General features: G+C 54.7%; 56 protein-coding genes (2 of these 56 cut by a window edge). 36 read left to right on the top strand and 20 right to left on the bottom strand.

Annotated elements, in window-relative coordinates; all coding sequences use genetic code 11:
- From ileS to ACYSMN_RS06965, 8 genes are all read left to right on the top strand, one after another.
- A protein-coding gene (ileS, locus tag ACYSMN_RS07000; protein ID WP_488923136.1) for an isoleucine--tRNA ligase crosses the window boundary here: on the top strand, positions 1-59 show its 3' portion. The gene continues 3748 nt to the left of window position 1, outside the view; 59 of the gene's 3807 nt are visible here — the last part of the coding sequence; its start codon lies beyond the left edge, outside the window; its stop codon occupies positions 57-59.
- A gap of 384 nt (positions 60-443) precedes the next feature.
- Positions 444-1103: a lipoprotein signal peptidase gene (locus ACYSMN_RS06995; protein WP_488923135.1), complete on the top strand. Its 660-nt coding sequence runs from the start codon at positions 444-446 to the stop codon at positions 1101-1103.
- A 267-nt stretch (positions 1104-1370) separates the two neighbouring features.
- Positions 1371-3419, top strand: coding sequence for an ABC transporter ATP-binding protein (locus tag ACYSMN_RS06990; protein ID WP_488923134.1), 2049 nt, complete (start codon positions 1371-1373; stop codon positions 3417-3419).
- Positions 3420-3495: 76 nt separating this feature from the next.
- Positions 3496-4245: an ATP-grasp domain-containing protein gene (locus ACYSMN_RS06985; protein WP_488923133.1), complete on the top strand. Its 750-nt coding sequence runs from the start codon at positions 3496-3498 to the stop codon at positions 4243-4245.
- Positions 4246-4416: 171 nt separating this feature from the next.
- Positions 4417-6921, top strand: coding sequence for a ribonuclease R (gene rnr, locus ACYSMN_RS06980; RefSeq protein WP_488923132.1), 2505 nt, complete (start codon positions 4417-4419; stop codon positions 6919-6921).
- A gap of 252 nt (positions 6922-7173) precedes the next feature.
- Positions 7174-8145 (top strand): polyprenyl synthetase family protein, encoded by a 972-nt coding sequence (locus tag ACYSMN_RS06975; RefSeq protein ID WP_488923191.1) that lies wholly within the window; start codon positions 7174-7176, stop codon positions 8143-8145.
- 130 nt (positions 8146-8275) lie between these two features.
- Positions 8276-8929, top strand: coding sequence for a rhomboid family intramembrane serine protease (locus tag ACYSMN_RS06970; RefSeq protein ID WP_488923131.1), 654 nt, complete (start codon positions 8276-8278; stop codon positions 8927-8929).
- A gap of 52 nt (positions 8930-8981) precedes the next feature.
- Complete coding sequence (locus tag ACYSMN_RS06965; protein ID WP_488923130.1) at positions 8982-9296, top strand: PLD nuclease N-terminal domain-containing protein; 315 nt, start codon at positions 8982-8984, stop codon at positions 9294-9296.
- A 70-nt stretch (positions 9297-9366) separates the two neighbouring features.
- Here ACYSMN_RS06965 and ACYSMN_RS06960 read toward each other — a convergent pair whose 3' ends face one another.
- The gene (locus ACYSMN_RS06960) at positions 9367-9990 is read right to left on the bottom strand and encodes a DUF2939 domain-containing protein (protein WP_488923129.1); all 624 of its coding nucleotides are present in this window, start codon (positions 9988-9990) and stop codon (positions 9367-9369) included.
- A 126-nt stretch (positions 9991-10116) separates the two neighbouring features.
- On the opposite strand from ACYSMN_RS06960, the gene ACYSMN_RS06955 reads away from it, so the two are divergent.
- Both ACYSMN_RS06955 and ACYSMN_RS06950 read left to right on the top strand, forming a co-directional pair.
- Positions 10117-10968 carry a glycerophosphodiester phosphodiesterase family protein gene (locus ACYSMN_RS06955; protein WP_488923128.1) on the top strand — a complete coding sequence of 284 codons (852 nt, stop codon included), beginning with the start codon at positions 10117-10119 and terminating at the stop codon, positions 10966-10968.
- A gap of 297 nt (positions 10969-11265) precedes the next feature.
- Positions 11266-11736 carry a hypothetical protein gene (locus ACYSMN_RS06950; protein ID WP_488923127.1) on the top strand — a complete coding sequence of 157 codons (471 nt, stop codon included), beginning with the start codon at positions 11266-11268 and terminating at the stop codon, positions 11734-11736.
- Between the two features lie 1112 nt (positions 11737-12848).
- Here ACYSMN_RS06950 and ACYSMN_RS06945 read toward each other — a convergent pair.
- The gene (locus ACYSMN_RS06945) at positions 12849-13166 is read right to left on the bottom strand and encodes a DciA family protein (RefSeq protein ID WP_488923126.1); all 318 of its coding nucleotides are present in this window, start codon (positions 13164-13166) and stop codon (positions 12849-12851) included.
- A gap of 81 nt (positions 13167-13247) precedes the next feature.
- Positions 13248-14375, bottom strand: a complete 1128-nt coding sequence (recF, locus tag ACYSMN_RS06940) for a DNA replication/repair protein RecF (protein WP_488923125.1) — start codon at positions 14373-14375, stop codon at positions 13248-13250.
- Positions 14376-14443: 68 nt separating this feature from the next.
- Here recF and pdhA point away from each other — a divergent pair, with 68 nt between their 5' ends.
- The 12 genes from pdhA (at position 14444) to recJ (ending at position 29227) form a co-directional block, all read left to right on the top strand.
- A complete protein-coding gene (gene pdhA, locus ACYSMN_RS06935; protein WP_488923124.1) occupies positions 14444-15643 on the top strand; it encodes a pyruvate dehydrogenase (acetyl-transferring) E1 component subunit alpha in 1200 nt (399 codons plus the stop codon).
- 50 nt (positions 15644-15693) lie between these two features.
- A complete protein-coding gene (locus ACYSMN_RS06930) occupies positions 15694-16467 on the top strand; it encodes a tetratricopeptide repeat protein (protein ID WP_488923123.1) in 774 nt (257 codons plus the stop codon).
- 179 nt (positions 16468-16646) lie between these two features.
- The gene (ribH, locus tag ACYSMN_RS06925) at positions 16647-17123 is read left to right on the top strand and encodes a 6,7-dimethyl-8-ribityllumazine synthase (RefSeq protein ID WP_488923122.1); all 477 of its coding nucleotides are present in this window, start codon (positions 16647-16649) and stop codon (positions 17121-17123) included.
- A gap of 246 nt (positions 17124-17369) precedes the next feature.
- Positions 17370-17753 (top strand): TraR/DksA family transcriptional regulator, encoded by a 384-nt coding sequence (locus ACYSMN_RS06920; protein WP_488923121.1) that lies wholly within the window; start codon positions 17370-17372, stop codon positions 17751-17753.
- Between the two features lie 180 nt (positions 17754-17933).
- The gene (locus ACYSMN_RS06915) at positions 17934-19805 is read left to right on the top strand and encodes a pseudouridine synthase (RefSeq protein ID WP_488923120.1); all 1872 of its coding nucleotides are present in this window, start codon (positions 17934-17936) and stop codon (positions 19803-19805) included.
- Positions 19806-19915: 110 nt separating this feature from the next.
- Positions 19916-20659 carry a type III pantothenate kinase gene (locus ACYSMN_RS06910; RefSeq protein WP_488923119.1) on the top strand — a complete coding sequence of 248 codons (744 nt, stop codon included), beginning with the start codon at positions 19916-19918 and terminating at the stop codon, positions 20657-20659.
- Positions 20646-21992: a BamG family beta-barrel-assembly machinery protein gene (bamG, locus tag ACYSMN_RS06905; protein WP_488923118.1), complete on the top strand. Its 1347-nt coding sequence runs from the start codon at positions 20646-20648 to the stop codon at positions 21990-21992. Before ACYSMN_RS06910 ends, bamG begins: the two co-directional genes overlap by 14 nt.
- A gap of 7 nt (positions 21993-21999) precedes the next feature.
- Entirely contained in the window at positions 22000-22602 is a 603-nt protein-coding gene (gene lptC, locus ACYSMN_RS06900) for an LPS export ABC transporter periplasmic protein LptC (protein WP_488923117.1), read from the top strand.
- An 8-nt stretch (positions 22603-22610) separates the two neighbouring features.
- The gene (locus tag ACYSMN_RS06895) at positions 22611-22874 is read left to right on the top strand and encodes a hypothetical protein (protein ID WP_488923116.1); all 264 of its coding nucleotides are present in this window, start codon (positions 22611-22613) and stop codon (positions 22872-22874) included.
- A 123-nt stretch (positions 22875-22997) separates the two neighbouring features.
- Entirely contained in the window at positions 22998-25118 is a 2121-nt protein-coding gene (locus tag ACYSMN_RS06890) for a peptidylprolyl isomerase (RefSeq protein WP_488923115.1), read from the top strand.
- Between the two features lie 322 nt (positions 25119-25440).
- Complete coding sequence (locus ACYSMN_RS06885) at positions 25441-27258, top strand: tetratricopeptide repeat protein (RefSeq protein WP_488923114.1); 1818 nt, start codon at positions 25441-25443, stop codon at positions 27256-27258.
- A 247-nt stretch (positions 27259-27505) separates the two neighbouring features.
- Positions 27506-29227: a single-stranded-DNA-specific exonuclease RecJ gene (recJ, locus tag ACYSMN_RS06880; RefSeq protein ID WP_488923113.1), complete on the top strand. Its 1722-nt coding sequence runs from the start codon at positions 27506-27508 to the stop codon at positions 29225-29227.
- A 16-nt stretch (positions 29228-29243) separates the two neighbouring features.
- Here recJ and ACYSMN_RS06875 read toward each other — a convergent pair whose 3' ends face one another.
- Positions 29244-29612 (bottom strand): DoxX family protein, encoded by a 369-nt coding sequence (locus ACYSMN_RS06875; RefSeq protein WP_488923112.1) that lies wholly within the window; start codon positions 29610-29612, stop codon positions 29244-29246.
- Positions 29613-29786: 174 nt separating this feature from the next.
- Between ACYSMN_RS06875 and lptB the strand changes: the two genes are divergently transcribed.
- The 3 genes from lptB (at position 29787) to ACYSMN_RS06860 (ending at position 32570) form a co-directional block, all read left to right on the top strand.
- The gene (lptB, locus tag ACYSMN_RS06870; protein WP_488923111.1) at positions 29787-30518 is read left to right on the top strand and encodes an LPS export ABC transporter ATP-binding protein; all 732 of its coding nucleotides are present in this window, start codon (positions 29787-29789) and stop codon (positions 30516-30518) included.
- A 175-nt stretch (positions 30519-30693) separates the two neighbouring features.
- A complete protein-coding gene (locus ACYSMN_RS06865) occupies positions 30694-32214 on the top strand; it encodes a GH3 auxin-responsive promoter family protein (protein ID WP_488923110.1) in 1521 nt (506 codons plus the stop codon).
- A gap of 218 nt (positions 32215-32432) precedes the next feature.
- Positions 32433-32570, top strand: a complete 138-nt coding sequence (locus ACYSMN_RS06860) for a hypothetical protein (RefSeq protein ID WP_488923109.1) — start codon at positions 32433-32435, stop codon at positions 32568-32570.
- Positions 32571-32595: 25 nt separating this feature from the next.
- Here ACYSMN_RS06860 and ACYSMN_RS06855 read toward each other — a convergent pair whose 3' ends face one another.
- The 10 genes from ACYSMN_RS06855 to ACYSMN_RS06810 form a co-directional block, all read right to left on the bottom strand.
- Positions 32596-33378: a TIGR00266 family protein gene (locus ACYSMN_RS06855; RefSeq protein WP_488923190.1), complete on the bottom strand. Its 783-nt coding sequence runs from the start codon at positions 33376-33378 to the stop codon at positions 32596-32598.
- A 237-nt stretch (positions 33379-33615) separates the two neighbouring features.
- Positions 33616-33996 carry a hypothetical protein gene (locus ACYSMN_RS06850; protein ID WP_488923108.1) on the bottom strand — a complete coding sequence of 127 codons (381 nt, stop codon included), beginning with the start codon at positions 33994-33996 and terminating at the stop codon, positions 33616-33618.
- A 121-nt stretch (positions 33997-34117) separates the two neighbouring features.
- Positions 34118-35668, bottom strand: a complete 1551-nt coding sequence (gene gltX / locus ACYSMN_RS06845) for a glutamate--tRNA ligase (RefSeq protein WP_488923107.1) — start codon at positions 35666-35668, stop codon at positions 34118-34120.
- A gap of 134 nt (positions 35669-35802) precedes the next feature.
- Positions 35803-36414, bottom strand: a complete 612-nt coding sequence (locus tag ACYSMN_RS06840; protein ID WP_488923106.1) for a pentapeptide repeat-containing protein — start codon at positions 36412-36414, stop codon at positions 35803-35805.
- Positions 36414-36599, bottom strand: coding sequence for a hypothetical protein (locus ACYSMN_RS06835; RefSeq protein WP_488923105.1), 186 nt, complete (start codon positions 36597-36599; stop codon positions 36414-36416). The genes ACYSMN_RS06840 and ACYSMN_RS06835 overlap by 1 nt, the downstream gene beginning before the upstream one ends.
- Positions 36600-36733: 134 nt before the next feature.
- Complete coding sequence (locus ACYSMN_RS06830; RefSeq protein ID WP_488923104.1) at positions 36734-37123, bottom strand: RidA family protein; 390 nt, start codon at positions 37121-37123, stop codon at positions 36734-36736.
- Positions 37124-37224: 101 nt separating this feature from the next.
- Positions 37225-38673 carry a hypothetical protein gene (locus ACYSMN_RS06825; protein ID WP_488923103.1) on the bottom strand — a complete coding sequence of 483 codons (1449 nt, stop codon included), beginning with the start codon at positions 38671-38673 and terminating at the stop codon, positions 37225-37227.
- Between the two features lie 77 nt (positions 38674-38750).
- On the bottom strand, positions 38751-40586 hold the full coding sequence (gene glmS, locus ACYSMN_RS06820; protein ID WP_488923102.1) for a glutamine--fructose-6-phosphate transaminase (isomerizing): 1836 nt from the start codon (positions 40584-40586) through the stop codon (positions 38751-38753).
- 99 nt (positions 40587-40685) lie between these two features.
- A complete protein-coding gene (locus ACYSMN_RS06815; protein ID WP_488923101.1) occupies positions 40686-42239 on the bottom strand; it encodes a DUF4270 family protein in 1554 nt (517 codons plus the stop codon).
- On the bottom strand, positions 42223-43035 hold the full coding sequence (locus ACYSMN_RS06810; protein ID WP_488923100.1) for a glycogen/starch synthase: 813 nt from the start codon (positions 43033-43035) through the stop codon (positions 42223-42225). The genes ACYSMN_RS06815 and ACYSMN_RS06810 overlap by 17 nt, the downstream gene beginning before the upstream one ends.
- Positions 43036-43153: 118 nt before the next feature.
- Here ACYSMN_RS06810 and panC point away from each other — a divergent pair, with 118 nt between their 5' ends.
- The 7 genes from panC (at position 43154) to ACYSMN_RS06775 (ending at position 49343) form a co-directional block, all read left to right on the top strand.
- Entirely contained in the window at positions 43154-44014 is an 861-nt protein-coding gene (gene panC, locus ACYSMN_RS06805; RefSeq protein ID WP_488923099.1) for a pantoate--beta-alanine ligase, read from the top strand.
- A 105-nt stretch (positions 44015-44119) separates the two neighbouring features.
- A complete protein-coding gene (panD, locus tag ACYSMN_RS06800) occupies positions 44120-44467 on the top strand; it encodes an aspartate 1-decarboxylase (protein WP_488923098.1) in 348 nt (115 codons plus the stop codon).
- Between the two features lie 95 nt (positions 44468-44562).
- Positions 44563-45636 carry a lysylphosphatidylglycerol synthase transmembrane domain-containing protein gene (locus ACYSMN_RS06795; protein WP_488923097.1) on the top strand — a complete coding sequence of 358 codons (1074 nt, stop codon included), beginning with the start codon at positions 44563-44565 and terminating at the stop codon, positions 45634-45636.
- Positions 45620-46099, top strand: coding sequence for a D-glycero-beta-D-manno-heptose 1-phosphate adenylyltransferase (gene rfaE2 / locus ACYSMN_RS06790; RefSeq protein WP_488923096.1), 480 nt, complete (start codon positions 45620-45622; stop codon positions 46097-46099). Before ACYSMN_RS06795 ends, rfaE2 begins: the two co-directional genes overlap by 17 nt.
- A 90-nt stretch (positions 46100-46189) precedes the next feature.
- Positions 46190-46888, top strand: a complete 699-nt coding sequence (locus tag ACYSMN_RS06785) for a zinc metallopeptidase (RefSeq protein ID WP_488923095.1) — start codon at positions 46190-46192, stop codon at positions 46886-46888.
- Positions 46889-47091: 203 nt separating this feature from the next.
- Positions 47092-48252, top strand: a complete 1161-nt coding sequence (locus ACYSMN_RS06780; RefSeq protein ID WP_488923094.1) for an acyl-CoA dehydrogenase — start codon at positions 47092-47094, stop codon at positions 48250-48252.
- 167 nt (positions 48253-48419) lie between these two features.
- Positions 48420-49343 (top strand): helix-turn-helix domain-containing protein, encoded by a 924-nt coding sequence (locus ACYSMN_RS06775; protein WP_488923093.1) that lies wholly within the window; start codon positions 48420-48422, stop codon positions 49341-49343.
- 121 nt (positions 49344-49464) lie between these two features.
- Here ACYSMN_RS06775 and ACYSMN_RS06770 read toward each other — a convergent pair whose 3' ends face one another.
- From ACYSMN_RS06770 to ACYSMN_RS06760, 3 genes are read right to left on the bottom strand one after another with little or no spacing between them, the layout of a single operon-like run.
- Entirely contained in the window at positions 49465-50232 is a 768-nt protein-coding gene (locus ACYSMN_RS06770) for a geranylgeranylglyceryl/heptaprenylglyceryl phosphate synthase (protein WP_488923092.1), read from the bottom strand.
- On the bottom strand, positions 50210-50923 hold the full coding sequence (locus ACYSMN_RS06765) for a hypothetical protein (protein WP_488923091.1): 714 nt from the start codon (positions 50921-50923) through the stop codon (positions 50210-50212). Before ACYSMN_RS06765 ends, ACYSMN_RS06770 begins: the two co-directional genes overlap by 23 nt.
- 6 nt (positions 50924-50929) lie before the next feature.
- Positions 50930-51316 carry a phage holin family protein gene (locus ACYSMN_RS06760; RefSeq protein WP_488923090.1) on the bottom strand — a complete coding sequence of 129 codons (387 nt, stop codon included), beginning with the start codon at positions 51314-51316 and terminating at the stop codon, positions 50930-50932.
- Positions 51317-51464: 148 nt separating this feature from the next.
- On the opposite strand from ACYSMN_RS06760, the gene ACYSMN_RS06755 reads away from it, so the two are divergent.
- Entirely contained in the window at positions 51465-52604 is a 1140-nt protein-coding gene (locus ACYSMN_RS06755) for a J domain-containing protein (RefSeq protein ID WP_488923089.1), read from the top strand.
- Positions 52605-52691: 87 nt separating this feature from the next.
- On the opposite strand, the gene ACYSMN_RS06750 is transcribed toward ACYSMN_RS06755, so the two are convergent.
- On the bottom strand, positions 52692-53264 hold the full coding sequence (locus ACYSMN_RS06750; RefSeq protein WP_488923088.1) for a fasciclin domain-containing protein: 573 nt from the start codon (positions 53262-53264) through the stop codon (positions 52692-52694).
- 804 nt (positions 53265-54068) lie between these two features.
- On the opposite strand from ACYSMN_RS06750, the gene ACYSMN_RS06745 reads away from it, so the two are divergent.
- Together ACYSMN_RS06745 and paaE are read left to right on the top strand one after the other, a co-directional pair.
- The gene (locus ACYSMN_RS06745; RefSeq protein WP_488923087.1) at positions 54069-54686 is read left to right on the top strand and encodes a TetR/AcrR family transcriptional regulator; all 618 of its coding nucleotides are present in this window, start codon (positions 54069-54071) and stop codon (positions 54684-54686) included.
- Positions 54683-55765, top strand: coding sequence for a 1,2-phenylacetyl-CoA epoxidase subunit PaaE (gene paaE / locus ACYSMN_RS06740; protein ID WP_488923086.1), 1083 nt, complete (start codon positions 54683-54685; stop codon positions 55763-55765). The genes ACYSMN_RS06745 and paaE overlap by 4 nt, the downstream gene beginning before the upstream one ends.
- 80 nt (positions 55766-55845) lie before the next feature.
- Here paaE and ACYSMN_RS06735 read toward each other — a convergent pair whose 3' ends face one another.
- Positions 55846-56979: a multinuclear nonheme iron-dependent oxidase gene (locus ACYSMN_RS06735; RefSeq protein ID WP_488923085.1), complete on the bottom strand. Its 1134-nt coding sequence runs from the start codon at positions 56977-56979 to the stop codon at positions 55846-55848.
- Between the two features lie 17 nt (positions 56980-56996).
- Positions 56997-57149 (bottom strand): chryseobasin-related MNIO class RiPP peptide, encoded by a 153-nt coding sequence (locus ACYSMN_RS06730; RefSeq protein WP_488923084.1) that lies wholly within the window; start codon positions 57147-57149, stop codon positions 56997-56999.
- Positions 57150-57354: 205 nt separating this feature from the next.
- Between ACYSMN_RS06730 and paaA the strand changes: the two genes are divergently transcribed.
- Positions 57355-57671, top strand: the 5' portion of a protein-coding gene (gene paaA / locus ACYSMN_RS06725; protein WP_488923083.1) for a 1,2-phenylacetyl-CoA epoxidase subunit PaaA. 628 nt of this gene lie beyond the right edge of the window; only the first 317 of its 945 coding nucleotides appear in the window; it begins with the start codon at positions 57355-57357; its stop codon lies beyond the right edge, outside the window.

The raw sequence follows: 57671 nt of genomic DNA, 5'->3' as shown, positions 1-57671 counted from the left end.
CAGCCCTCGAATTCGACGAATACACGGTGCCGGTACAGTTGGAAGTTGCCAACAACTAAAATCAAGCTTACAATCCAAAAAAGGCCCCGAGACGCACGTTTCGGGGCCTTTTTGTTGTGTCCAGTTTTTGCAAGCAAGCGGCGTAGTCCCGAAACTATAAATCAAAGAAGATGCACAAAAGAAAACGCTACCACACATCACGGCAGGGTGATTACTCTTGGCAGAGCCGCCCTGTTGCATAGCGAATTGCCAACTCCTTGATGGGAAAGCAGTTGGTTCTGGTACCTTTGCCACTTCCAAAACGAATTGGTAATCCGCCGCCCAAAACACTCTGAATTGAGTCGAAAACGGCACAAACACCGCCTTACAACATATACCAACGGCTTCGGAGCCGCCCACGACGTCAAGCAGCAAAGTCTAAAATTTGGCGTCTATTTGTGCTTATGAAATACTGGAAATACTATCTCGTGGCGCTGTTGGTCATCGCCCTCGATCAGCTTTCGAAGTGGGCCGTGCACACGCACATGCCCATGGGAATGCCTGGCGAAGTCCCCGTTTTCGGTGATTGGTTCAAGCTGCATTACACGCTGAACCCCGGCATGGCTTTCGGGGTGGAACTGCCCGCTCCCTATGGCAAGGTGCTACTCACCCTATTTCGCTTGGTAGCCGTTACGGGCATCAGCTACTATATCTACCGCCTCTGGAAGCAACACGCCCCCAACGGCCTTATTTTTTGCATCTCCCTGATTCTAGGCGGCGCCCTCGGCAACCTCATCGACTCTATTTTCTACGGCGTCATCTACAACAACGCGCCCTACGATGCGCCCACGCCCTGGCTGCACGGGCAAGTGATTGACATGCTGTTCGTTGATTTTCCGGACGGCTTTTTCCCCGCTTCCTGGCCTTTCGTAGGTGGTAAAATCATTCCTGACTTCCCCATTTTCAACATCGCCGACTCTTCTATTTTCGTTGGCGTGGCGCTGATTCTACTCTTCCAAAACCGCTTCTACGGCCATCCTCAGGAAACCGCGCAGCCACTAGCTTCCGACGACGAAGCCGCCGCCAAGGCCCGTCACGACACGGAAGCTTCGGCGGCCTCGTAGCCTTACTTGCTCTACAATTGCCTAAACGGCCGGCTGGAACTGTTCCCGCTGGCCGTTTGTGTGTAGCCCGAAGCTTCGCCTTAGCGAATCAATAACGGACAGCTTTAGAACGAGAGACATCGTACTTTGCCTCTTCTTGCGTAGCCGATAAAAGCTTCGAACAAGCAGAGATAAGACGAAATGCATCAGTCTCAATGGCGATTCTGCCGGCCGTATCTTTACCTAAATCACTTCATGACTCGCCAAGCCAGACCTTAGTATTTCATTATGTCCCAGCCCATTCTCTCCGTCCGCAACCTGACCATCGACTTTCACTCGCACCGCGGCGACACGCGGGCCGTGGCGGACGTGTCGTTTGAGCTGCGCCGGGGCGAAACGCTGGCCATTGTGGGCGAATCGGGCTCGGGTAAGTCAGTAACATCGTTGGCGTTGATGGGGCTAATTCCGTTGCCGCCCGGCCGCATCACGACGGGCGAAACGCGGTTTCAGTCGGAGGCGCTAGGAGAGGTGGACTTGCTCAAGCTCAATGATGAGCAGTTGCAAAAGGTCCGCGGCAACGACATCAGCATGATTTTTCAGGAGCCGATGACGTCCCTCAACCCCGTGTACACCTGCGGCAGCCAAGTAGTCGAAGCCCTCCGTCTGCACACCACCCTGAGCGAGAAAGAAGCTGCCGCCCGCACCGTGGAGCTGTTCACGATGGCCCAGCTGCCGCGCCCCGAGAAAATCTTCAGCAGCTACCCCCACGAAATAAGCGGTGGGCAAAAGCAGCGCGTCATGATTGCCATGGCCATGGCGTGCAACCCCGCCATTCTCATCGCTGACGAGCCCACCACCGCCCTCGACGTCACGGTGCAGGCGCGCATGCTCCGCCTCATCGACGACCTGCGCCGCCAACACAACACGGCCGTCATCTTCATCACCCACGACCTGGGCGTAGTAGCTGAAATAGCCGACCGTATCATGGTCATGTACCGTGGCCGGGTAGTGGAGCAGGGCGCGGTGCTCGACATCTTCACCAACCCCCAGCACCCGTACACGAAAGGGCTGCTGGCCTGCCGTCCAAAATTGTCGGTCGGCAAAAAAAGATTGCCCGTAGTAGCCGATTTCATGCGTGAAGACGCCGATGGAGGCTTCAGTTCCACGGAAACGCCCTCCGCGCAACTTGCTGCTGCTGAAATAGGTGTCATTACTGAAACGACCCCTCAAAACGGCGCTGAAATCACCAAAACGTTCCCCGTGGAACATTCTTCTGTTTCACGCTCGACAGAACCGTTTCTCGGTTTAGAGAATGCCCCGGCCGTCGAGTTGGGCCAACTGCTGCCGCAATTCAGTGAAGCAACGGTTCCAGAAGCAGCCTCAGCTTCTCAAGTTTCAAGCTCACCGCAAATAAGCAATTCGGCTTCTTCTCAACTGCCGATTTCCCAACCCTCCGTAGCCCAGGGTTTCGACCCTGGGCCTTCTGCAACACCTGCCGAAATTCGAGCCACCAAGCCATTGCTCCAGGTCGAAAACCTCAACGTCTACTTTTCCATTCGCAAAGGCTTCCTGCGGCGCACCACCGATTTCGTGCGTGCCGTCGATGGGGTAAGCTTCGATATTTACCCCGGCGAAACGGTTGGGTTGGTGGGGGAGTCGGGTTGCGGCAAGACTACGCTTGGCCGGGCCTTGCTGCGGCTGGTGGAACCAACTTCGGGCAGCATCCTGTTCGAAGGAGTTGACTTAGCCAAGCTGCCGGCCGGAGAGTTGCGCCGCCGCCGCCGCGAGTTTCAGATGGTATTTCAGGACCCGTACGCCGCCCTGAACCCGATGATGACCGTGGGCGAAGCTATTCTTGAGCCCATGCGCGTGCACGGCGTCGGCGGGACGCGCCAACAGCAGAAGGATCGGGTGCTGGAGTTGCTGCGGACCGTGGGCCTCAAAGACGATCATTATCTGCGCTACCCGCACGAGTTCAGCGGCGGCCAGCGCCAGCGCATTTGTATCGCGCGGGCCTTGGCGCTGCAACCTAAGTGCATCATCTGCGACGAGTCCGTGTCAGCCCTCGACGTATCGGTGCAGGCGCAGGTGCTCAACCTGCTCAACGACCTCAAACGCGAGTTCGGCATCACCTATCTTTTCATCACCCACGACCTTTCCGTGGCCCGCTTCATGAGCGACCGGCTGCTGGTAATGCGCCAGGGTAAAATCGTAGAAAGCGGCCCCGCCGCCGAGGTCTACGCCAACCCCCAACACGAGTACACCCAACAACTGCTGTCCGCTATTCCTAAAGACGAGCCCGCCGACATTCGCGCTGCCGTGGCAAGCCGGGCCTAACGGAGTTGCGGTAGCGCGGAAATCCATTCCGCGCAGGAGCGGAGCGAGTATCTGGTAGCGCGCTACTTCTTAATGTATGCGAATTATCTATCCATCTCTTCCGTACGAACCACGAACTATAGATCCGCTGTGGCAACCCGAATATGAGTGGGCCCGCGCCAATGGGATGTGGGCTGAGCTGTTCGATCTGGAAACCAACAAGCTTTTCCCACTCTCGACAGGCCCCGAAAAAGCATTGTACCGAGGCTGGATGCTGACTGCTTCGGAGTACAGCTTGCTGGCACAGCTGACCCCGTTGCTCGTAACTCCCAATCAGTACCTGGCTTCTCATCAAGCCACCGGCTGGTACGATGCCATTGCCGACTTCACCTTTGCCAGCACCTTCCAAGCCGCTGCTCAAACTCCTGACTTCTCTGCCCAGCAGCGGTACTTCGTGAAAGGACTGGTCAAATCCTTCGGCGCCGATTCCGTCGTAGCTACGGTCGCGCAGTGGCAAGAGCTACGGGCCAGGCATGAACTCCCGGATGAAGAGGTGCTATTCGTGCGTCACTTCACAGAGCTGGAGCCCGACTCCGAACAACGATTTTTCGTAGTAGCGGGCGTGGCGTTTGGCGCGCAGGGCACCAAGCTGCCACCGGAGTTGGTTTCCGTCTTGCCCCGGCTGGTATCCCGGCCGTTCTACAGCTTGGATGTGGCCCGTACCATTGCGGGTTCACCCATCGTAGTGGAGGTAGGCGATGGGCAGGTATCCGACCTGAAAGAGTGGCCGCTGCCGGAATTTGGCGAAACCGTACTCCGGGCACTGGCCGCCATAACCCAACCGTAACCTCACATTTCCGCTCGGCAATAGTTGTTCGATGATATATTCCGTATCATCTCCTCAAAGCCCGCTTGCGGGTGCTTACTCTTCACCTGAAAAGCCCGAAACCGTTCTGGCTTTTCCTCATCAACCCCGCCGCCTGCGAAAACGACAACCACTGGCGGCTCTCATTTTCTAATGAAAAGAAAAGACGAATCCGCCGCCCCCCGCGCCTCCCGCGCGAAGGCAACCCCCGGCAGCCCAGAGGGTATCGCCACTATCACCAAAGATCATGTGTTTCGCATCTTCCGCGACAATCCCACGAAAGTCTTTGCTTACCGCCAGATTTCCCGCCGCCTGGGCGTGACCACTAAGGAGCAGCGCGAAGACATTTTCGCCCACCTGAAGGCGCTCAAGAAGACCGGGCTGCTCACGCTGCTTCAGAACGACGAATACCGCCTCACCGATCCATCGGCTGCTTACGCGGCTACCGAGCCCGCCAGCGGCCGCAAAACGCGCAAATCCGACAACATACCGGTGCCTGTGCGGCGCAGCGGCCGGCCCATCGAAACGGAATTTGGCCAGGACCCCGTCGTGCACCGCCGTCGGGGCGCGGGCTTCGATTTTCCCGATGCCGACGAGCCTGACAACCGCCGCCGGCCCGGCCTGGGCAGCCCCGCCGATACCATCATCGGTACCGTCGCGCTGGCCACCGACAAGTATGCCTTCGTTATCAGCGAGGGCAGCGAGAATGACGTGCGCGTGTTTACGGACCGGCTGAAATTTGCCATGCACGGCGACACGGTGCGCCTGCGTCTGCGTGGCTCCCGCGACGGCCGCCCCGTGGGCGACGTGGTGGAAGTGCTCAAGCGCAACCGCACCGAAATAGTCGGCCGCCTGCAACTGCAAGGCGGCATCGGCTTCGTGCGGCCCGACAACCGCAAGCTCTACTTCGACGTGTTCGTGCCCTTCGAGAATCTGCACGGCGCCAACCATGGCGAGAAAGTGCTGGTGCGCATCACGGAGTTTCCCGAAGATGATGCTGGCCGCTCACCGGTAGGAGAGGTGGCGCGCAGCTTCGGGCCGGCTGGTGAGAACGAAGCCGAGATAAACGCCATCATGGCCGAGTTTGGGTTGCCGTTTGAATTTCCCACCGAAGTGGAAGAAGAATCGGAGTCCATTTCCGACGTCATTCCGCAAGCTGAGATTGAGCGCCGCCGCGACTTCCGCTCCATCACCACCTTCACCATCGACCCCGCCGACGCCAAGGACTTCGACGATGCCCTTTCCATTCGGAAGCTGGAGAATGGCCACTGGGAAATTGGGGTGCACATTGCCGATGTGACGCACTACGTCCGGCCTGGCACCCAGCTGGAGCGCGAAGCCAAGCACCGCGCCACTTCCGTCTACCTCGTCGACCGTGTGATTCCGATGCTGCCTGAGCGCCTCTCCAACGGCCTCTGCTCGCTCCGGCCCCACGAGGACAAGCTCACGTTTTCGGCGGTGTTCGAACTGGACGAGAAGGGCAAGCTCTACGAGTCCTGGTTCGGTAAAACCATCATCCACTCCGACCGGCGCTTTGCCTACGAGGAAGCCCAGGAGCGTATTGAATCCGGCGAGGGCGACTACGCCGAGGAAATCGTACTCATGAACAGCATCGCCAAGAAGCTGTGCGCGGCCCGCTTCAAGCAGGGCGCCATCAGCTTCGAGACGCAGGAGGTGAAGTTCCGACTCGATGAGCACGGCAAGCCGCTGGGCGTGTACGTGAAGGAGCGCAAGGACGCGCACAAGATGATTGAGGAGTTCATGCTGCTCGCCAACCGCAAGGTGGCCGAGTTCGTGTTCAAGCTCAAATCCCGCAAGCCGCGCTTCACGATGGTGTACCGCGTGCACGAAGCCCCCGACCCCGACCGGCTGCAAAACTTCGCCCTTTTCGCCAAGAAATTCGGCCACAACCTCGACCTGAGCAACCCCAAGAAGCTGAGCGCCGAGCTGAACGAATTATCGGAAGATGTGATGGGCAAGCCGGAGCAGAACGTCATCCAGACGCTGGCCGTGCGCACTATGGCCAAGGCCACCTATACCACCGAGCCGCTGGGTCACTTCGGCCTTGCCTTCGACCATTATTCGCACTTCACTTCCCCCATCCGTCGCTACCCCGACATGATGGCTCACCGCCTGTTGGAGCATTACCTGGAAGGCGGTAAGAACGTGGAGGTGGAGCCTGTGGAAGAAGAGTGCAAGCACTCGTCGGAGCGGGAGAAAGTCGCGGCTTCCGCCGAGCGCGCCAGCATCAAATACAAGCAGGTTGAGTTCATGTCGGAGGTGATTGGCGAGCAGTTCACCGGCGTGGTATCGGGCCTCACGGAGCGCGGACTCTACGTGGAAATCGAGGAGAACAAGTGCGAAGGCATGGTGCGCCTGAGCGAGATTCCCGGTGACTTCTACGAGCTCGACAAAGACAACTACCGCATTATGGGCAAGAACACGAAGCGCATCATCCAGTTCGGCGACGAGATGCAGGTCATCGTGAAAGCCGCCAACCTGCTCGACCGCACCATTGACTTCGAGCTGGTCGACAACCGGCCCGACGCCGTGAAGCGCCGCGAGCAGGAAGAGCGCCGCCAGAACAGCCGCCCCCGCGACTACCGCCCCGAACGCAGCGGCGGCCGGCCCGGCGGTAAGGACAAGCGCCGCCGATAAACAAACCCTGGCTGTCATTGCGAGGAGGTACGACGAAGCAATCCTTCCTTTCTTTGAGACTAGTTCCCTAATCAGACAAGCCCTTGGCGTTAGCACACGTCAAGGGCTTTCTGCTTCAGTAAGCTTTGCGCTGTGAGAGGAAGGATTGCTTCGTCGTGCCTCCTCGCAATGACAGCGCATTCTTCGCACTACGGCAAACTTTGCGCTTGCCGTACAGTGCGTACCTTTCTCCCTGAACCGTATTTGCCTTTCGTGGACCTTTCCTTCTTCACCGATAAACTCTCTGCTGGCCTTGCCGGCCTCCACTACGGCGACCAGCCAATGGCGCTCTACGAGCCTATCCGCTACATCATGGCCCTGGGCGGCAAGCGTATCCGGCCGCTGCTCACGTTGCTAGGCGCCCACCTTTTCATCGACGAGCTAGAGCCAGTTATGCAGCCCGCGCTGGCCGTGGAAGTCTTCCACAATTTCACCCTGCTCCACGACGACATCATGGATCAGGCTCCGCTCCGGCGCGGGCAACCTACCGTGCACGAAAAGTGGAATTCCAACGTAGCCATTCTCAGCGGCGACGTAATGCTGGTGCGGGCCTACGAGCTGCTGCTCGACGTACCCACCGAGCTGCTGGCTCACGTGCTCCGCCGCTTCAGCCAAACCGCCGCCGAAGTGTGCGAAGGCCAGCAGTGGGACATGAACTTTGAGACGGAAACCCAGGTCAGCATCGCGCAATACCTCGATATGATTCGGTTGAAGACGGCTGTGCTGCTCGGCTTCGCTTTGGAACTCGGCGCCCTACTCGCCGGCGCCACCCGCGCCGATGCCGAGCACCTGCGCCAGTTCGGCGAAGGCATAGGCGTAGCCTTCCAGCTCCGCGACGACCTGCTCGACGTGTACGGTGATGCCGCCACCTTCGGCAAGCGCGTTGGCGGCGACATTGTGAGCGACAAGAAAACCTTCCTGTTGCTCACCGCCCAGGCCCAGGCCAACGAAACGCAGCGCACGGTTCTGGCCCACCATATAGGCCAGCCCATAGCCGACGCAGAAGCCAAAGTACGGGCAATCCGAGCGCTGTATGACGAGCTGGAAATCCGGCCGCAGACGGAAGACCAGATCAACTACTACTTCGAAGACGCCTTGCTCCACCTCGAGCGCGTAGCCGCTGCTACCGACCGCAAAGAGCCGCTTCGTCAGTTGGCTTTACAACTACTGGAGCGCGAAAGCTAAGCTGCCGTAATTCGTCGTTTTTAGGCGTCTTATAACGCGTATGCCGTTGCAGGCGCACCGAAGTGCGTCCTCACGGTTTGAAGTGCTTAAGCAGCCTGAAATCTGCTTTTCTTATTTTTCCCTCTTTCGTATGCCCTTCCTCAATCCAGCCCTCGTGCTGATTGCCCTTACTGCGGGCATTTCCATGTATGCCTGGTCGAATCGCCAGCTCATGGCCAATTGGATCTTCAGTCCCTACCTCGTGCAGCAGCGAGGGCAGTGGTACCGGTTCCTGACGTCCGGCTTCCTACACGCCGACCTGACGCACCTGCTCTTCAACTTGTTTGCCTTCTACTCCTTCAGCCCCATCGTGCTCCGCGAGTACGCTGGCAGCTACGGCCGCGGCGCGGGTATTGGGTGCTTCCTGCTGTTGTACATAGGCGGCATTATCGTGTCCGATATTCCCACCTTCCTTCGCCACCGCCAGAACCCTGAGTACCGCAGCTTAGGCGCCTCGGGGGGAGTGTCGTCGGTGGTGTTTGCTAGCGTGCTGCTGTTTCCAGTGGCTCCGGCAGGTCGCGGCATCTACATCTTCCCGCTGCCCATTCCCATTCAGCCCTTCGTGTTCGGGTTGCTGTACCTAGCCTATTCCTACTACATGGGCCGCCGCCAAGCCGACAACATCAACCATGATGCTCACTTTTATGGTGCCTTGTATGGTGTACTGCTCACGTTGATCTTGATGCCTTCATCGGCGCTGGAATTTTGGCAGCAAGTTCAGGAATATTTAACTAACTTGTTGTAAGTCAAAGTTTTAAATAGAAAACAAGGTCGCTAAATATCTATTGGAGAGGCGAATGCGTAAAGAACCCGCAAAACCAACCCTCTCCAATCCCATGAACACACCTGCTTCTGTTGCCAATCGTCTGGCAGTTCGTCTTCTACCGCTGACTTTAGCGTTTACTACCCTCTTGAGCAGCTGCTCCGGCCGTCGGTCTAATGGTTCTCTCAACATTCTTGGGGTTCTCTACTTAGTTCTAGCTGTAGTTGCTGTACTGAGCCTAATCAAACAAGACTGGTCGACGGGTAAGAAAGTTGTTTGGGGCCTTGTCATTTGGTTCTTTCCTTTTCTAGGCTCCATTATCTACTTCTTATTCTCCGGGCGCCGCTAGTGGTCCATAGCACCCAATAAAAAAGGCCCCGACACGCATCCGTGTCGGGGCCTTTTTGTTAGTAGCCGAACTACTTCTTATCGAACATTCGCTTCTTTTCTAGTCGCGCCACGTGCTTGATCAATTCGCCGGAGTTAGTGATTTCTGTTACCTGCCAATGGTCACCGCGGTTGCGCATTTTCAGTTCTAGTACCAGCGTCGTATCGTATTTGGGCTGCGTGAATTCCAGCCCTACCAACGCCTGGTCGCCCTGCTCGTTCACATACTTGATGTCTTTGAACTCGCTGTCGGGATTCACCACTTTGCTGGCCACGCCCATCAACGAAACATTAACCAGCTTGTCCGGACGCGCCTTAGCCGCGGCTTCAACCGAGCCGGTTTCGATATAACTCTGCACTTCCTTGTGCGCCGCCTGCGCTAGTTGGGGTTTCAGCAGCCGAAGAGCACCTTTGAACACCATGCCACCGGGGTTGAGTATTCCCAACGCACCCGCCTGACTCGTTATCTGGTCTACGAGGCTCCCCGTCACACTACTTACGTCCACGTACCGCTCAAAAGTTGGCAGGTCGTGGGTACGGACGGCGTTAGCGGCTTGCATCAAGGCATATTTGGGTCCTGCTTTCAGACTTTGATAGTAGAAGTAGCCACCAACTGCCAGCGCCACCAGTACAAGTAAGATCAAGATTTTCTTCATGGAGGAGTAGGAGAGAAGTTTGCTCGCGAAAATACTGGTTTGAGTCCGGCTTACCGCCTGTGCCTTTGCTACGCCAGAACAGAGTCGCTGCGTCGTCTGTTGCAGCCGCAGCTTCGTAGCGTACTCATGCTCATGTCTCCAACCAACCTATTCTCGCCACCAAAAGTGGAAGTGCACGGCCACCGTGGCTGCCGAGGCTTATACCCCGAAAACACCTTGCCCGCGTTTCTGCATGCCGTACGTCTTGGAGTCGACGTGCTAGAACTAGACGTGGTGCTGTCGGCGGATAGGCAAGTAGTGGTTTCCCACGAGCCTTGGATGAACTCCGCCATCTGTCTTGATGCGCAACAGCAGCGTATTCCTCTTGATGAGGAACAGCAACACAACCTCTACCAGCTTCCCTACGCCACCATCCGGCGCTACGACTGCGGCCAACTACAGCATCCTGGCTTCCCCGAACAGCGGAACCTACCAGCCTACAAACCCTTACTGCGCGAGGTGGTAACCGCCGCTGATGCGCTGGCTAGAGACCTTAGCCGCTCGCCAATACGGTTCAGTATCGAAATCAAAAGCACACCGGCAGGAGACTTATATTATCATCCGGCTCCTGCCGCCTTCGTGCAGATAGTGCTGGCCGAGTTGCAGGCGTTAAACATTGCGTCGCGCACCACTCTACTTTCTTTCGACAAGCGCATTCTTCAAGAGGTCCGGCGGCAACTACCGAAGCTTGCCTTGTGCTTGCTCGTGGAAGACGACATACCACTGGAGCAGCACATCCAAAGCTTAGGTTTTGTACCCGAAGTATATGGACCGTGCTACGAGTTAGTGTCATCTCAACTGATGGCAATTGCCACGCAGCAGTCTATGCGAGTAGTACCCTGGACCGTGAACGAACCAGCTATGATGAGCCAGCTATTGCAGCTCGGAGTAGCAGGCATAACCACTGATTACCCCAACCGACTACTTGCCATTCTGTAGCTCTTCGTGGTAGGAGAACAGCAAGCAGATGTAATGACTCCTGAGACAGAACAATGGCCTGTATGCTCAAGCGTACAGGCCTTTTCCTTTTTGATCTGCCTGCACGGAGAAGTAGCCGCGAGGCACGTTGAGCGGTGTTACAAAAGATAAACGAAAATATGCTCCAAAGAGGCTGATTTGTAATGTTTATCTCGTGTTACACAGGCAGCGTTACATCGTAACATGTAACAGGATTACACGTATTGTATCTGTAACACGCTTTACAGTTGTAATGTATTTGTTTATGTTACGCAGAGTGTGTCACAAACTGATTTACACACCGGACATTGTTTTGTGAATCACATTTGTCATATTTACACCCTTGATCCCCCCCGCTTACATATGCCACATCAAGGCGAAATCCTGCAAGAAGCCATCAAAAACAGTGGTATTTCCATCACGCGCATCGTGGATGGGCTTGGTATTACACGCCCTACTATTTATCGTAAATTTAAAGAAGAGACACTTGATTACGATTTCGTAAAAAGAGTGGGCGACATAATTGGACATGATTTTTCACAAGACTTTACATCGTTACAACAGGCGTCTTTGCCATTTGTAACACAGCGAGTTGGTGTTACACCTTTACAATCTGTAACACCTAAGGTGTCCGCGTTACAACAGCCTGAGCCAGACTGTGCTAAACAGCTCACAGCACTCCAAAGCAAGTACATTGCCCTGCTGGAAGCTTACAATGAGCTCCTAGTGAAAGTGTATGGCCCCCGGTGACAAAATTGTTCCACGTGAAACATTTCTGTCAGCCTAACAGTAGCGTCGACTGTCCGATTTATAGCTCACAACCCCAGCTATAGACCCCAATCCAGTGGATAGAGGTAGCTTGATATTTACAGGCTCGGTAGTGTGTTACGGACAAGGGATAAGCACGCTCTCCGCCGCGAATTCAGACAGAAAAGAAGTTAGTGATCCACTTATATAGGTAAAGGCACACTCCTCAAACGAAGTATAAAAACGATGGCAGAGATGGATGGGCAATGCCAGGTGTGGGAGCGAATTAAGCTCTGCGCAGTAGCGTGAAAATCATTCCCACGAATGACTACCCACAGGTAATTATAATTGCGATAACACCACTAATCTATAACAAGGCGCGAGCCATATGTGAAGCATAGATTCACTCCATCATGCCGCTGATTAGGACTAGTATCTGTAGGGGTTAAAGGGGGAGCTGAGGTATAAGTGGATTGCTTTTAGTGCCTATTGATGTTTAAAAACGACAAGCACGGTAGCTTCTATAATTTGTGTCGACGATTCGCTGGCTTATCCTGAATAATAAATAGTAGAGCGAAGCCAAAGCACGAAGCTTGCCCCTGGACTCTATGATTCTAGCGTGTGTGGGAAAAGGAAAAAGTAGAAGGTTGTTCATGCAGAGACAATACCAAAGCGTCTTGCGTATTAACATTGGGTGCAATTGACTCCCAGACGGGAGGCGCTTCGACAGCCTTTATCTGATGGCTTTATGTTGAACAGCAGACTTAACTGGCCACATCTATGCAGGCACTGTTTGCTGCAACATCATCGCGAGTTAGTCAAGGTATCGCTGAGACGACGGTAGCAGATTATCTCTGGTCAGCAGCTACTTTGAGATACATACTATCACTCACAATCAGTATGCCTTTCCTTAATCAGCTAAAGAATGGAGGGTAGGAGAGTTGTTGTATGTGCTTTCGCCTGCTCATTACTTGTGAGATACGAGACAGCAAGAAGCAGTAAGCTTTGCCCCGTATAGGAAGAAGAAGGAAAGTTTGCTACAGCAAAAAGCACACTGTCCTCGGCTATGCCAGTGTAGTGAAAGCATGGAGGGCAAATGGCTTAGCAAGCCACCGCTATAGAAATACCACCTCCTTAATTACAACTTCCCCGACTTCCGTGTTAATCATATCAAGCACTCGGGTTTTTGCCATTACTAGCTCGTGCTTGAGGGGAGCTGAGCTGAGCCGAACGAAGAGTTTGCTATTGCTAACGTAGACCTCCTGCGTCTTCAAGGCAACTGCTTTCCCCATGATCTTTTCCCAGCTTGCTACCACCGTTACTTCGTTCAGCTTGCCCTGAAGCCGATATGCCTTTAGCAACGCTTTGATACTATCCTTGAGTGGAACAATATCGGCTTTGCGCGAATTTTCTGGGGAATTTGGTTTTTTCACGAACAAGCTCTAGAATAATGCGCGGGAAAGAGCCGCGTCGACTTTCCAGCGAGAACCTAAAGATACGGTGCGAGTAGCTGCTTATAGCGCGCTAACAGTGCCACTTTCGACACGAAACCGACTGATGTGCTCAGTGAGGTTGGCAAGGGCCTTATCCGTGCGGTCTAGATGCGTATCAGTTAAAAAGACTTGGCCGAATGTATGGTCCGCGACGAGTTGCAACAGCCGAGTGATGCGCTTCTCATCGAGCCGGTCGAAGATGTCGTCGAGCAGTAGTAGAGGCTTGTGTTGCTTGCGCGCAACGAGCGTTTCAAACTGAGCCAGTTTTAGTGCGATGACGTATGACTTCTGCTGTCCTTGTGAACCGTAGCTCTTAACCGGGAGCTCGTCCATCAAGAACACGAAGTCGTCTTTGTGCGGGCCAATAGTGGTGCGCTGCAACGCTAGGTCTTTGCGCTCCTGTACGCGGAGTAGCTTCGCAAAATCAGCCTCTGGTAGCTGACTCTTATAGGAGAGAGTAACTACTTCCCGGCTGTCGGCGAGTTGCTCGTAGTGGCGCTGAAAGATAGGCGTGAACTCAAGCAGGAATTGCTGCCGAGCTGCTACAATCTTTTCGCCAGCGGGCACTAACTGCTCATCTAACACCAAGAGATATTCCCGGTCGTAGCCGCCTTGCCGCTCCGCCGCTAGCTTCAACAAGGAGTTGCGCTGCCGCAGAATGTGGTTGTAGGAGATAAGCAACTCCAGGTACTCGTGGTCGAGCTGGGAGATGAGACTGTCGAAGTACTTGCGCCGCTCTTCACTGCCTTGCCGGATAAGGTCCGTATCGTAAGGAGAGATGAGGACGGCGGGGTAGCGGCCGACGTGGTCGGAGATACGCTCGTACGGCTGCTTGTCGTGGGTCACGGCTTTCTTCTGGCCGGCTCGCAAACTCACCTGGATAACTTCACTGCTGGGCGCTGCATCGTTGGGCTCCGGCTGGTTTTGAAAGCGGCCTTTGACCACGAAGAACTCCGAGTCTTGCTTGATGCTTTGGGCGTCGACGGAGGTGAAAGCACTCTTCGTCAGGGAGAGGTAATGAATGGCGTCTAGCAGGTTGGTTTTGCCACTTCCATTGTCGCCGACGAAGCAGTTGATGCGCGGCGAAAGGCGCAGATTCGCTTCGTCGTAGTTTTTGAAGAACAGCAAATGCAGGCTTTCGAGTATCATGCTTGGGGTTAGCAATTGCAATCATTTTACGTACTTTCGCATCCCAAACGCGAACAACTGAAAGCAAGATGGCGGAGACGAAAGTAAAGGCTGCCCCGGCGGCTTCCAATTCGGCAAAGAAAACGTCGGCGAAGAAACCCGCAGTCAAAAGCGGCGGCGATGCTGTTGCTGACTCAATCGAGAAGCAGCAGCCAGACCCGGTGTTGCCCCCAACGGACGCGGCTATTGAAGCTGCTACGAAAGGCAAGGTGAAAACGCCGAAAGCCACGACTCCTGCCAAGCCTCAGTTTCCCAAGGAAACCTACCTGCGCTGGTACGAGCAGATGCAGCTCATGCGTAAGTTTGAGGAGAAGGCGGGCCAGCTTTACGGTCAGCAAAAGATCAAGGGTTTCTGCCACCTCTATATCGGGCAAGAAGCCTGCGTAGCCGGTGCCGTGTCGGCCCTGAAGAAAGACGACAAGTGGATTACGGCTTACCGGGACCACGCCCACCCGCTGGCTCTGGGCACCTCGCCCAACGCCATCATGGCTGAGCTATTCGCCAAAGCCACGGGCTGCTCGAAAGGCAAGGGCGGCTCCATGCACATGTTCGATAAGGAAGTGAACTTCATGGGTGGCCACGGCATTGTGGGGGCCCAGGTTCCGATGGGCGCGGGCATTGCCTTCGCCGAGAAATATAACAAGACCGGCAACCTCTGCATCTGCTCCATGGGCGATGGTGCCGTACGCCAAGGTGCCTTGCACGAAGCATTCAACATGGCGATGCTGTGGAAGCTGCCCGTCATCTTTGTAGTAGAAAACAACGGCTACGCGATGGGTACTTCGGTACAGCGCACTTCCAACGTGACGGAACTGTACACGCTGGGAGAGGCCTACGATATGCCTTCGGAGCCGGTGAATGCCATGAACGTGGAAGACGTGCACAACGCCGTAGCCCGCGCCGCCGAGCGTGCCCGCGCCGGTGAAGGTCCCACGTTCCTGGAGTTCAAAACCTACCGCTACAAGGGCCACTCCATGAGTGACCCAGCCAAGTACCGCACCAAAGAAGAGCTGGAAGATTACCGCTCCCGCGACGCCATCGAGTCCGTGCGCCACACCATTCTGACCCACCAGATGGCAACTGAAGAAGATCTGGTTGTCATTGATGAGCGAGTGAAAGCCCAAGTGCAGGAGTCGGTGGATTTCGCCGAATCCTCTCCTTACCCGACTGCCGACGAGCTGTTCAAAGACGTCTACGTACAGCAAGATTATCCTTACATCCACGACTAAATCTGCCGCGGACTTTACCCGGCTTCGGCCGCCGTTCTTAGAAACCACTCATGTCGAAAATTCCTTTCACGGGTAAAACGCCCGGAGCCCGTCAGCCCCAAAATCCCGTTTCGGCTGACCCGCTTGCCAACGAAGCTTATGCTCCCGCAGCCCACCCGCTGCTGGAAGATCCCGATGCACTAGCCGACCGACTGGCTGAGTCGGAGGACTTTATCCGCCGCAATAAGAACGTGCTGCTAGGTGTGCTGACGGTACTGGTGCTAGCCATTGTGGGAGCCTTTGCTTTCTACACGTGGCGCTCGTCGCAAGACGGCAAAGCGCAGGCCGCCATGTTTCAGGCAGTGAATTACTGGGAAGCCGACTCACTGAAGAAAGCCATGAAAGGCGACGGTCAATACGTCGGCTTGGAGTCGGTGGCAAACGAATACAGCGGTACGAAGGCCGGCAACTTGGCCAACTTCTACGCTGGCGTGGCGGCTCTCAAGCAAGGGCAGTATAAAGCCGCTGCTGATTATCTGGAAGACTTCTCCTCGAATGACTTGCTGGTGCAGGCCCGCGCTTACGCTTTGCTAGGTGATGCCAACCTGGAACAGAACAAGTACAAGGAAGCCGCCGACTTCTACAACAAGGCGGCTAACCACAACGCCAACGAGCAGTTCACGCCCGGCTACCTGCTGAAAGAAGCAACGGCCCGCGAATTGGCCAAAGACTACGAAGGCGCCATCAAGGACTACGACCGTATCGTGACGGAATATCCAGCTTCCTTCGAAGTAAACGAGGCCCGTCAGTATAAAGCCCGCGCCGAAGCCCTGAGCGGCAAATAAAGTAAGCGTTGATTCTTGCAAACTGCACTCTTCTGAAGATAGAAGGGTGCAGTTTGCATTTCGGGCTAAGCCTAAAGCCAAACTCCTGACTCAGCCAATTACCGTTTTTGGCAGCCGCTACGCCAAACAATTCGGGATTTAACCGATTAGCACCTCAACTCATCAGCACATCATCAAACATGGCTACTGCCCTCAAAAATCTGAGCGATTACAATTCCGACCATTTCACTGATATCTCCGAAAAGCGTTTCGGGCTGGTAGTGGCCGAATGGAACCGGGAAATAACCGATACGTTGGCGCAAGGTGCTTATGAAACCTTGCTCAAGCACGGCGCCAAAGAGGAAAACATCTTCCGCAACACCGTGCCCGGCAGCTTCGAACTGACTCTAGGAGCCCAATTTCTGGCTCAGCACGAGGAGATAGATGCTGTCATTTGCTTGGGCGTGGTCATCAAGGGCGAAACCAAGCACGACGACTACATCTGCCACGCGGTAGCCAACGGTATCACCAACGTCGGCTTGAAATTCAACAAGCCCATCATCTTTGGACTAGTAACGACAAACACGCTGGAGCAAGCCTGGGACCGGGCCGGTGGCAAGCACGGCAATAAGGGCGTGGAAGGCGCAGTAGCCGCCATCCATATGCTAAGTTTCTGAGCCATAGCTGCCGAGCTAGCTACGCAATGATGGAACTAGCACGGGTAATTGTCGGACAAAAGCGTAGCTTTGCGCGCGAAAAAGCTGGGATGGCTAGCGTATTCTTCAGAATACAGCGCTACGAGGAGAAAGGCAGGATAAACTAATTTCTGAACTCTCCTGTTAGCGCGATACCCGAGGAGTTCGGCTCGCTTTTCCAGCAACATCTTCTCTCTTCCATTTTTAGTTTACTTTTCCGACCCCGACATGAGTGACGAAACCATGCGCTATTCCAGAGAGGATTTGGCTGAGTTTGAGCAAATCATCCAGGATAAGCTGACCGCCGCCCGCAAAGAGGTTGCTTTCATCAAAGAAACTCTGAGCCGCAAAAACGATATGGGCACTGACAACACGGCTTCTTCATCGAAAGTGTTGGAAGACGGCGCCGATACGGCCGAGAAAGAAAGCCTGAACCAGCTGGCGTCGCGCCAAATGAAGTTTATCCAGCAGCTAGAAAATGCTCTGGTCCGCATCAAGAATGGCACCTACGGGGTGTGCATTGGCACGGGCAAGCTGATTCCAAAAGAGCGTCTGCGCGCGGTACCTCACACGCAGCACTCCATTGAAGCCAAAATGGCCCGCCGCGACTAAAGTCGACCTCTACTCATTGCAAAGCCCGGACCACCGGCTGGCCTGCCATCTGCGCAAGCCAACCGGTGGTCCGGGCACTGTTTTCTGGTCTTGCTCGTTGTGAAGGCGCCAAAACCGGTACCTACCTAGCATCACAATTTTCACCTGTCCCGTAGCGATACGGCACTCATCCTTGCAACCATGGGCAAGAAGCACAACGCCGGTAACCCGGCCGGCCGTCGAAGCCGCACCGACCGACCTTCCAGCAACCCGAGTGGGTCTGGCTTTTATCAGAAATTTACTGCCCCCCGCGGTGGTAGCGACCGGCCAACTGGCGGCGCTCCACGCTCTGGTGGCGACAATCGGGAGCGGACCGGCAACAACCGCAACAGCGACAACTCCAACCGGGGTGGGGGAGAGTTCTCGGGCCGGCCGTCTTTTGGCCGAAGCTCTAGCGCCCGTCCCGAAGGATTTGGTGGCCCGAAGAAATTTGGTGGAGCCAGCCGGCCTGGTGCTGGCAATTACAGCCGGGGCAGCGAAGGAGGATTTGGCGGTGGCTATCGGGGCCGCGACAATGATGGCGGCAACCGCCCACATGGCAACCGCGCAAACGAAAGCGGCCGGTCCTTTGATCGTAACGCTCCTCGCCGCGACGATGACCGCCGTGGCAACAATTTCGATGGCGCCCGTGGCAACGACGAGCGGCCCGTCCGCACGTTTGCACCCAAGAAGACTTGGGAAGGTCAGCCGTACCGACAGGAGGGCCGACCAGCCGTACCACGCGGTGCTGCTGGCGAGCGCAACCGAAAGTTTGTTAAAACAGACCCGAATCAACGCGACGAGCCAAGCCGCTTCACGCCGCGCGAAACAAATGTTGAGCGGCCAAACCGCGACGAGAATACCGGACCCGACCGGGAAATCCGGCCGGCGCGTCCTTTCGATTTCCGGGGGCGCCCAGAAGGTTTCGATGATCAGCCAGCTCCTCGCCGGGAGCGGAATGAGGAGTCTAGCGAACGGCCACGCGGCAGTTTTGGCGAGCGGCGCGAAGGTGGTTTCGGCAGCCGCAGCACCGGCGAACGGAGCGGCTTCGGTAACCGTAGCTTTGGCGACCGAAAAGAAGGTGGCTTCGGGGCCAGCCGGAACTTCGGCAGCCGCGACGCCCGACCAGAACGCCCCTCCAGCGCCCGCCCGGAACGGCCGGCTCCGGCCCGGTTCGGGCGCGATGCGGCTCCCTCTAACCGGGCCGACAAACCCAAGTACGGTGAAGTAGCGGGCCAAGCTCCCGACTATAAGAACCTGAAGTATTACGAAGAGGACAAGACCCGCGGCAACAAGCGTCGGCGGCAGGAAGAAGATGCAGACAACGGAGAGCTGCGTTTGAACCGCTACATCGCCAACGCTGGGGTGTGTTCCCGCCGCGAAGCCGACTCGCTGATTGCAGCCGGCGAAATCAAGGTGAATGGGCAAGTGGTGACGGAAATGGGCTACAAAGTGCAGCCCACGGATACTGTGCAGTACGGCAAAACCAACCTCAACCGCGAGAAGCTGGTGTACGTGCTGCTCAACAAGCCCAAAGACACCATCACGACCACCGAAGACCCGGAAGGCCGCCGCACGGTAATGGACCTTGTCAAAGAATCTTCGAAGGAGCGCATCTTCCCGGTGGGCCGCCTAGACCGTAATACCACGGGCCTGCTGCTATTCACGAATGATGGTGAAGTGGCGCAGAAACTCTCGCATCCCTCGCACCGCAACAAGAAGATCTACCAAGCGGAGCTGGATAAACCGCTGACCGAGGAGCACCTGCGCCAGATTGCTGAAGGTGTGCAACTGGAGGACGGCAAGGCCGAAGTAGACGACGTGGCCGTAGTGGCTGGCAACCCGCATTTCGTGGGCATCGAGATTCACATTGGCCGCAACCGCATCGTGCGCCGCATTTTCGAGCATTTAGGCTACGATGTGGTGTCGCTGGACCGGGTACAGTATGCGGGTCTCACCAAGAAGGACCTACCCCGTGGCAAATGGCGCTTCCTGAACGAGCGGGAGGTTATTCGGTTGAAGTATTTCATGTAAGACGCAACCGCCGGCTTGCGGGCTGGCTCTTGGGAAAGAGAAGTTGGAATGCAGACTGCCTAGCAGTCCGCATTCCAACTTCTCTTTCCCATCATCTCACTGCTCCCAATTTGCGCACGCTCACTCTCGATATTGGTAACACGGCCGTGAAATACGGCTGCTTCGAGGACACGGTGCTCCAGGAAACGGCCACTGGTCAAACCAAGGAGCAGCTTGTGGCAGCTGTCCGGCGGTTGCAGCCAGACCACGCCATTGTGGCTTCAGTAGCGGTGCCAACAGCGGAGTGGGCCGATATGCTACGGCCGGAGTTGCGTGGAGCAGTGCTGGAGTTCAACTCAGCTACCACACCGCTGCCGCTGCACAACGCCTACGCCACGCCCCACACCCTCGGTGCCGACCGGCTGGCGGCGGCCGTAGGTGCGGCCTGGCTGCGGCCCGGCCACGACACGCTCATAGTAGATGCCGGCACAGCTATCAAGTGTGACTTTGTAGAGGGCGGGCATACGTTTCGGGGCGGCAGCATTGCGCCGGGGCTGAGTATGCGTTTTCGGGCGCTGCACGCGTTTACGGGGCGGCTACCGTTGGTAGAGATGCCAGAAGACGCAACCTCGGCCATTCCCCTCACCGGCGACGATACGCTATCTGCAATTCGGAGCGGGGTACTGAACGGTGCCGTGGCGGAAGTCAACGGATTCATTGCCAATTACCAGCAGCGCTACCCGGCGCTTGGCGTGGTGCTGGCCGGCGGCGACGCTCCATTTTTTCAACCCCGGCTGAAAGGCCGTATCTTTGGCATTCCGGAGCTCGTGCTGATTGGGCTCCACCGAATATTGGCATACAATGTTGAACTCTAAATACGCCGGGCTGCTGGGACTGACGCTGTTGGGCCTCGGCACCGCAACCCGCGGTTACGGGCAAGGCCTCGGCAATTCTCCCTATTCCCGCCTCGGACTAGGCGAAACCTACTTCAATACGGGCGGCGTCCGGCAAATGGGAATGGGCGGCGTCGGCTTGGCTGCTCCCAACGGCGTACACGTCAACGAGCTGAACCCCGCCTTGCTGTTTTATATGAACCGCACCACCTGGGAAGCTACGGCGGTAGGGCAGTACAAAACGGTAAGCAACAACCTTAGCTCGCAAAAAACGGGTAGTGCCAACCTCAACTACCTGGCTTTGGCCATACCGCTGTCTAGCCGCTGGGGAGCCGCTATTGGCCTCAAGCCCTACAGCGCCGTCGACTACGAATCGATAGAAACGCGGCGCGTCAACAATAACCCGACGCTGGCGCAGGAACTCAACCAATACATCGGCACGGGCGAGCTTTCGGAAGCCTACATGGCGCACGGCGTACGAATAGCCAAAGGCTTGTCGGTGGGGGTGGCGGCTTCTTATATTTTCGGGAGCATTGATCAGTCGACGGCGACACAAGTGGTGCCCGACGTGGTGACTAGCCCCGATGAGCTGGACAGAACGGTTCGGTTGGAGCATGTGCACTACTCGGACTTCAAGTTTCGGGGCGGAGCGCACTACCGCAGCAAGCTCACCGATAAGCTCAACTACAACGTAGGCGCTACTTACAGCCTTCAAACCAAGCTCGGCGGCGACCGGACCCTGACTTTGGACCGGCAAGCCGCAGCCGGCAACCAAATAGCACAAAGCATCGTGCTAGAGAATGGTACTGGCAGCGCCACAATTCCTGCCTTAACGCAATTCGGTATCAGCCTCGACAACAACAAGAGCTGGTCGATCAACGCAGATGTAGCCCGGCAGGAGTGGTCGAAGTTTAAAGCCTTCAACGAAACTGGCGGCACCGCAGGCGTGGCGCTAAACGACACCTGGCGGGTTGCCGCAGGCGGTGAGTTTTCGCCCGATCCTGGTTCCGTTGACAATTACTTCCGCCGCGTGACTTACCGCGCTGGTGTTTCGGTGGCGCAGCTGCCGTACCGCCCGGGCGGTGACGTACTCTACGATCGGGCAGTGAGCTGGGGCTTCTCGTTCCCGGTTTCGGCCACGGCTCTGGATGCAACCACACTCAACCTCGGCTTCACGTACGGGCAGCGCGGCAACACAGACACCCGCTCGTTGAGCAACGGCGCAACGGAGCGCAACGTAAAGGAAAACTACATCCGCGCCCAAGTGGGTATCTCGCTCAACAATCGTTGGTTTATCAAGCGCCGGATTGAATAAGCGCCGTATGCCTGCCCAACACCGGAACCGTGTTACCCAGCCCTTGCTGGCACTACTGCTAGGCGTGGGGCTGACTCTGGGCAGCTGCCAGAAGTCGGACCCGGCGGCGCAGAAAAAGCCGATTGAATACAAAGGACCACTGCTGGAAACCAGCAACGTGCTAACGCTCTACAGCGACTCGGCCAAGTTGCAGATCAAGTACATGGCGCCGCTGGAACAGCAGTTCGAGAATGGCGACAAGCTCTACCCGAAAGGCATCGACGTGACCTTCTATACCGAAGGTGGTGCGAAGGTGCTCAATACGCTGCGCGGCAACTACGGCCGCTACGACAAGGCCAAAAACCTGTATTTCATTCGGGGCGACGTGCGGGTGAGCAATGAGGAGAAGCAACAGTCGATGAAGACCGAGGAAATGTACTTCGATCAGGCTAAGCAGCGTATCTACAACGATACCACCATAATGGTGCGCATCCAGACTCCGACCGAGGTGCTGACGGGCTACGGCCTGACGGCCAACCAGGATTTTTCGCGCTATACCATTCTCAAGCCGGTGGGAGTATTCTCTATCGATGAGCCGGCGGTGAAGCCCACTCCGGCGCCTAATAAATAGCTTTTTGCATGAACCGATTCTGGGCCCCGGGCCTTGGGCGCACCATCTTGTTTTCGTTGGCTGTTGTCTCGTTCGTCATCGGCACTTACCAAACGGTGTTGCGCATGGGCGACGAAAACGCGCTGCTCGACAACTACTGGCTGTTCATGATTTCATTTGTGTGCGTGCTGCTCTACCGCTACACAAAGCCGCGGACGGAGGCCAAGCCACCCCAAAAGTCAGAGCCCCAAGCTGCTCGCAAGCCGGTGCCTCGCAATAAGCGCCGCAAGTAGGAAACGAAGTTGTGAAATGAAGAAGTTGCGCGGATTAGCCGCCGCTTCATTTCACAACTTCGCCTTTTTCTGGTTATTTTGCGCTCCATTACGCTTTTTCATACTGCGCTTTTTTTCAAGTAAATGGCTTTAATCAACACGATTCGAGAAAAATCAGGCTGGGCCGTGGGCACCGTGGCCATCGGCATGCTGTTCTTCATCGTGGGCAGCGACCTCATTGGAGGGAAAAACCGGCTGTTCAACCGCAACGCTAACGTAGTGGGCGAAATCGCCGGCGAAAAAGTAGAGGTCGAGGATTTCAACAAAACCCTGGAGCAAGCCAAGCAGGCGTTTGCGCAGCAGCAAGGCCGCCAGCCCGACGAGCAAACAATGGGCTACCTGCGCGACCAGGCCTGGAACCAAACGATTTACCGCATTGCCTTCCAGAAGGAGTTCGACAAGCTTGGGCTGACCGTATCGGACGAAGAGCTAACCGACATGGTGCAGGGCAAAAACATCCACCCTAGCATCCGGCAGGCTTTCACCGACCAGAAAACCGGCCAGTTCGACCGCGCCAAAATTATCGAATACCTACAAGGTCTCGACAAGCTGCCCCCGGATGCTCAAGCGGCGTGGCGCAACTTCGAATCCAACCTGGGGCCGGAGCGCATGGGCCAGAAGTACAACAACCTCCTCAAGCTCAGCTCTTACGTGACCACCGCCGAGGCCAAGCGCTTCGATGAGGACCAGAATACAAAAGCTTCAATGCGCTACTTGTTCGTGCCATACTTCTCCATCTCCGACTCGGCGGTGAAAGTGACGGACGACCAGCTCCAGGCCTACCTCGACAAAAACAAAGGCCGCTACAAAGTGGAAGATGGCCGTACCATCGAGTACGTGAGCATCCCAGTGATAGCCTCCAAGGAAGACAGCGCCGCTATTCGCCAAAGCGTCGACCAGCTAGCTACGCAGTTTGCCACGGCCCCGAACGATTCGCTGTTCGTAAACCTGAACTCCGACCAGAAATTCAACCGCGCCTACGTTTCGCCGGCCGAAATGCCCGAGAAGCTGCGCGAGCAACTGCCGCTCACGGTAGGCAAAGTGTACGGTCCCTACGCGGAAAACGGCACGATTAGCCTCTTCAAAGTAACGGGCGAGAAGGCCGGAGCGCAGGCTGCTGCTCGTGCCAGCCACATCCTCATCAAGGCCGATGGCACTACGCCCGAAGCTGATGCTGCTGCCAAGGCCAAGGCTACCGACGTGCTCAACAAAATCAAGGGCGGCGCCGACTTCGCTACGATGGCTCGCCAGTTCGGTACTGATGGCACCGTAAATACGGGTGGCGACCTGGGTTGGTTTACGCAGGGCCGCATGGTGCCAGAATTTGAAAAAGCCATTTTCGGCGCCTCTTCAACCGGCCTGTTGCCCAACCTGGTAAAGACCTCGTTCGGCTACCACATCGTTAAAATCACGGCTCCCAAAACCACGAAAACTTATCAGCTGGCGGCCGTGCAAAAGAAAATTTCGCCTTCGGAGGCCACCAGCGAAGCCGCCTACAGTAAAGCTCAGGCGCTGAAAGGCGAAGCCACCAACCTAGAATCCTTCCGTAAGGCGGTAGCCAAGGATAAAACGCTGCAAAAGCAGGAAGCTAAAAATCTCGGCCGCAACGACCGGGCCGTGAACAATCTGCAAAACGCCCGCGAAATTGTACGCTGGGCTTATGGTACCGCTGCCAAGTCAACCAAAATAGGCGACGTATCGGAGGTGTTCGACATGAACGACCAGTACGTAATTGCGGTGCTGACCGGTGAGCGGAGCAAGGGCACTGCCGACGTAGCTAGCCTGAAACCGGAGTTGCAAGCCGCTGTTCGCAACGAAGAGAAAGCCAAGCAGATCATTGCCAAGCTGAACGGTAAAACCGGCACGTTGGAGCAAATTGCGGGCACATACGGCTCGCAGGCCCAAGTGAAAACGGCCGAAGGTGTGGTACTCGCAACGGGCACTATTCCCGGTCTTGGCAGCGAGCCGGTAGCCGTAGGTAAGGTGTTTGGCCTGAAAGCTGGTCAGAAGTCGGCTCCCATTCAGGGCGAGCAAGGCGTGCTGATTGTGGAGCCCGTGAGTGTGCAGATGCCCACCGCCGCCACCGACGTAGCCGCCGTGAAAAAGCAACTGGCCACCCAGCGCCAAGGTCGTGCCGATGGGCTGATTTACGAAGCCGTAAAGAACAGCGCCGACATCAAAGACGAGCGGAACAAGTTCTTCTAAACCTTGCCCTACTTCGTTAAAAAGAAAGCCGCTCCCATAGGAGCGGCTTTTTTGTTGATCGGGTGTTTAGCTCAGCCGCTAGCAGTGAATAGTGGAATGGCCGTATGCTTCAGTTTCAAGTCTACTATTGACTTGCTGTGCGTAGTTAGTCAACAGTAGATGCTCTTGCTTATCGGCTAAGCTAAATAGAAGATGATTTCCCTGTCTCACTTCTCACATCCCTCTGTCCTATATCATCAATTAGCGTCTTTGTCCGTATTTTCCTGTCTATCTTGAAATGAATCTGGCTGCTGAGCCGTTTGCACCGAATATGCTCCATTGTATGCGTCATTTCCGTCCTGTACTGTTCTCCTTTCTGCTTTTAGCCACGACGCCTGCGCAGGCCCAGCAGGCACCAGAAGGAGGGAATATTTCACTAGCCAAAGAGTACACGCGCAAAGGCGAGCACGAAAAGGCAGTTTTCTTGTTTGCCAAGCTGCCCACTGAAGCGCAAACGTCGGCTTCTGTGCTGCCCGATTATTTGCAGTCGTTGCAAAGTCTGAAGCGCTACAAAGACGCCGAGAAGCTGGTGAAAAAAGCGCTTCGCCAACACCCCGAAGAGCCTGCCTACGGCGTGACGTTGGGTGCCGTGTATGCCGCAGCCGGCGATGAAGCAGCGGCCACCAAGCAGTACGAAAAGGTTATTAATCAGCTTACTACAGTGCAGGCAGTCACGATAGGCAGCGAATTCAGCCGCCGCAACTTGCCGGAGTGGGCCGAGAAAACCTACCTGCGTGGCCGTGAGCTAGCCAAAAACGACACCGAATTTGGCCCGCAGCTCGTGCAGCTCTATACGCAGAATGGCAACTCGGAGAAGCTGATGGTTGAAACCTTGCGGCTGGTAGGCGACGATGAGCGGCAGCTGCCCTTCGTGCGCAACATGCTTCAGAACAGTTTGCAGGACGATAAGAGCTTCGAGGCCCTGGAGCGTCAGCTGCTCACCAACGTGCAGAAATATCCCGAGCGGACCGTGTTCAGCGAGCTGCTGCTCTGGCTACAGGTACAGCGCCGGGACTTTACCGGGGCGCTGGTGCAAGCCAAAGCCCTCGACCGGCGCGGCCGCACCGAAGGTAGCCGCGTGATGGATATTGCCGCCATTGCTCAGCAAAACAAGGACTACGAAAGTGCCATCGGAGGCTACGAATACGTGCTGCGTGAGTACAAAGGCGGCCCATATTACGCTAGTGCGCGTCAGCGCCTCGTGCAAACCCGCGAAGCCCAGGTGCGCGAAACTTACCCCATCGACCCCGCCAAGATTCGGACTCTGATAGGGGAGTACCAGCAAGTGCTGACGGAGCTGGGCCGCACTCCCCAAACGGCCGCCGTGCTGCGTAGCATGGCCGTGCTGCACGCGTTTCAACTCGACGAGAAGCCGGCAGCCATCAAGCTGTTGCAGGAAGTAATTGACATGCCCCGCGCCAGCCTCGACGTGGTAGACCAAGCCAAGATTGACCTGGCCGACATCTATCTGCTACGCGCCGAGCCCTGGGAAGCCACCTTGCTGTATTCGCAGGTGGAGAAGTCCCACAAAGACTCGCCGCTGGGCTACGATGCCAAGCTGCGCAACGCCCGTCTGAGTTACTTCGCCGGCGACTTCAAGTTGGCCAAAAGCCACCTCGACATTCTGAAGGAAGCTACCAGCCGCGAAATTGCCAACGACGCCATGCAACTCTCGTTGCTCATCACCGACAACACGGCCATGGACACGGCCGGAGTAGCCCTGCGCGACTATGCTAAAGTGGAACAATTGGTGTTCCAAAATAAGCTGCCCGAAGCCATGCGTGGCCTCGACGCACTGTTGCAAAAATATCCCGGTCATTCCTTACAGGATGATACCTGGTTCCTGAAAGCCCAGCTTCAGCGCCGCACCGGCGACTACAAATCTGCCGTGGGCACACTGGAAAAGATAACCGCCAACCCCAAGTACGACGTGCTCAGCGACGATGCTCTGTTCCTGCTAGCTAGTATTCAAGAAGAAAACCTCCAGGATAAGGACCAGGCCAAGACGCTCTACAATCAGCTGCTGGTGAAATATCCGGGCAGCATCTATGTAGCCGAAGCTCGCAAACGGTTCCGCAAACTACGCGGCGACACCCTATAAGACTGTCATTCCGAGTGGAGCGAGGAATCTGAGATACTATAGTGGAGGCTAACCCAGATTTCCCGCTCCGCTCGGCATGACAATCGTTCGAAATCAGTACATCAACCCATTAGAGAGGATGTATTGGCCATAATTGCAGAGGAACTCACGGAGGTTGAACAATGGGTAAAGGTACGCGGGCAGGCTGGCAAGGCGCGGTTTTCTTCGTACTTTTGAAGATACCGCTGGCGTAGGCCGCCTTATTCTTATGGAAAAACGATGGATTCGGAAGCCGGCCCCCGACGCTGAAAAAGTCCGGCACTTGGCCGACGCTTTGCGCGTCAAGGAGGCCATTGTGGCGCTGCTTTGCCAGCGGGAGGTCTGCACTTTCGAAGAAGCTCGTGCCTATTTCCGCCCCAACCTAACCGGCTTGCCCAACCCGCTTCTGATGCGCGACATGGACCGCGCCGTGGCTCGCCTACGTGAGGCGCTGCATGCCGGCCAGAAAGTGCTAGTGTTCGGCGATTATGATGTGGATGGCACTACCTCCGTGGCCGTCGTCTACAGTTTCCTGCGTCGCTATTTCGGCGAAGACCGTATAGACTACTACATACCGGATCGTTACAAAGAAGGCTACGGAGTATCAGAAGCAGGAATTGATTTTGCCGTTGACCACGATTTTAGCCTCATTATCGCGCTAGACTGCGGCGTGAAGGCTGTCGATAAGATAGCCTATGCTAATGCGCGAGGCATCGACTTCATCATCTGTGACCACCACTTGCCCGGCACCGAGTTGCCCGCGGCGGCAGCTGTGCTCGACCCTAAGCGCGCCGACTGTCCCTATCCGTTCAAGGAACTGTCCGGTTGCGGCGTTGGCTTCAAGCTGATGCAGGCGTTTGCCGAAGACCAAGGTTTCGACGAAGCACCACTCTACGACCTGCTCGACTTGGTTGCCGTGAGCATTGCTGCCGACATCGTGCCCATTATGGGCGAAAACCGCACGCTGGCCTACCACGGCCTTCGGCTGCTCAATGACCCTCTACGGCCTCAGCGGGCTGGGCTGGAGGCCTTGCGGGAACTGGCCGGTTTGCAAAAGAGCGAGTTGAACATCAGCAGCCTCGTATTCGGTTTTGCGCCGCGCATCAACGCGGCTGGCCGCATGGGCGATGCCAAGCGCTCCGTGGCTATGCTGCTAGCCGACAGCAAGCAAGAAGCTTTCGACAAAGCTGCTGTGGTGGACAAAACCAACCAGGAGCGGCGTGGCTTCGATACCAGCATCACGAAGGAGGCGCTGGACATGATTGAGGCCGACACCTTCTTTCAGGACGCCCACACCACGGTGCTCTACAAGGAAGATTGGCACAAAGGCGTGGTAGGCATCGTGGCCTCCCGCTGCCTCGACAAATACTACCGGCCCACCATCATTCTTACCCAAAGCAACGGCAAAGCCACCGGCTCGGCCCGCTCCGTCGCCGGCTTCGATGTGCACCAGGCTATTGAAGAGTGCGCCGACTTGCTCGACCAGTTTGGCGGCCACATGTACGCGGCTGGCCTCACGCTGCCGGTAGAGAACATTCCGGCCTTCCGCCAGAAGTTCGAGCAAGTAGTAGCCGGCCGCATTCTTCCCGAGCAAATGATTCCCCCCGTGGAAATCGACGCGGAACTGCCGCTGAGTGAGGTAACGAACAGCTTCCACAATCTGCTGCGCCAAATGGAGCCCTTTGGTCCTGGCAACAGCAATCCCACTTTCATGGCGCGCAACGTATACGCGGCCCCCGATTCGGCCCGTGTGGTGGGAGCTTCGCACCTCAAACTAGCTCTTACCCAAGACGGCCATCATGTGGTTGATGCCATTGGATTCGGCTTGGGCGAGCATCTGCCCCGCATCCAGCAGGGTAAGCCCTTCAGCGTGTGCTACACCGTGGAAATCAATGAATATCGGGGCGTAAGAACCCTGCAATTGCGCGTCCGCGATATTCGCTGGGAGTAGCGCCGCTGGTTCCGGGCTATTTTTCTCGCACACTCCACCATACCCAGGCTACTAGTACTGCTTGCAGAGGCAAGCGCAGCCACAGTGCCCATTCAGGTACAGCAAGGCTCGCGCCGTGAGCTTGCAGCATGTAGATGTTGGCCGGAAACACGGCGAGTAACAGGAGCATCAACCCTAATCTGGCTGGCCGGCGCGTGGTGGAAAATAGCAGCCCCAAGCCGCCCGCTAACTCGGCTGCTCCGCTCAGATACACCAGCGCCAGTGGAGCCGGTAGATACGGCGGCACGATGCGCACGAACCCCACCGGTATCAGGAAGTGCGCCAAGCCAGCACCCGTGAAAAGAATTGCTAGGACGTAGCGGCTGAAACGGCGGAGACGGAGCATAGAAACAGGAGCAGGCTACAATATCAGTCAATTCTCCTCCGTCAGTCACAACGCACAGCAAGTATCGCGTGCTGCCTGGCGAGAAACTTGTCCGGCTCGTAGCATCCAAAGCATAGCTTCCGCGTTATGGACTAGCTCCGCAACCCCGCGCCGGTTCGTTACCTTTGCCCCACGATGATTCTTAGAGCCGAACACCTGGTTAAGAAATACAAAGCCCGCACTGTCGTCAACGACATGTCGTTGCACGTGGAGCAGGGCGAAATCGTGGGACTATTGGGGCCGAACGGCGCCGGTAAAACCACTTCTTTCTACATGACCGTGGGCATGGTGAAGCCTGATTCGGGACGGGTATTTCTCGATGACATAGAAATCACGAAGCTGCCCATTTACCAGCGCGCCCGCCTCGGGGTGGGCTACCTGGCGCAGGAAGCCAGTGTGTTTCGGGACCTGAGCGTAGAGGAAAACATTCTTTCCGTGCTCGAAATGACCAAGCTGCCCAAGCAAGCCCAGCTCGATAAAGTAGAAGAGCTGCTCAACGAGTTCAGCCTGACGCACGTGCGTAAAAACCTGGGCCGGGTGCTTAGTGGTGGCGAGCGGCGGCGCACCGAAATAGCCCGGGCTTTGGCCGTGGACCCCAAATTCGTGCTGCTCGATGAGCCTTTCGCCGGCGTCGACCCCATTGCCACCGAGGAAATTCAGGGCATTGTGGCCAAGCTCAAGCACAAAAACATTGGCATCCTCATCACCGACCACGACGTGCATTCAACCCTCAGCATTGTGGATCGTGCCTACCTGCTCTTCGAAGGCAAGCTTCTGAAAGCCGGCACCGCTGAAGACCTGGCCGCCGACGAGACTGTGCGTCGGGTATATCTAGGCAAAAACTTCGAGCTGAAGCGGAAGCTGTAGTTTCTTCGTCATGACTTTATAGTCAGTCAGCGAGAAAACACGGTTGCTGCTTTTACTGTATTCCCGTCGGTAGAGAGGTTGTGCATCGTTTTAGGCAGCGGCATAACTTTCTGCCCACGATAACGGTACAGAAGGCTCTCGGCCTTTCCTTGATGTTCAACTTCTCCTCCATTCCGTGATTAACGGCATTCTGACGTGGGCCGTGCAGCGGCGTTTGGCTAACATCTGGCATTTCCGCGACCATCCGCACGAGGCGCAACAAGCCGTGTTGCGTGAACTGCTGCACACAGCGCGTCACACAGAATGGGGCCGTCGCTATGGTTTTGCGGAAATACTAACTGGCCGTGAGTTCGGGGAGCGAATGCCTATTAGTGCATATGAAGAGCTATATCCAGCCATAGAGCGAGTGATGCGCGGCGAGCCAGACGTGCTGTGGCCGGGCAAAGTGCAGTGGTTTGCCAAGAGCAGTGGCACTACGAACGCTCGCAGCAAATACATTCCCGTCACGCAGGATGCCTTGCACGAGTGCCATTACCGCGCCGGCCGCGACATGGTAGCCCTCACCACTCTGCACTACCCCGAGGCCCGGGTACTAGGCGGCAAAACACTCTCTCTCGGCGGTACGCACGGTCCTAATCCACTGCGGCCCACCGATACGGATTCCCGTGCTGGCGACGTATCCGCCGTAATTATGCAAAACCTGCCTGCCTGGGCCGAGCATATCCGTACGCCGCCGCTGGAGCTAGCTTTACTGGATGAATGGGAGGAAAAAATAGAGCGCATAGCCCGCCACGTGCAGCACGAAGATGTGCGGGTATTGGCTGGTGTGCCTACTTGGATGATTGTGCTATTACGCCGCGTAACGGAGCTGGCGGGGGCTGCTAATATCACAGAAGTGTGGCCCAAACTCCAACTGTTTCTGCACGGAGCCGTAGCATTTGGGCCCTACCGGGAGCTGTTCCGACAGTTGATTCCCTCAGAGCAGATGCACTACTTGGAAGTGTACAACGCTTCGGAAGGCTACTTAGCCCTGCAAGACGAGCCCGATTCCGAAGACTTGTTACTGCTGCTCAACCACGGTATTTACTACGAATTTCTGCCCGCCGACCAGTGGGACGCAACCGAGCCGCGCGCGGTACCGCTGGACGCCGTGGAGCTAGGCAAAAGCTACGCTCTCATTATCAGTACCAACGCGGGCCTGTGGCGCTACAAAATCGGCGATACCGTGCGCTTCACGAGCTTGGCGCCTTATCGGATTCGTATCACGGGCCGTACCAAGCACTTTCTAAATGCTTTCGGCGAAGAAGTGGTGGTAGAAAATGCCGAAGCTGCCGTAGCTGCCGCCTGCCGCGCTACCGCCACCACCGTACGCGATTTCACGGCCGCGCCCATTTATTTTGCCGGTGCCACCGACGGCTCCCGTGGCGGGCACCAGTGGTTGATCGAGTTCACCAATCCGCCCCACGATGCTACGCAGTTCGCGGCAGTCCTCGATCAAACTCTGCGCCAACTCAACTCCGACTACGATGCCAAACGCCACCGCGACCTAGCATTGGCGCCCCCAACGCTTACGGTGGCGCCCCCTGGCCAGTTTGAACGTTGGCTAGCGCGCCGCGGTAAGTTGGGCGGACAACATAAAGTACCGCGCCTGAGTAACTCCCGCGACCTTCTCGAGGACATCATGAACACTCCTTGATCCGGAAATGAACTCATCCGTAATGAGAAAGTTTATAAAAAAATTAGCGAGTAATTCATGCTCATTTAAATAAAAAACTATATTAGAGGATTCATTAACGCTCACTGCTCCCGCCTGTGCCCGCTATTGCATCCTCTTCGTCTCGCCCTTATGTGTCCCGCCGGAAACGCCGCTCCTCAGAAGGCAATCCACTTTTAGGGGACCGTTCAATTTTTGGCTTGCTCGGCTTGCTTGTGTTAGGCCTGCTCGTGAGCCTCGGCATCATTGCCACGCAGCTGAGCGGCGATTCATCGCCGGCCGATTCAGCCAGCGAGCCAAGCAAGGCAGTACCAGCCGACTCGTTTGTCAGCCGGTAACTTGCTTTTGTGATTATAGCCGCGGCTATTCGTCCAGAATACCGTTTAGCATGCCGCCAAGCACGCCGCCGCTTTCTTTCTGCGCGTTGCCGCCATTTGGTGCCAGCGCCTGAATTAGTTTCTTGACGGGCATGGATTGCAGCCACACGCGGCCAGTACCGCGCAACGTAGCCAACAGCAGCCCTTCGCCCCCAAAAATCATCGATTTAAGGCCGCCGGCTCTAGCTATGCTGAAATCGATGCTTGGTTCGAATGCCACTACGCAGCCCGTGTCTACGCGTAGCAACTCATTGTTCAGGCGCTTTTCAATGATGGTGCCACCGGCATGAATAAAAGCTTTGCCGTCACCAGTAAGCTTTTGCAGGATAAAGCCTTCGCCCCCAAAAAAGCCCGCGCCGAGCTTTTGGTTGAAGTGAATGCTAATTTTAGTGCCTCGCGCGGCGGCCAGAAAGCCATCTTTCTGCACGATTAATCCTTGTGGGATCGTGCTCAAATCTACGGGGATAATGGTGCCTGGGTACGGCGCCGAAAAAGCCACTTTGCTCTTGCCGTAGCCGCCCCGGTGCGTGAAGTGCGTCATAAACAACGACTCGCCGGTAATAAGCCGCGTGCCCGCTGAAAAAAGCTTGCCCATAAGGCTCTGATTCGGCTCTGAGCCGTCTCCCATCTTTGTTTCGAAGGCAATGCCCTCCTCCATGTAAACCATGGCGCCAGCTTCGGCAATCACAGTTTCATTAGGGTCTAGTTCCACTTCCAAAACCTGGATGTCGTTGCCCAGAATCTTGTAGTCTACGTCGTGCGAGTTCATTGCCATGGAAAGAGGGAAGTAAAGTGAAATGACGCTTCAAGTATAGTAAAACGTCTGTCATTATGAAGCAGATTGACCCTGCTAAGACAACATACCTACTCTCAAGAATTCGCCTTCCGTAACAAACAAGCCCTTAACGATTGATAGACGTTAAGGGCTTGGTATTTGAATGGTTTTGCGCGACAAGAAGAATTCTGTCCAGCTGCGCCTTACAGCAGTGAGCTGTTATCTAGACTTCTATTCTTCTGGCAATTCAGCACGCGTATCTGCAGCTTCCGCGGCGGCATCCGGATCGGCTTTGGCGCCCTTCTTGCGGGTTTCGCGGCTAGTGCGGCGCATGAAATCCTCTTCCGACTCCTCCGGCTCAATGGCAGCGTCTTCCAGCGGGAATTCCTCGTCTTCCTCGGGTTTCTCCCCAAACTGACCGTCGCGGTTCACGAGTTTTTTGTCGCGCACGTGGCGGTTGAGAAACTGGTTGATGTCCTCAATAGAATAGTTGGAGGTGATTTCGCCCAGCGGATTCACCTTGATTTCAAACCCTTCCAATTCCTTGTGCACGCGGGCCTTCTTCTCGGGATCGTTCTTTTTCTTCTTCGAATTGACAGGTTTCTTGGCCATAACGGAAAGCGGTGAAGCGTAGAGTGATGGAATCGCGCCGCACCAACACAGCGGGGCTGCTTCCTAGCATCACACTACGAAGCGGCCCCGCCGTCGGATACTTAAATTTCTCTTTGTCTGCTTACGCGGCCGGTTGAGCTAGGGCTGTCACCGCGGCTTCAAGCCGCTCTGCCGTCTCCTGAGCACCCAAAATGCTCATAAGGGCCATCAGGTCTGGGCCAGTGGCGGTGCCGGTTACGGCTACGCGCAGAGCTTGCAATACTTGTCCTAGCTTTAACCCTTGGCCCTCCACCACTTGCGTGAGCAGCGCTTTGATACCGTCGGGGGTAGTGTCCGCGGCAGAATTAAGCTGCTTAGCAAATTCGGCTAGTGCCCCAGCCACTTGGGCGTTCCACTTCTTGCTGATGACTTGCTCGTCGTAACTAGCAGGCCGATGGAAGAACAGCTGGGCTTCTTTGGCCAAGTCAGTAGGGAAAGTAGCGCGCTCTTTCACCAAGGCCGCAATCTGAGCGGCCTTATCAGCTGGCACTGTTATACCTTGCTCTTGCAGGGCGGTTAGCAGATATTGTCCTAGCTCAGTGTCGGGCTTAGCGCGCAAGTATTGCTCATTGTACCAACGCACCTTGTTCTGATCGAAGCGGGCCGGCGACTTACTCACGCGCTCGATGGAGAAGGCTTCTACCAACTCGTCCATCGTGAATAGCTCCTGAGTGGAGCCAGGGTTCCACCCCAGGAAGGCCAGGAAATTGATGAAAGCCTCGGGCAAATAGCCGCTTTCGCGGTAACCGCTGCTCACGGTCGGCTCGCCGGTTTCAGCATCCTGGCCGTGCCATTCCAGCGGGAATACTGGGAAGCCGAGCCGGTCGCCATCGCGCTTACTGAGCTTGCCGGTACCGTCGGGTTTGAGCAACAAAGGCAAGTGAGCAAACTGCGGCATGGTGTCTTCCCAGCCTAAATAGCGGTAGAGCAGCACGTGCAGCGGCGCCGAGGGGAGCCACTCTTCGCCCCGAATCACATGCGTGATTTCCATCAAATGATCATCCACGATGTTGGCCAGATGGTAGGTCGGCATACCATCCGACTTCATTAACACCTTATCGTCGACGGCCGAGGAATGCACCACTACCCAGCCGCGAATAAGGTCGTTGAAGCGGATTTCCTCTTTGCGCGGCACTTTCAAGCGAATGACGTAGGGCGAGCCGCTTTCCAGCAACTGTTTTACTTCTTCGGCGGGCAGCGTCAGGGAATTGCGCATCTGCGTGCGCGTAATGCTGTTGTATTGCGGGTTGGGCACCTTAGCCGCCGTGAGGCGGGCGCGCATAGCGTCTAGGTCTTCGGCGGTATCGAAGGCGTAGTAGGCGTGGCCGCTGTCGATGAGTTGCTGGGCGTACTGCATGTACATCGGCTTCCGCTCGCTCTGGCGGTATGGCGCGTGGGGGCCGCCTACCCAAGGGCTCTCGTCGAGTTCAATACCGGCCCATTCCAAGCTCTGGCGAATATACTCTTCGGCGCCCGGTACGAAGCGGTTTTGGTCGGTGTCTTCGATGCGCAGCAGCATCTTGCCGCCCAGTTTGCGGGCTAGCAGGTAATTATACAGCGCCGTGCGCACGCCGCCAATGTGCAGCGGCCCCGTGGGGCTGGGCGCAAAACGCACCCGGACTTCTCTTTCCATAATACAGTCGGTTCGCCGCGTCTTCGGGATAGAAAAACGCGCCGCAAAGGTACGATATACAATGAGTGAATGAGTGAATGAAGAAATGAGTGAGTTTATTGTCACCTACATTTCCTGCCGGCACATTCGGCGGTTCAGCTTATCACGAGGCCGAATTTGGTAAGTAGTCCTGGCAAGCTGTGCAAAGCAAATCGAGCCTGACGCAATTCGTTTACTTCGGGGTCCAGCATAATATCATGAGCGGTGCTGAAATCGGCGCTGGTAAGCTTGGTTTGGCTGAACACAGCGTTCAACAAGCTGCACTCTTCAAATACGGCGCTAGTTAGGTCGGCCTGCGTGAAGTCGGCTTCTCGTAAAGAGCAGCGCACGAAGCGAGTATTGGGCATGGCTCTACCCAAGAACGAGGCGTAATCGAGCTGGCATTGGTCGAAGTGGACGCCGAACAGCATGTCGCGGCAGGCATGGAATTGTAGGCCCAGCAGCTTGCAACCTTGAAATGCCACGTTTTGCAGTGCGGTGTCGCGGAGGCTAACGCCGGCTAGGTTGCAATTCTCAAACAGACAGTCATTGAATCGGCGCTCCGACAAATTAGCCTGTGTCAGGTCGAAGTTGAGGAAATAATACTGCTCAAACTCCCGCTCCCCGACTAAATGATTTGGCAGCGCCCGTTCCAGCACATTTTCAGCCGGGAAAAAGGTCGGTTTATAAAGCAGCTTTGCCGCATTACGCGAAGACGGACGCCGCATCAGTCGCGGTTTCGGAACCCAAACCAGAGCACCAAACCCAGCAGGGTAATGCCGCCCCGAATGAGCAGTGAAACGGTGGGCCCCCATTGGTCAATCCAAGTTAGAAACATGAATTTCATGCCCACCAGAGGCAGTACTAATGATATCAAGCCGATAAGCAGCAAACCGAGTCCGAGTTCTTTCATGTGCAGAAGGTTAGGAATAAGTAGGCCAATATGGCAAAAGGCACTGGTACTTGCGCGCTTATATGCATCTACATCAGCTCATAGGAGAATCAGACATGAGGCAATACTGTGTCTTCGTTAAGAGCACGACGGATTTACCCCTTTATGGCTATGCAGGAAATTTCCACCTGCACGTCTTTAGGCAGGCGGCTTACCTCCACGGTTTCGCGGGCTGGGGCATAATCAGCCTCAAAATAGCTGCCGTAAATTTCATTGATGATGCTAAAGTTGCCGAGGTCTTTCACAAAGATGCTGCACTTCACCACATCACGCAGAGTAAGGCTCGCTGCCTGAAGTACGGCCTGCACATTGCGCATCACTTGGTGCGTTTCCTGGCTCACATCACCCTCCCCCACAAGCTGACCCGTACTAGCATCAAGAGCAATTTGGCCGGAAACATACAGAGTGTTTCCCGCCTGAATAGCTTGGTTGTAAGGGCCAATAGGGGCGGGAGCTTGATCGGAGTAAACGATGGTGTGGGGCATGAGGGGGTATTAGTATTAGGTTGAGAATGAAGGTGCGAAGCCAAAAATACACGGAAAGCTTCGCCTTAGCGCAGCACAAACTTTCTTCTGAACTCAGAATGCTATTCTAATGGGTGCTGAATCCGCACAGTTTGCTTACCAAAAAATTGCGCGTAGGCTTGGTTACCCCATAAGGCAGGATTGTAAGAGATATCATAGTAGAAAAGAGTATGCGGCTGCACGGGCAGTGGAGGCAACACCACGTCCACGTTACGCTGGCTACTATAGAGCAATTGGTAGCGGGCCTTTTGAGCCTTATCGTAACGAGCAGCGTCGCCACTAAGCCAGTCGCGGTAAGCCTGTACCACTGCGTTATGGCCCTGGCCAATAGTAATGTGTTTCAGGCGGGCATTGTGATCAGTGAAAAAAGCCAATGGCAGCCATAAAAGTAGCGCAGCACGCACGTAAGCAGGTAGTGTTGGCCAAAATTGATTTCGTCGTACCCACCAAGCCACCCAAGCATAGATTGTCAGCAGCCAACCTACCACAAATAGAAGATAGATGACGTTGCGTATACGCGGTGGAGGTGGTTGCTGAATGGCCCAATACGTCGGGACAAAAGCCGTCAGAACCAAGCCCGCCGCTACTACTGTGAGCCACCAAGGGTTACGCGTAAGTCGGTTCAGAGGCAGGTCGGACTGGATGGCCAAACGAGCCATGGTCGGCGTAAGTAGCAGGGTCGGAACCAGTAGCAAGCCGCTGCCTAGCCAGTTTAGCACCGCATAAACGGTCGCTACACTCGCTCGAAGCAACGCTCCTAGTAAAGTAAAAGCAGTAAGTGGTGCGGCGCCACCTGTTTGCACTAAGTGTAAACGATGGCCATTGCCCGGTGAAGCTAGTGAGAAGGCCAAGCAGGCTAGTGCCACAGCAGTCAGTATTAGCCATTTACTCCGCGCCGAAGTAGGACTACCTATTAGTATTGCCAGCAGTATTCCTGTCAGCAACACCCCGGTTACCGGGTTAGTACCGATGAGTATTATCGTGAGGAGCACAACTGCCAAATCCTGCCATCCCATCGGCTGGCGCGCAATACGTACCAATAAAGCTCCCCATATCAAAGCAGCAGCACCGCCAAGCAAGTAAGCCCATGCGGCATTCAACCAGTATAAGCCTTCTGCCGGGTTGGGAAACTGTACTAAAAACAGCACTAGCAATATGAGTATTCCCGAGCCGCGGTAACCCAGTGGAAGTAAAGCCCAACTCAATTGCTGAGCACCTAGCACCAAGATAGCCAAGACACCTATTGGGCTTAGCCAGTAGTAGTCTAGTCGCCCACTTACCAGTGGGCTCAAGCTGGTCATCAGAGCGTTAGTGGTGTAAGCTCCCTGCCAGCTCAAATACTCAAACTTTTGAAATGCAAACCAACTCATCTTCTGCATTGCTACTGCGAAGGCGAAATCATCAAGAGCCGGATGGCTACGGAAGGACAGTACTACAAATGGAAGCAGGCAAGCTGCTGCTATCAAAGCAAGACCATAGCGCCGAACAATACCAGGTAAAAAACTGAGCATACAATGGCAATTAGCAATAAAAAAACCGTCTGTTTCCGCAGACGGTTTTTAGAAATTTGGACAAAGCCAGTAACAGTTTACTCCACCGTGACAGATTTAGCTAGGTTACGGGGTTGGTCTACATTACAGCCGCGTAGTACCGCAATGTGGTAAGAAAGCAGTTGTAGTGGCACCACCGAAACCAACGGCACGAGCACCTCCGACGTTTGAGGTACCTCGATGACAAACTCCGCCATTTGCGGAATCACCGTGTCGCCTTCCGTTACTACCGCGATGATGCGGCCTTTGCGAGCTTTTACTTCCTGAATATTGCTCACGACCTTTTCGTAGGAACTGTCCTTAGTAGCAATAACTACCACGGGCATGTTCTCGTCAATCAGTGCAATCGGGCCGTGCTTCATCTCAGCCGCCGGATAGCCCTCAGCATGGATGTAGCTAATTTCCTTGAGTTTTAGAGCGCCTTCTAGCGCCACAGGGAAATTATAGCCGCGGCCCAAGTACAGGAAGTTGGGCACATCTTTGAAAATCTCGGCTATCTGCTCGATTTCCGTGTTCAGCTGCAGCGCTTTTTCCACCTTCGCTGGAATGTTGCTGAGCTCTACCATCAACTCCCGCAGGCGCGTGTCGGAGAGAGTGCCGCGCTTTTGACCCACAATCATGGCTAGCAACGTGAGCACCGTTACTTGAGCGGTAAAGGCTTTGGTAGAAGCCACCCCAATTTCGGGGCCGGCGTGCGTGTAGGCGCCCGCGTCGGTGGCCCGAGCGATGCTGCTGCCTACCACGTTACAAACCCCAAAGATGGTAGCGCCTTTGCTCTTCGCTAATTCAATGGCGGCCAAAGTATCAGCCGTTTCACCGCTTTGCGAAATGGCAATAACAATATCGCGCTCTGTTATAACCGGATTGCGGTAGCGAAACTCGGAGGCGTATTCCACTTCCACCGGAATGCGGGCCAGATCCTCCAGCAAATATTCTGCCACCAGACCGGCATGCCAGGAAGTGCCACACGCCACAATGATGATGCGGTCCGCATTCACAAATTTCCGCTCGTAGGCCCGAATGCCACCCATGTTGAGGTGCCCTGCTTCCAACTCCAAACGGCCGCGCATCGAATCCAGAATAGAGCGTGGCTGCTCGAAGATCTCCTTCATCATGAAGTGCTCATAGCCACCCTTTTCGATGCTTTCAAGCTCCATCTCCAACCGTTGGATATAGGGCGTCTGCTGCACGTCTTCCTTACTGCGAATGTCGAGCTTGCCATCCCGGATAACAGCAATTTCGTAGTCATTCACATACACTACTTCGTTTGTATACTCGATGATAGGTGTTGCATCAGAGGCTAGGAAGTATTCGTCTTTGCCTACTCCAATCACCAAGGGTGAGCCTTTACGGGCAGCAATCAGTTGGTTAGGCTCGTCCTTGCTGATGACAACGATAGCGTAAGCTCCCACTACCTCGTGCAAGGCTAAGCGTACAGCCTCTTCCAAGCTGCAATGGTTCTGCCGCTGAATCTCCTCAATCAAATTCACAAACACTTCGGTGTCCGTATCGGATTGGAAAGTGTGACCTTGCTGCTGCAAGTGCTGCTTCAGGGCCGCGTAATTTTCAATAATGCCATTATGAATGATGGCAATTCGCTCCGACGTTGAATAATGCGGGTGCGCGTTGGAGTCATTCGGCTCACCGTGCGTTGCCCAGCGGGTGTGGCCCATGCCTACGTGAGCATGCGTATCCTTCTCGGCAATAAAGGCTTCTAACTCGGCTACTTTGCCCTTCTTCTTGTACACGTTGAGGGCCCCGTTGAGTAGGGCCACGCCAGCTGAATCGTAGCCACGATATTCGAGGCGGTGTAAGCCTTTGAGAATGATCGGGCAGGCTTCCCGATAGCCGATATAAGCAACAATTCCGCACATAGTGAGAACAGCGAAAGTGGGAGTGAGAGAAAATGTCAATGACGCCACTGCTAGGCAAAGGCCGTGCCGCGACGTCAGACAAAAAAAGAGAGGGCAAATTTAGCGCAACTGCGAGTAATATACTCGTAGCTTGATACCAGTACCATCCAGCACGGCCCGGTTGAGGTTCAGATCAAGCGAGCTCCGAAGCGAGGGCGACAAAACATAAGCCGCTGGAGCAGCCCCGCTCAGTTTGTCGTACACGTACGACTGCACATACCCTGTTAGTACCATGCTGTAATATGAGTTGGCATCACTCAAAGGGTAAAACTTAGCTTGAGCCGCATTCTGATAATAGCCACCCGTATTATTGATTGAAGTCAGACCAGTTCCTAATTGGTCTACATTAGCCCCTAATACTATACGCTCAACTCGCGTGTTAAGCAGTGAACGGTACAGAGGTTGGTTGTTGGTATTGACCTCATACAGATATCCTAAATCAGGCACCGGAAACAGCAGATTGGTGAAAGGCTTGACGGGTATCAGCAACTCGGCGCGGTTTATGGCGATAGCCGGGCTTGAGTTACTGCCAGCCTGTGGCTGAACAAGGTTTTTCAATACGTTCAAACCAGGAATTTCTAGGCGAGTACCAAAACCACTCCCACCCTGCATGTACACTTGACCGTCGGTTTCCGCCGCAGCTACCGCCTGTGCAGCGCCAGTTGTGCCTGCCAAACGGGTTAAAGGAGAGCCAACGGGTAATTCATTTCTAATTTGGGTGAAGTAACGTGGGGCATCAGGCGCAGTTCCTGCTCCAAACCCTATGCTATAACGACCTTTTAGAGTACCCGTGTTTTTCTTGTTGGTGTAATGGTAGTAGAAAACCGCTTGTGTGCTACCAGTGGAAGCCACACCGATAACAGCACTGCTGAAATCATCCGCTGGTTGAAAGGCCAAGCCCTTCCACACAGCGTCTAAACTCGCTTGGTTGAAGCTAGTCGTTTTGAGGCGCGTGAACACCTCGTTCGCCAGCGGCGATACCAAGCCGCTACCGTGCAGTTTAATTCGGGCCGTTTGATTTCGGCTAGTTACTACCACAGTAGCCGTATCAGTGGTGCTGGTCTCATTGATACGCGTCCGTACGCGCCGAGTGCCGTCGAGCCGTGCGCTTAGGCTACGGCCCAGCACGTCGCCCAGCGCCACAGAAGAGGAAGAGTTATAAACGGTCCGTTCGTCGAGTGGCTGAGCCAACTGGTACACATTGACGCGTAGCGGACTATTAGCAGAACCATAGACTGCATCACCGAAAGGCATTTCCAGCACCAGCGAATCTAATTGTGGGTTGGGTGTAGTACCCACCACTCCCGACGGGAGTGTATCACCGGCTACTGGTCTAAGCTTCAAGTTTAGAAATGCAGTGGCAGTAGTGGTGCCCAAAAAATTATCGCGCACGCGGCCTATCAGAAAACGAGAAGCTTTCTGCGTTTCAACAGAATCCCACAGTATAGTGGAAGCTGTAACTGGAAAGTCCTGGTAGTCGGTAGACGAAGTGGCAGTGCCAGGTAATTCTACGCCGAGGTTACTGGCGTCTTCGCAGCTAGACGCTGTAAATAGCAGAGTTGCGGAAAGAAAGGAGACCGACGCGAGTCGGCGGGCGCTAGTTGGCCAATTCATTATAAAGCGCATAGTAAGAGGTCAGTAGGTTTTCGTCGGCACCTACTTGCCCAATCTGCTTGTTCTGCGAATACTCCGTGAACAAGGCATTCAGATTGTCGCTGAAATCTTCATCCGACTTCACTACGGAGTCGGCATATTCCATGCCCACTTTGATAAAGCCACCAAAGTCAGCCGTCTTCAGACCCGCCAGCATCTCATCATCGATATCTAGCATTTTGGCTTTTTCGATGATATCGCCCTCGAATTTGTAGTCAAATTCGTTGTTGTAAATCGTGAAAACAGACTTGGCGTCCTTAAAAATCGGATCCTTCTTGTAGGTCGTTTTCAGATACATTGGGATCAAGCCCGTCATCCAATCGTTGCAGTGTACGATGTCTGGTGCCCAGCCAAGCTTCTTCACGGTTTCTAGTACGCCTTTGCAGAAGAAGATGGCCCGCTCGTCGTTATCGGCGTGGAACTTGTCGTTCTTATCTACCAGTACCGATTTGCGGTGAAAATAGTCCTCATTATCAATGAAGTAGACCTGCAGCTTGGCATTGGGTATGGAGGCTACTTTGATGATCAGCGGCTTCTCGTCCTCACCAACGGCAATGTTGATACCAGAGAGGCGAACCACTTCGTGTAAGCGATTCTTTCGCTCGTTGATGATGCCAAAACGGGGAACGAAAATGCGGATTTCCATCCCCATTTCCTGCATGCCCTGAGGCAGGCGCCGCAAAAATTCCGCTACTTTGGTGGTCTGCAAAAACGGATCGATCTCCGTAGCCGCGTAGAGGATTCTCAACTTGGACATATCAGTCAGAAAAGGGTAGTTGGGGAAAGGCAACACGTTGGGGAGCACAAAATTAAACAAATTTGGGCGAAAATTCAACTAAATACGCTCAAGGCCTACTCAGACGGGCTATACACTTATGGAGATACTGCACACGGCCGCCGCGTTGCAAGCCTACACCGAAAACTGCCGTTGCACTGGCTTGCGCCTGGGCCTAGTACCAACTATGGGGGCGCTGCACGAAGGACACTTGCAATTGGTACGTGCCGCCGCCGCCGCCTGTGATGTAGTGATAGTTAGCATCTTCGTGAACCCCACGCAATTCAACAACCCCGACGATTTTCGCCTTTATCCTCGTCTGCCCGAAGCTGATGCCGCTTTGTTAGAGCCGGCTGGCTGTACTGCGCTGTTTCTGCCAGCAGTGGAGGAGATGTATCCGCAACCCGCAGTGCTACGTTTCGATTTTGGGGCGTTGGCTCAAGTGATGGAAGGTGCCCATAGGCCTGGCCATTTCAATGGTGTAGGAACCGTAGTGAGCAAATTATTTCATCTGAGCCGGCCGCACCAAGTTTACTTTGGCCAGAAAGACTGGCAGCAGGTGGCTATCGTACGGCAACTCATTGCTGACTTATCGTTTGATTTAGAACTGGTATCCTTCCCAACAGTACGCGAGCCAGACGGATTGGCTATGTCGTCGCGCAACCGGCGACTATCCCCAGAAGCCCGCACTGTGGCGCCGCGCTTATATCAGGCGTTGCGGCAAGCCGTCGAGCGAGTGGAAAACAGAGTGGAGCCTGCGCAGGTGCAACAAGCAGCCGTAGCCTATATTGAGGAAGAACCTGCTTTTACGCTGGAGTATTTTGAAGTGGCTGATGCGCAAACCTTGCAGCCGTTGGCCGAGTGGCAGCCTGGCCGGCCGGTTGTGCTCTGCCTGGCTGCGCACTTAGATGGGGTCCGGCTTATTGATAACATGGTAATTGATGGCGTGCAAGTGAAGTAAGGGTAAGCCTTTTATTTCGCCACCGGAACAGCCTAATTTTTCTATCGGCTTTTCTCCGCTTCCCTGTTCGTATCTTTGCGGCCCTTGTTTCATTTGCTCCTTTTCATGCATATCGAGGTCCTCAAATCAAAGATTCACCGCGTTAAAGTCACGCAGGCAGAGCTGCACTATGTGGGCAGCATTACCATTGACGAAGACCTGCTCGATGCGGCCAATATGGTGGAAAACGAGAAAGTTACCGTCGTCAATATCAACAACGGCGAGCGGTTTGAAACCTATACCATTCGTGGGGAGCGGGGCTCGGGTATGATTTGCCTGAACGGGCCCGCTGCCCGCCGGGTAGCAGTCGGCGACATTGTTATCATCATTTCCTACGGCCTCATCGATTTCGCGGAAGCTCGAGCGCACAAGCCGACAGTGATATTTCCTGACCAGCATAACCGCTTGGTGTAAAGACCAGCTGGTCGGGCAAATGGTTGGCTAAGGACGATTTGTTAAGAGAAAGGCCACCACCCCGTCTAGTTGTTCAGCTATTCAACTCCTAACGCGTGAAGCAACTTCTCAACATTCTCAAGTACGCGCTGCTACTATCCATATCTGGTCTGCTGATGTGGTACGCGGTACGTGGGCAAGACCTCGGTGGAATAGCAAAAACCGTACGGGACGCCAACTATTCCTGGCTTGTACTAACGCTATTGCTGTCGGCACTAGGTTACCTCAGCCGAGCTTACCGTTGGAAGATGCAGCTTGATCCTACCACCGATGGCCCCAAACCAGCTTTCTGGGACGTGTACAACGCTATGATGGTGGGCTATTTAGCCAATATGGTGCTACCTGGCCGAGTAGGGGAAGTTGTACGTTGTTCTTTGCTCCAACGCACCAGCAAAGTGCCCGTGCAAGTGTCATTGGGCACTGTTATCACGGAGCGAATTATTGATGTAATAGTTCTGCTAAGCCTGCTGGGAACCGTCTTGCTGCTTGATTTCAAGACCTTCTGGGGCTTCGCCGACACGTATTTGTTGCAGGGCAAAGCCGACGCGATGGTTCGTAACCGCAACGCGTTGGTTGCCGCCGGTGTGGTGGCGCTGCTCGTCTTAATAATTGCCAGCTACTTGCTGTGGCGAAACCTGGAGCGTCTGCGCCAGATTAGCGTCTTCAACAAGATGGTTGGCTTCGTGAAAGGAATGCTGGCGGGTGTGTTCAGCATTGTAAAGCTAGAAAACAAAGGCGCATTTTTATTCCATACCTTCTTCACGTGGCTGGTCTACTACCTGATGGACTATCTGGCCTTCTTTGCTTTTCCTGAAACGTACGACCTGAGCATGCGGGCTGCTTTGGCGGTGCTTACGTTCGGCGCTTTTGGCATGGCTGCGCCGGTACAAGGCGGTATTGGCGTGTTTCATCTGCTGGTGCAGAGTACCTTGCTCGTGTATGGTGTTAGTATGGGGGGAGGCATCGCGTACGCGCTGGTGGTACACGGCGCCCAAACGCTGCTCGTCGTTTTGATGGGCGGTATCAGCTTTATTATCAGTATGGTAAAATCGGGTCGACTCGGGCGGCAACCCGCCGCTCTGAGCGCGGTGCCCGCGGAAGCTCCTACCGCTCATGTGGACAAAAGATAAAATCCTGAATCGGGCCGAGCTGCTGCCGGTGGTAGCGGCCTGGAAGGCCCAAGGTCAGCGCATTGTATTCACCAACGGCTGCTTCGACCTGTTGCATCTTGGCCACGTCGATTACCTCGAAAAAGCCCGCCACCTCGGCGATAAGCTGGTTTTGGGACTGAATACTGACGCTTCTGTCAGTCGGCTGAAGCCTGGCCGGCCATTGCAGGACGAAGTGTCACGGGCTCGTATTCTGGCCTCCCTTTTGTTTGTGGATGCCGTGGTGCTCTTCGATGAACAAACCCCGCTGGCACTCATTGAAGCCGTGCTGCCCGACATCTTGGTGAAAGGCGACGACTACCCAATCAGTGGAATTGTGGGCCACGAAATAGTGTTACAAAACGGCGGGCAGGTGCTCACCGTACCATTAGTGGCCGGCTACAGCACTACGCGCATCGTCGAGCGTATTTTGAAAAGTTCCTAGCTGCTCGTTTCGGGTTTCTAGCCGATACTAAGTCATCGGCCACCGTCGGAATGACAGCTAGAAACCGAACCTAGAAACCAGAAACTTCTCATGTACTACAACGCAAGTCCCATCTACTTTATCGTCATTTTGGCGATGGTTGTTAGTTGGCTCATTCAATGGCGGCTGCGCAGCAAGTTCAGCCAGTACGCCCAGGTAGGCCTGCAATCCAACCTTTCCGGCAAGCAGATTGCTGAATTGATGCTCGCTGACCACGGCATCACTGATGTGCGCGTTATCAGCACGGAAGGACGCCTCACCGACCATTACAACCCCGCCGACCGAACCGTGAACTTGAGCGAAGCCGTTTACGCCGAGCGTAGTGCCGCGGCGGCAGCCGTTGCGGCCCACGAGTGCGGCCACGCAGTGCAGCACGCTACGGCGTACAGCATGCTTCAGTTCCGTTCGGCGATGGTGCCAGCCTTGAGTGCTGTGTCGCGGTTTATGCCTTTCGTGCTGTTGGCAGGCGTGCTCATGATTCGGACCACAGTGTTGCCGCTTGGCCTCGGTATCGCTTTATTCTCACTCACCACGCTGTTTTCCTTCGTGACGCTACCCGTTGAGTTCGACGCTTCCCGACGGGCCTTGGCCTGGATTGACAAGCGTGGCATTGTGACGACGCAGGAACACGCTATGGCGAAAGACGCTCTGTGGTGGGCTGCTATGACCTACGTAGTAGCTGCCATTAGCTCCTTGGCTACCTTGCTCTACTACGTCAGCATCTTCTTGGGTAACCGTCGCAACAGTTAAGTTGTGAGCTTGCCTCCACCTCTTAAAAAGCCGCTCTGTATTCCAGAGCGGCTTTTTTTATGAAAAAAGACAAGTAAAGCCTTCAAGTGCCAACTCTTCGGGTTGGTACGGTGTTGAATGCCTGCCGCTGAATCCGTAATTTCGCGGCCCGAGTACTTGCTCACCCGTCCACTACCTTAGGCCGCTGGCCACCTTCCCATCCCATGCAAACTGCCACCCAATCCTCCATTTTTCAGTTTACGGAAGAACAACTTGCCGTGCGCGACGCTGCCCGCGACTTTGCTCAGAACGAGCTGTGGGCCGGTGTAATCGAACGTGACGAGCACCAGAAGTTTCCAGCCGAGCAAATCAAGAAGATGGGCGAGCTGGGCTTTATGGGCATGATGGTGAGCCCCGAATACGGCGGTGGCGGCATGGATACCGTGAGCTACGTGCTGGCTATGGAGGAAATCAGCAAAGTCGATGCCTCTTGCTCCGTTATCATGTCGGTGAACAATTCGCTGGTGTGCTGGGGGCTGGAGAAATACGGTAACGAGGAGCAGAAGCGTAAATATCTGCCGGGCCTCACCTCCGGTGAAATAATCGGAGCCTTCGCGCTATCGGAGCCCGAAGCCGGCTCTGACGCCACTAGCCAACGCACCACCGCCGAGGATAAGGGTGACTATTACCTCCTGAACGGCACCAAAAACTGGATCACCAACGGCACCACGGCTTCCGTGTACCTCGTCATTGCCCAGACCAATCCCGAACTTAAGCACCGCGGCATCAACGTGCTGATTGTGGAGAAGGGCATGGAAGGCTTCCAGGTTGGGCCGAAAGAGAACAAGCTTGGCATCCGCGGCTCTGATACCTGCTCGCTGATGTTCAACGACGTAAAAGTGCCCAAAGAGAACCGTATTGGCGAAGATGGCTTCGGCTTCAAATTCGCCATGCAAGTGTTGGCTGGTGGCCGCATTGGTATTGCCGCACAGGCTCTCGGCATTGCGTCGGGGGCATATGAGTTGTCGTTGAAGTACGCTAAGGAGCGCAAAGCATTTGGCGTTCCAATCTCTCAGCACCAAGCTATTCAGTTCAAGCTGGCCGATATGGCTACCAACATTGATGCTGCTCGCCTGCTGTGCCTGCAAGCCGCCTACGACAAGGATATGCACCAGGATTACGCTAAGTCTGGCGCGATGGCGAAGCTCTTCGCCTCTAAGGTTGCTATGGATACGGCGGTGGAAGCCGTGCAAGTTCATGGCGGCTATGGTTTCGTGAAGGAATTCCACGTTGAGCGCATGATGCGGGACGCCAAAATCACGCAGATTTACGAGGGAACCTCGGAAATTCAGAAAATTGTAATCTCTCGGGAAATCCTGAAATAGAGCTAAATACGGGCTGAATTGCCTAAAATTCAGAACTATTGCATTAAACCTAGCCACTTTTTGGCTAGGTTTTTCGTTTTTGTGAATTTTTATATCTTAATTTGCATTAGATAAGCCTAGCCACCCCGTCCACCGGGTTTCCACAACACTCCAACCACCCTTAGAAGATGGAAGATTATAATAAAGTGATAGAATCGCTTGGTGTACGCTACATCAAAGCGAAAAATCTGGTGTTGCAGCAGCCGTTCACGGTGCGCAATTCCTACGATGTAGGCAATAACCTTATTCTGCTGCACAAGGGCCGCATCACGTTCGGTGAAGAAGAGCAGAACGTAGAGGAAGGTGAGATGCTCTTCATTCCCGGTGGCCGCGCCACCAAGGTGAACTATGGCGATGCAGCAGGCAAGGTCATCACCAACGACGACCTGATTAGTAACAAGGATAAGTTTTTCCACTCTAATTCAGACCTGGATTTGATTGGAGACGCTGAAGAAAGCCACTCGTTTGTGAGCTTTGAAGCCAAGGTGTTCGACTCCGTAAACTTCTTCGCCTCGCTCGATGTGCCGGCTTTCCTGATTTCCAACAATTCTAAGCTGGCCAACCTCGTCATCAAAGTGGTAGAGGAAAGCTTGCAGGAGCTGCCCGGCCGTGAGCGGCTGATCACGATTTACACGGAAAATATTGTAGTGGAAATCGTGCGCTACATCTTGAAAAACAAGATGTTCGTGGAGCAATTAGCTACCAACAGCACCTACTTCAAAGATCCACGCCTCATCGACTTGTTCAACTACATCAAGGAGAACATCGGCGGCGACCTTTCGAATAAGGTGCTCAGCAACGTGGCCAATGTGAGCGAGGACTATGTAGGCCAGTACTTCAAAATGCTGACCGGCATCAACCCACAGGACTACATCGAATACCAGCGCATGGAGCGCGCCGTGTTCCTGCTACGCACTACCAAGAAGAGCATCCGCGACATTGGCAAGGAAGTGGGCTACAAAGACACCGCGTATTTCTGCCGTCGCTTCAAGATGATGTTTGGCATTCCAGCCGGTAAGATGCGCCGCCGCGAATCGGCCATGAATATTTAAGCAATGATAGCACCGGTTCAGTGCCGGTGCTTGTAAAAGTAAAACCACCTTAGGCTTCGTGCTGCGATGATGCAGTGAGAGGGTTGAGGTGGTTTTTAGTTTTAAGGTTAATAAACCAGTACTACGCTATGTCAAGCATGGCGTTGAAGCTGCGCACTACATTGGCCGTTTCACCTAGAAAAGCAGGAGCTTTTTCGATCTGGTTGCCAATCACGATAACATCGGCGCCGGCAGTGAGGGCGGCCTCGGCTTTCTCAATCGTGTTGATGCCTCCGCCCACTATCAACGGGACTTCCACCGCTTGGCGTACGGCTCGAATCATGGCAGTGGAAACGGGATACAACGCACCACTACCGCCGTCGAGGTACATAAGGCGCAGACCGAGCTGCTCGCCCGCCATGGCCGTGCAGGCCGCGATGGTCGGTTTGTCGTGGGGCAGGGGGGTGGTACCGCTCATGTAGCTGGCCGTGGTTTGACGGCCAGAGTCGACGAGCAGGTAGCCGGTGGGCAAAATCTGAAGGTTGCTTTGGCGCAGCAGCGGCGCCGCCACTACGTGCTGCCCAATCAGAAATTCAGGGTTGCGTCCTGAGATGAGCGACAGGAGCAGAATACCATCGGCTTGGGGGTCGAGGTGCAGGCTGTGGCTGGGAAAGAGCAGCACCGGCACCGGCGAATGGGCCTTCAGTAAACGAATGAGGGCAGCCTGGTGAGAACTCATCACCAGACTGCCGCCCACAAAAAAGTAATCAATAGAATGTGCTTCACTCAGCGCTAGCAACTCCTGGCAGCCCGCCTCATCTAGATTATCCGGGTCGAGCAAGACGGCCAAAGACTTGCGGCCGTGCTTGCGGCGATAGTTGAGGTCGTCATAGAGGCTGGTGAGGCGCATTCGCGTCGTCGTCGTGGAAAGTAAAGTCGATGTCCTTGGTTTCGGGCTCGTAAGCCGGAGTGGTTGCAAGGTCGGGATTTTTGACCATCGGCAAATACTCCCCTATTTTTTTAGCTACTACAGCCATGAGCACAGCCGTAGCTTGGGCTACGAGAACCTTGCCGGTGTCAGACTGCAAGAACGACCGTAGGGTGTCCGACAAGAGAGACGAATGTTCTTCTTCCTGCGGCACCGACGCTAACGCATAAGGACCAATCGGCTGGAAAGGATCTTCCGTGTCGGTGCCGGGCTGAGCGGTAGCGTGGTACACGTCTGGGGCAATATGAGCCCGCTCGTGAAACTCTTGCGAAGGTCCACGGTAGGTAACCTGCTGACTGGCGCCGAAGCCTAGATCATCACCCGTGGCGATGTCGGCATCCGTGTGGTTGCGTTTGCGCAGGCTACGGTGGGTACGGCCCGAAGAAGGTAGTTCGTCGAATTCGTCGTGCTTCTTTTTACGTCCGCCAAACGCTTTGCTGATCAGCCAGATGCTGCCGACTAAGCCCGCGCCGATAGCAGCGTACTTGCCTACCTGCTGGGTTTTTTCCTTGATGCCTTCCACATCTCCGAGGATAGCACGCTCGTACTCCAGCTTTTGACGCTCTAGAAACTCCTTTTCTTCTTCAAACAGGGGGTTGGTCAGTTCGGCCATGTCGGGTTAGGCTTGACGTTTGTCGGATTTGTAAATGGTATTGTCGAGCGTTTTGTCAGCTACGCCCTGGAAGATCTTCTTGTCGACTCCTACCAGGAAGATAATGAGCAGCACAAGATAGAAACCGGCAAGTATACCAAAGCCCCAATACGAGCTATCCAGCGCCTCGTTGAGCAACAGGCCAACAAAGATGTTCAGGAAGAGGAAGAAAAACAGGCCAATTGCGGCCAGTGCCACGCCGTGCAGCGTGCCCACGAAAGCAGCTTTTACCTTCTCCTGCACCTCTAGCCGCACCAAGTCGAGGCGGGTATCGAGGTAGCCCTTCAGGTTGCTGAGCATGTTGTCGTTGCGGGGCGTTTTAGTTGCGTCGTCTTCGTCGGTGAAAATGCCCATATGCGGGAGTAGATTTACAGAAAACCATGTTACCAGAGTCGGGTCTGAAATCAGGGCACAATCCCAGAATTTCAGGTAGCCCATTCATACGGAAAAGGCGGCATGGTGTCTGAAATCTGCCGTACTTTTACCGGTAACGCACTGCATCTTGAGCCAAAATCATTACCAGGTATTAGGCATACTAGCTACCGCAACTCAGCAGGAAGTAAAGCGGGCCTACAAGCGGCTGGCTGTGGAGTTGCACCCAGATAAACACGGCGGTAATCCCCTCTACGAAGAGCGTTTTAAGGCTGTAGCAGTGGCTTATGGCGTGTTGAGCGACCCTATTCGGCGAGGCGCCTACGACCACCAATTGCGGCAAGCCGAACTGCGCGCGGCGGAGCTACGGCGGCAGCAACAGTACCGCGTGCCCACGCAACGAGTGTATGGGGTGCCCATGCCGCCGCCCGCCCCGTTGCGCACCCGGCGGCCGGCGGGTTCGGTGGAGCGCCACTACCGTCCCATTGCCAAACAGCGCAAGTTTACGCGCCGCGACTACGTGCTCACGTTCGGCATGCTGGCCGGGCTACTGCTGTTTGTGTTGTCGGTGAAGGTAACGATGGACCACGTAACGGCCCTGAGCAACTATGAAGATGGGTTGCGGGCCTACCGGCAAGCCAAATGGGAAACGGCGCACGCCTACTTTTCAGAAGCGTTGCACTTCAAACCGGAATACAGTCCGGCCTTACGCCGCCGCGCCGAAATAGAACAACTGATAAACCGAAACTACCGGGCTGCTCAAGCCGACTACCAAGCCGCGCTGGCCGCAACTGAACAGCCCACAATACGGGGCGAATTATTGTTCCGACTAGGACAGTGTCAGGCTAGTTTGGGGCAAACGGCAGCAGCCGAACAAAGCTTGACATATGCCCTAGCCCTCGATTCAACGCAGAGTGGCGCGTGGTTGGCGCGTGGTGAGTTGCGCTTGTTTGAGGAATACAGCTTTGTCAATGCTATCGAAGACCTTTCTGTTGGACTACGGCAGCGGGCAGCAGCAGGCCAGCCGCTCTCGGTGAAGTACTTAACGTACCGAGGCTTGGCCCACTACAAGCTGCAGGACTTAGCGCAAGCCCGGCTCGACTACCGGCAAGTGTTGGAAGCCAATCCTCGCAACGGGCAGGTGCATTTTCTGCTAGGCCGGGTGGCGCAGCAGGAAGGTAACGCCCCAGCAGCCTGCGAGTTTTTTCAGCGGGCCGTGCGCCTCGGCTACGCTTACGCCGACGAAGCCCGACGACAGAATTGTCCGTAAGTTTAGATGGCACGAGATTGATAAACATAAAAAAAGCGCCTTCCCATACAGGAAGGCGCTTTTTGCTATACTAGCAGGTAGGCCAGATTAGGGCATCAACACTTTGTCGATAACGTGAATCACGCCGTTGCTCTGAATAACGTCGTAGGTTGAGATGGTCGATACCCCACCTTTTTCGTCGACCAGTACTACGTTCTTCGGGCCATTCATCATGGCTTTGAGGGTGCCGCCGCTCACGGTTTTCAGCGTAGCGGTGCCTTTGCCAGCCTTGATAGCCGACATGATCTTATCGGCCGTCATGTTGCCGGCTACTACGTGGTAGGTCAGGATTTTGGTGAGCGTGGCTTTGCTCTCCGGCTTCACCAGGGATTCTACCGTACCAGCAGGCAGGGCGTTAAAAGCAGCGTTGGTAGGAGCAAAAACGGTGAAGGGACCTTTGCCTTGCAACGTTTCTACCAAACCAGCGGCCTTCACAGCAGCTACGAGCGTGGTGTGGTCAGCAGAGTTAACGGCGTTTTCTACAATGTTCTTATTCGGATACATTGCCTTGCCACCCACTGATACAGTACCGGGAGTCATGGTAGCTTGAGCCGAAGCAGAGGAGATAGTTGCGGCGCCCATCAAGGCCACCAGAGCGAAAGAAAGCAGGTTCTTCTTCATGAATGTGAGAAAGAGGAGTAGAGTTTATTTGATTTGGCAGCACTTACGCCTCAACCTGAGCAGTTGGATTTATTGTGCCTGAAAAAATATTTTTAAACCTCTATACACACCTTATTCCTAATATAAGAAGCGCCCTGAGAAGCAGAGCCATAGCGTCCAGCTCTGTTTATAAAAGCAAGGGGGTTGTTTTGCTACGGGGGGCGGTATTCATTGCTCTTTTTCACACCTGAAGCAGCGATACTTGTTGTTGGCTGCTACTTATAAGCAAGACGGCCTACAGCTTATCAAATCAGAATGGAGAACTTGATTCCGTCTGGCTGAAAATCAATTTCCACTCAATGCAGAGTGAAAGAATAGCCCTGCTATTCGTTGCTTAGCCAGCAATATGGTACGGCGTGCTGACGCACGAAAAGCCCTAAACGCAAACCGGCCGAATTGGTAGGATACCAATTCGGCCGGTGTAGGATTTCGAAAACCGCGAGATGGGCGCTATTATCCTGACGGCTGTCGAAGAGCAGGAGCCAACTGGGGTGGGAGTCAGTTAGCAAGTAATGTGGGAATTGGCTACCAGGCTGCTGGGGGGATTGGCTACCTGATAGTGGGAGCAATATTAAGCAAACTTTAAGATAAACTAATGAGTGTTCGCTTTTTTTGGGTGAGTATACACTCACTTGAAGCATGCTTAGTGCAGTAATGAGAAGTGACACGAATAACGAAGATTACTAACGAACGTTTGTTTCGTGCAGATCGAGCCTGTACTTTTAATCTTTTGTTAGCACCTAAAGTAGAATTTTACTGAAGGTGGTGCCTGATTACGCTCTCAAATACTCAATGGCGAAGAAGAGTAAAGTCAACAAGCGCCAGCTTATATTGGAAGAAGCAGCCAAACTATTCAAGGCGCGCGGCTTCAGTGGTACCTCTATGCGCGATTTAGGCGCCCAGGTAGGTATGGAAGCGGCCAGCATGTACAACCATATCAACTCCAAAGAGGAGCTTTTAGAGCACATTTGCTTTCATATCTCGAACACCTATATCTCACAGCTCGCTGAAATAGAAAAGACAGACGCCTCGTATGTAGACAAAATCAAAGCTCTAATTAGACTACACATCCGTCTGATGATTGAAGATGGTGCAGCGGTATCGGTGGCGAATAACGATTGGAAATATCTGACGGGCGAAAAGCTTACAGCTTTCAAAGAGGCTCGCAAGAATTACGAAAAAGGTTTTGCGGACCTGATTGAGAAAGGTATTGCGGCGGGCGAGTTGCAGCCAGTAAACGTGTCGGTGGCTTTGTTTACAGTTCTCTCGGCGGTGCGCTGGGTGGAGCTTTGGTACCGTCCGGGCCGTGGTATCTCGGCCAAAGAATTAGAACAAAATATCATGACCATTCTGTTGAATGGCTTGGCGAAACCAATTGCATGAGCCGGTTCCACAAAGTCAAAATCAAGCGTATCACCAGGGAGACGTCCGACTGCGTAACCCTCTCGCTGGACGTACCAGCTGAGTTGCGCGACACGTTTCGCTTTACGCAGGGGCAGTATCTCACTTTTCGGCGGGAGCACAATGGCGAGGAACTGCGCCGCTCCTATTCTATTTGCAGCAGCCCGCTCGACAATGAGTGGCAGGTAGCCATCAAGAAGGTACCGGAGGGTCGTTTTTCTTCGCTGGCAGTCGATACTCTGCGAGTCGGGGAGGAGTTGGAAGTAATGCCGCCGGCGGGTCGCTTTTTCACGGAACTGCACCCTACTAACGCCAAACATTACGTGGCTTTCGCGGCGGGAAGCGGTATTACTCCCGTTTTCTCCATTGTAAAAACCATTCTGCTCACTGAGCCGAATAGCCGTGTGACGTTGATTTATGGCAACCGAGGCCGAAACTCTATCATCTTCAAAGAAGCCATTGAGGGGCTGAAAAACAAGTTTTTGCGTCGGCTCAGCGTGTACCACATCCTGAGTCGGGAACAGGGTGGTACCGATTTGTTTTTTGGTCGGATCGATGAGGCAAAAACTCGGCAGTTCCTAGGCAAAATCTTACCGCCTGAGCAGATTGATGAATGTTTTATCTGCGGCCCGGAGGAGATGATACACGGCGTCCGCGCGGCATTGACGGACGCGGGCGTGGCGGCGGAGAAGATTCACTTCGAGATGTTTACGTCGGCGGCTGGTGGCGCGAAGAAGCAAGCGGGTCCTACTAAAACCCATGTGGCTGGCGAGGACGACAAGCACAGCCAAGTAACGGTAAAGCTTGATGGAAACTCACAACTGCTGGAAATGTCGTACTACGGCAACACCATTCTAGACGCCGTGCTGGAAACCGGCGCTGATGCTCCGTATTCGTGCAAAAACGGCATGTGCAGTACCTGTCGCGCCCGCGTAACGGCCGGCCAAGCAGAGATGGACGTTAACTATTCTCTTTCTGAAACGGAAGTAGCGAAAGGTTACATTCTAACCTGCCAAGCGCGGCCCACCTCGGAAAAGGTAACCGTTGATTTTGACCAATAATAACTCGCAGACTAGCCTTTAACTCGTTCTTCTAATTGCTTCAGAAAGGCTGCATATCTTCAATAGGCGCCGTATCCGCGCTATTTCTTCCACTTTTGCGCAATGCTGACAGCACTTTCCAACATGTGTGGTTGCCAGTGCTCAATTGCCCAAGCCGTGTTAGTTAAGAGCGAGGAGTGGAGTAGCCGTTGGGCTTCTTCAAACGAGGGTGCCGTTTCCAGAATTTGAGATAAATAAATCTGCTGCTCATGCAGCACGGCATCTTCCACAGCAGGGCCGAGTTGCAAAGGCTGTAACGGCAGGAACAGCTGGCTAAAATGTTCGGAACGGTTCTGTGTGCTCTGACGCACAACTCTTTCCATTCTCAAGAAATCGGCTCGGAATAACTCGCGGCTACTTTCCGTTTTCAGGCCGTTTCCCAGTTGCTCTAGCACAACGTATTTCAGATTAGGACACTTCGGAATGGTGCGTTCCAACAGCTGAAAAACTTCCTCTGGTACGGAGTCGTCGTGCGTGTCTCTTCGTATTTTCTGATTGGGCACTAACACCGATTCCTCCCAACTGCCTCCTGAGATATGTATTTCTCGCACTCTGTCGAGCGGATACAGATCAATTAGCTCTTCGTAGGAAACGGAGAAATTATGAAGCTGGCAGTAGAGGTTGTGCAGATCCAGGATGATAAAGCCATTCACTGGCTCAATCAGTTTTTCCAGGAATTCTCCGTGCCGTTTTACTTCATCCAGTGCGTAGGCAAAAGCCAGGTTCTCCAAACCAACTGGGCAGCAACAGGCCTCGTAGATCCTGCTCAATCGGTCTTGCCCAATGCGCAGGCTCATGCTGGTGTACGGAATGGGGAGAGGAGCACCATAATGGAAGTTCTGGCCGGTGAAAAAGCCGAAATGCTCCGTGATATGGTCGAAGGAAAATTGAGACGACAGCTGTTTTAGTTGCTCCAGCCACTGCTGCTGCTCTTGGGTCCACTTCGCCGATAGCAAAGAGAAAAACACCCCGTGGCCGATCAACCTTTGCTCTTGGCTATAAGTGTTGAGCAGAGCAGAAAACCATTCTGGTATCTGCTCTGCCCAGAAAAGCGTGTCAAAAGACCACTCAATGGCTTCCACCCGACCTTCTTCCAACAAAGGAAAGGCCGCCGATAGAATGTCGGCGTCCAGATTACAGGCTATCGAAGATAAAATGGTCGGTTTTTCTGCCATGCTTTAACTGCTCTTGTTCAGCCCATGCCACAAGCAGGGCAATTGTCAGGTGTCTTGGTTACCTCTTTCTTGCCTTTTTCTTTAGGCTCTGCAGACTCCTTCTTGCAGCCAGTGGTTTGGACTGCCATGCCAACGAGTATGGCGCCGAGTAAAGCTTTAGGTAGTTTCATATTACAGCTTGTTTGGTGTGCGTTTGGATTCGTTTTGAATTTAAGAGCTCACTGCCACAACAGAGGTTGCATTCCGTAGATAGTTTATATCTCATATTTAGTTGTGATGCGTAAACACTCTGCATTTATCTAGATTAGATGCGGCTTCTGCTACATTTTTTCTACTTTTAACTAACGAATGTTAGTTTAACTTTGTTGAAAGCGCATGGAAACGGTAGAACTCACCCTCGAAGAGCAGTTTCAGGCCCGCATCGATGCGGACATTCGCATTGAGCCCAAAGATTGGATGCCCGATGCGTACCGTAAAACGCTGATCCGGCAGATTTCGCAGCACGCTCACTCTGAACTGGTTGGCATGCTGCCAGAAGGCAACTGGATTACGCGGGCTCCTTCGCTCAAGCGCAAATCCATTTTGCTGGCCAAGGTGCAGGACGAAGCTGGCCACGGCCTCTACCTCTACAGCGCTGCTGAGACTCTAGGCGCTTCCCGGGACCAAATGCTGGCCGACCTGCATTCGGGTAA

The sequence above is a fragment of the Hymenobacter sp. M1-2 genome (assembly GCF_057808495.1).
Note: the sequence above shows the minus strand (reverse complement) of the source record. Positions and strands in the feature narration are given on the sequence as shown.

Bases quoted from the DNA above. Each gene is read 5' to 3' on its own strand.
- ACYSMN_RS06995 (WP_488923135.1), top strand. From the start codon at position 444: ATGAAATACTGGAAATACTATCTCGTGGCGCTGTTGGTCATCGCCCTC.
- ACYSMN_RS06990 (WP_488923134.1), top strand. From the start codon at position 1,371: ATGTCCCAGCCCATTCTCTCCGTCCGCAACCTGACCATCGACTTTCAC.
- ACYSMN_RS06985 (WP_488923133.1), top strand. From the start codon at position 3,496: ATGCGAATTATCTATCCATCTCTTCCGTACGAACCACGAACTATAGAT.
- rnr (WP_488923132.1), top strand. From the start codon at position 4,417: ATGAAAAGAAAAGACGAATCCGCCGCCCCCCGCGCCTCCCGCGCGAAG.
- ACYSMN_RS06970 (WP_488923131.1), top strand. From the start codon at position 8,276: ATGCCCTTCCTCAATCCAGCCCTCGTGCTGATTGCCCTTACTGCGGGC.
- ACYSMN_RS06965 (WP_488923130.1), top strand. From the start codon at position 8,982: ATGCGTAAAGAACCCGCAAAACCAACCCTCTCCAATCCCATGAACACA.
- ACYSMN_RS06960 (WP_488923129.1), bottom strand. From the start codon at position 9,990: ATGAAGAAAATCTTGATCTTACTTGTACTGGTGGCGCTGGCAGTTGGT.
- ACYSMN_RS06955 (WP_488923128.1), top strand. From the start codon at position 10,117: ATGCTCATGTCTCCAACCAACCTATTCTCGCCACCAAAAGTGGAAGTG.
- recF (WP_488923125.1), bottom strand. From the start codon at position 14,375: ATGATACTCGAAAGCCTGCATTTGCTGTTCTTCAAAAACTACGACGAA.
- pdhA (WP_488923124.1), top strand. From the start codon at position 14,444: ATGGCGGAGACGAAAGTAAAGGCTGCCCCGGCGGCTTCCAATTCGGCA.
- ACYSMN_RS06930 (WP_488923123.1), top strand. From the start codon at position 15,694: ATGTCGAAAATTCCTTTCACGGGTAAAACGCCCGGAGCCCGTCAGCCC.
- ribH (WP_488923122.1), top strand. From the start codon at position 16,647: ATGGCTACTGCCCTCAAAAATCTGAGCGATTACAATTCCGACCATTTC.
- ACYSMN_RS06920 (WP_488923121.1), top strand. From the start codon at position 17,370: ATGAGTGACGAAACCATGCGCTATTCCAGAGAGGATTTGGCTGAGTTT.
- ACYSMN_RS06915 (WP_488923120.1), top strand. From the start codon at position 17,934: ATGGGCAAGAAGCACAACGCCGGTAACCCGGCCGGCCGTCGAAGCCGC.
- bamG (WP_488923118.1), top strand. From the start codon at position 20,646: ATGTTGAACTCTAAATACGCCGGGCTGCTGGGACTGACGCTGTTGGGC.
- lptC (WP_488923117.1), top strand. From the start codon at position 22,000: ATGCCTGCCCAACACCGGAACCGTGTTACCCAGCCCTTGCTGGCACTA.
- ACYSMN_RS06895 (WP_488923116.1), top strand. From the start codon at position 22,611: ATGAACCGATTCTGGGCCCCGGGCCTTGGGCGCACCATCTTGTTTTCG.
- ACYSMN_RS06890 (WP_488923115.1), top strand. From the start codon at position 22,998: ATGGCTTTAATCAACACGATTCGAGAAAAATCAGGCTGGGCCGTGGGC.
- ACYSMN_RS06885 (WP_488923114.1), top strand. From the start codon at position 25,441: ATGCGTCATTTCCGTCCTGTACTGTTCTCCTTTCTGCTTTTAGCCACG.
- recJ (WP_488923113.1), top strand. From the start codon at position 27,506: ATGGAAAAACGATGGATTCGGAAGCCGGCCCCCGACGCTGAAAAAGTC.
- ACYSMN_RS06875 (WP_488923112.1), bottom strand. From the start codon at position 29,612: ATGCTCCGTCTCCGCCGTTTCAGCCGCTACGTCCTAGCAATTCTTTTC.
- lptB (WP_488923111.1), top strand. From the start codon at position 29,787: ATGATTCTTAGAGCCGAACACCTGGTTAAGAAATACAAAGCCCGCACT.
- ACYSMN_RS06855 (WP_488923190.1), bottom strand. From the start codon at position 33,378: ATGAACTCGCACGACGTAGACTACAAGATTCTGGGCAACGACATCCAG.
- ACYSMN_RS06850 (WP_488923108.1), bottom strand. From the start codon at position 33,996: ATGGCCAAGAAACCTGTCAATTCGAAGAAGAAAAAGAACGATCCCGAG.
- gltX (WP_488923107.1), bottom strand. From the start codon at position 35,668: ATGGAAAGAGAAGTCCGGGTGCGTTTTGCGCCCAGCCCCACGGGGCCG.
- ACYSMN_RS06840 (WP_488923106.1), bottom strand. From the start codon at position 36,414: ATGCGGCGTCCGTCTTCGCGTAATGCGGCAAAGCTGCTTTATAAACCG.
- ACYSMN_RS06835 (WP_488923105.1), bottom strand. From the start codon at position 36,599: ATGAAAGAACTCGGACTCGGTTTGCTGCTTATCGGCTTGATATCATTA.
- ACYSMN_RS06830 (WP_488923104.1), bottom strand. From the start codon at position 37,123: ATGCCCCACACCATCGTTTACTCCGATCAAGCTCCCGCCCCTATTGGC.
- ACYSMN_RS06825 (WP_488923103.1), bottom strand. From the start codon at position 38,673: ATGCTCAGTTTTTTACCTGGTATTGTTCGGCGCTATGGTCTTGCTTTG.
- glmS (WP_488923102.1), bottom strand. From the start codon at position 40,586: ATGTGCGGAATTGTTGCTTATATCGGCTATCGGGAAGCCTGCCCGATC.
- ACYSMN_RS06815 (WP_488923101.1), bottom strand. From the start codon at position 42,239: ATGAATTGGCCAACTAGCGCCCGCCGACTCGCGTCGGTCTCCTTTCTT.
- ACYSMN_RS06810 (WP_488923100.1), bottom strand. From the start codon at position 43,035: ATGTCCAAGTTGAGAATCCTCTACGCGGCTACGGAGATCGATCCGTTT.
- panC (WP_488923099.1), top strand. From the start codon at position 43,154: ATGGAGATACTGCACACGGCCGCCGCGTTGCAAGCCTACACCGAAAAC.
- panD (WP_488923098.1), top strand. From the start codon at position 44,120: ATGCATATCGAGGTCCTCAAATCAAAGATTCACCGCGTTAAAGTCACG.
- rfaE2 (WP_488923096.1), top strand. From the start codon at position 45,620: ATGTGGACAAAAGATAAAATCCTGAATCGGGCCGAGCTGCTGCCGGTG.
- ACYSMN_RS06785 (WP_488923095.1), top strand. From the start codon at position 46,190: ATGTACTACAACGCAAGTCCCATCTACTTTATCGTCATTTTGGCGATG.
- ACYSMN_RS06780 (WP_488923094.1), top strand. From the start codon at position 47,092: ATGCAAACTGCCACCCAATCCTCCATTTTTCAGTTTACGGAAGAACAA.
- ACYSMN_RS06775 (WP_488923093.1), top strand. From the start codon at position 48,420: ATGGAAGATTATAATAAAGTGATAGAATCGCTTGGTGTACGCTACATC.
- ACYSMN_RS06770 (WP_488923092.1), bottom strand. From the start codon at position 50,232: ATGCGCCTCACCAGCCTCTATGACGACCTCAACTATCGCCGCAAGCAC.
- ACYSMN_RS06765 (WP_488923091.1), bottom strand. From the start codon at position 50,923: ATGGCCGAACTGACCAACCCCCTGTTTGAAGAAGAAAAGGAGTTTCTA.
- ACYSMN_RS06760 (WP_488923090.1), bottom strand. From the start codon at position 51,316: ATGGGCATTTTCACCGACGAAGACGACGCAACTAAAACGCCCCGCAAC.
- ACYSMN_RS06750 (WP_488923088.1), bottom strand. From the start codon at position 53,264: ATGAAGAAGAACCTGCTTTCTTTCGCTCTGGTGGCCTTGATGGGCGCC.
- paaE (WP_488923086.1), top strand. From the start codon at position 54,683: ATGAGCCGGTTCCACAAAGTCAAAATCAAGCGTATCACCAGGGAGACG.
- ACYSMN_RS06735 (WP_488923085.1), bottom strand. From the start codon at position 56,979: ATGGCAGAAAAACCGACCATTTTATCTTCGATAGCCTGTAATCTGGAC.
- ACYSMN_RS06730 (WP_488923084.1), bottom strand. From the start codon at position 57,149: ATGAAACTACCTAAAGCTTTACTCGGCGCCATACTCGTTGGCATGGCA.